This is a genomic window from Nonomuraea sp. MTCD27, assembly GCF_041950495.1.
Lineage (GTDB): Bacteria > Actinomycetota > Actinomycetes > Streptosporangiales > Streptosporangiaceae > Nonomuraea.
The window spans coordinates 335,452-390,589 of sequence record NZ_JBGNUW010000010.1; the positions used below are offsets into that span (position 1 = coordinate 335,452).

Annotated in this window: 51 protein-coding genes; 28 read left to right on the forward strand and 23 right to left on the reverse strand. The window is 71.2% G+C overall.

Translation table 11 applies throughout. The features are described from left to right. Nucleotides 1–65: 65 nt before the first annotated feature. The 4 genes from ACBJ59_RS29380 to ACBJ59_RS29395 are packed head-to-tail and all read left to right on the forward strand — an operon-like array spanning nt 66 to nt 3,592. Entirely contained in the window at nt 66–692 is a 627-nt protein-coding gene (locus ACBJ59_RS29380) for a DUF6758 family protein (RefSeq protein WP_375113510.1), read from the forward strand. A gap of 52 nt (nt 693–744) precedes the next feature. Next, nucleotides 745–1,461: an MBL fold metallo-hydrolase gene (locus tag ACBJ59_RS29385; protein ID WP_375113440.1), complete on the forward strand. Its 717-nt coding sequence runs from the start codon at nt 745–747 to the stop codon at nt 1,459–1,461. Between the two features lie 30 nt (nt 1,462–1,491). After that, nucleotides 1,492–2,400 (forward strand): RecB family exonuclease, encoded by a 909-nt coding sequence (locus ACBJ59_RS29390; RefSeq protein WP_375113441.1) that lies wholly within the window; start codon nt 1,492–1,494, stop codon nt 2,398–2,400. Nucleotides 2,401–2,410: 10 nt separating this feature from the next. Next, nucleotides 2,411–3,592: an MFS transporter gene (locus tag ACBJ59_RS29395; RefSeq protein WP_375113442.1), complete on the forward strand. Its 1,182-nt coding sequence runs from the start codon at nt 2,411–2,413 to the stop codon at nt 3,590–3,592. Here the strand turns inward: ACBJ59_RS29395 and ACBJ59_RS29400 are convergent. Then, the gene (locus tag ACBJ59_RS29400; RefSeq protein WP_375113443.1) at nt 3,549–4,454 is read right to left on the reverse strand and encodes an oxygenase MpaB family protein; all 906 of its coding nucleotides are present in this window, start codon (nt 4,452–4,454) and stop codon (nt 3,549–3,551) included. The two genes, ACBJ59_RS29395 and ACBJ59_RS29400, sit on opposite strands and share 44 nt — an antisense overlap. 13 nt (nt 4,455–4,467) lie before the next feature. Further along, nucleotides 4,468–5,358: an alpha/beta hydrolase gene (locus tag ACBJ59_RS29405; RefSeq protein WP_364118675.1), complete on the reverse strand. Its 891-nt coding sequence runs from the start codon at nt 5,356–5,358 to the stop codon at nt 4,468–4,470. Nucleotides 5,359–5,440: 82 nt separating this feature from the next. Between ACBJ59_RS29405 and ACBJ59_RS29410 the strand changes: the two genes are divergently transcribed. Next, nucleotides 5,441–6,007, forward strand: a complete 567-nt coding sequence (locus ACBJ59_RS29410) for a GNAT family N-acetyltransferase (RefSeq protein WP_375113444.1) — start codon at nt 5,441–5,443, stop codon at nt 6,005–6,007. An 89-nt stretch (nt 6,008–6,096) separates the two neighbouring features. On the opposite strand, the gene ACBJ59_RS29415 is transcribed toward ACBJ59_RS29410, so the two are convergent. Next, nucleotides 6,097–8,103, reverse strand: coding sequence for a DEAD/DEAH box helicase (locus ACBJ59_RS29415; RefSeq protein ID WP_375113445.1), 2,007 nt, complete (start codon nt 8,101–8,103; stop codon nt 6,097–6,099). Between the two features lie 351 nt (nt 8,104–8,454). Between ACBJ59_RS29415 and ACBJ59_RS29420 the strand changes: the two genes are divergently transcribed. Then, a complete protein-coding gene (locus ACBJ59_RS29420) occupies nt 8,455–9,099 on the forward strand; it encodes a ferritin-like fold-containing protein (RefSeq protein ID WP_364138330.1) in 645 nt (214 codons plus the stop codon). Between the two features lie 379 nt (nt 9,100–9,478). On the opposite strand, the gene ACBJ59_RS29425 is transcribed toward ACBJ59_RS29420, so the two are convergent. The 5 genes from ACBJ59_RS29425 to ligD (ACBJ59_RS29445) all read right to left on the reverse strand — a co-directional run bounded on the left by ACBJ59_RS29425 (nt 9,479) and on the right by ligD (ACBJ59_RS29445) (nt 12,617). Next, on the reverse strand, nt 9,479–9,712 hold the full coding sequence (locus ACBJ59_RS29425) for a DUF3107 domain-containing protein (RefSeq protein ID WP_375113446.1): 234 nt from the start codon (nt 9,710–9,712) through the stop codon (nt 9,479–9,481). Between the two features lie 87 nt (nt 9,713–9,799). Then, the gene (locus tag ACBJ59_RS29430) at nt 9,800–10,420 is read right to left on the reverse strand and encodes a TetR/AcrR family transcriptional regulator (RefSeq protein WP_364138324.1); all 621 of its coding nucleotides are present in this window, start codon (nt 10,418–10,420) and stop codon (nt 9,800–9,802) included. Between the two features lie 161 nt (nt 10,421–10,581). After that, nucleotides 10,582–10,791, reverse strand: coding sequence for a hypothetical protein (locus ACBJ59_RS29435; protein WP_375113447.1), 210 nt, complete (start codon nt 10,789–10,791; stop codon nt 10,582–10,584). A gap of 42 nt (nt 10,792–10,833) precedes the next feature. Next, nucleotides 10,834–11,706, reverse strand: a complete 873-nt coding sequence (ligD, locus tag ACBJ59_RS29440; protein ID WP_375113448.1) for a non-homologous end-joining DNA ligase — start codon at nt 11,704–11,706, stop codon at nt 10,834–10,836. Then, nucleotides 11,703–12,617: a non-homologous end-joining DNA ligase gene (ligD, locus tag ACBJ59_RS29445; RefSeq protein WP_375113449.1), complete on the reverse strand. Its 915-nt coding sequence runs from the start codon at nt 12,615–12,617 to the stop codon at nt 11,703–11,705. The genes ligD (ACBJ59_RS29440) and ligD (ACBJ59_RS29445) overlap by 4 nt, the downstream gene beginning before the upstream one ends. Nucleotides 12,618–12,665: 48 nt before the next feature. Here ligD (ACBJ59_RS29445) and ACBJ59_RS29450 point away from each other — a divergent pair, with 48 nt between their 5' ends. The 3 genes from ACBJ59_RS29450 (at nt 12,666) to ACBJ59_RS29460 (ending at nt 15,267) form a co-directional block, all read left to right on the forward strand. Beyond that, nucleotides 12,666–13,550: a Ku protein gene (locus ACBJ59_RS29450; RefSeq protein WP_375113450.1), complete on the forward strand. Its 885-nt coding sequence runs from the start codon at nt 12,666–12,668 to the stop codon at nt 13,548–13,550. Nucleotides 13,551–14,259: 709 nt separating this feature from the next. Continuing rightward, a complete protein-coding gene (locus ACBJ59_RS29455; protein ID WP_375113451.1) occupies nt 14,260–14,571 on the forward strand; it encodes a hypothetical protein in 312 nt (103 codons plus the stop codon). Between the two features lie 423 nt (nt 14,572–14,994). Next, complete coding sequence (locus ACBJ59_RS29460; RefSeq protein ID WP_375113452.1) at nt 14,995–15,267, forward strand: hypothetical protein; 273 nt, start codon at nt 14,995–14,997, stop codon at nt 15,265–15,267. Nucleotides 15,268–16,185: 918 nt separating this feature from the next. Here ACBJ59_RS29460 and ACBJ59_RS29465 read toward each other — a convergent pair. From ACBJ59_RS29465 to ACBJ59_RS29475, 3 genes are all read right to left on the reverse strand, one after another. After that, nucleotides 16,186–16,458, reverse strand: a complete 273-nt coding sequence (locus ACBJ59_RS29465; RefSeq protein ID WP_375113452.1) for a hypothetical protein — start codon at nt 16,456–16,458, stop codon at nt 16,186–16,188. Between the two features lie 474 nt (nt 16,459–16,932). After that, entirely contained in the window at nt 16,933–17,289 is a 357-nt protein-coding gene (locus ACBJ59_RS29470) for a hypothetical protein (RefSeq protein ID WP_375113453.1), read from the reverse strand. A gap of 859 nt (nt 17,290–18,148) precedes the next feature. Next, on the reverse strand, nt 18,149–18,469 hold the full coding sequence (locus ACBJ59_RS29475; protein WP_375113454.1) for a hypothetical protein: 321 nt from the start codon (nt 18,467–18,469) through the stop codon (nt 18,149–18,151). A gap of 152 nt (nt 18,470–18,621) precedes the next feature. Here ACBJ59_RS29475 and ACBJ59_RS29480 point away from each other — a divergent pair, with 152 nt between their 5' ends. The 9 genes from ACBJ59_RS29480 (at nt 18,622) to ACBJ59_RS29520 (ending at nt 28,541) form a co-directional block, all read left to right on the forward strand. Beyond that, nucleotides 18,622–19,521 (forward strand): alpha/beta fold hydrolase, encoded by a 900-nt coding sequence (locus ACBJ59_RS29480; protein ID WP_375113455.1) that lies wholly within the window; start codon nt 18,622–18,624, stop codon nt 19,519–19,521. Nucleotides 19,522–19,575: 54 nt separating this feature from the next. After that, nucleotides 19,576–20,757: an adenylyltransferase/sulfurtransferase MoeZ gene (moeZ, locus tag ACBJ59_RS29485; RefSeq protein WP_364136465.1), complete on the forward strand. Its 1,182-nt coding sequence runs from the start codon at nt 19,576–19,578 to the stop codon at nt 20,755–20,757. Nucleotides 20,758–20,803: 46 nt separating this feature from the next. Further along, on the forward strand, nt 20,804–21,523 hold the full coding sequence (locus ACBJ59_RS29490) for a hypothetical protein (protein ID WP_375113456.1): 720 nt from the start codon (nt 20,804–20,806) through the stop codon (nt 21,521–21,523). Continuing rightward, nucleotides 21,517–22,752 carry a type VII secretion-associated serine protease mycosin gene (gene mycP, locus ACBJ59_RS29495; protein WP_375113457.1) on the forward strand — a complete coding sequence of 412 codons (1,236 nt, stop codon included), beginning with the start codon at nt 21,517–21,519 and terminating at the stop codon, nt 22,750–22,752. Before ACBJ59_RS29490 ends, mycP begins: the two co-directional genes overlap by 7 nt. A 158-nt stretch (nt 22,753–22,910) precedes the next feature. Then, nucleotides 22,911–23,711: a hypothetical protein gene (locus ACBJ59_RS29500; protein ID WP_375113458.1), complete on the forward strand. Its 801-nt coding sequence runs from the start codon at nt 22,911–22,913 to the stop codon at nt 23,709–23,711. Further along, nucleotides 23,705–24,877: a S8 family serine peptidase gene (locus tag ACBJ59_RS29505; RefSeq protein WP_375113459.1), complete on the forward strand. Its 1,173-nt coding sequence runs from the start codon at nt 23,705–23,707 to the stop codon at nt 24,875–24,877. Before ACBJ59_RS29500 ends, ACBJ59_RS29505 begins: the two co-directional genes overlap by 7 nt. 45 nt (nt 24,878–24,922) lie before the next feature. Further along, nucleotides 24,923–25,282, forward strand: coding sequence for a hypothetical protein (locus tag ACBJ59_RS29510; RefSeq protein WP_375113460.1), 360 nt, complete (start codon nt 24,923–24,925; stop codon nt 25,280–25,282). Beyond that, nucleotides 25,270–25,584 carry an MGMT family protein gene (locus tag ACBJ59_RS29515; RefSeq protein WP_375113461.1) on the forward strand — a complete coding sequence of 105 codons (315 nt, stop codon included), beginning with the start codon at nt 25,270–25,272 and terminating at the stop codon, nt 25,582–25,584. The genes ACBJ59_RS29510 and ACBJ59_RS29515 overlap by 13 nt, the downstream gene beginning before the upstream one ends. Nucleotides 25,585–25,793: 209 nt before the next feature. Continuing rightward, nucleotides 25,794–28,541: a CDP-glycerol glycerophosphotransferase family protein gene (locus tag ACBJ59_RS29520; RefSeq protein WP_375113462.1), complete on the forward strand. Its 2,748-nt coding sequence runs from the start codon at nt 25,794–25,796 to the stop codon at nt 28,539–28,541. A 7-nt stretch (nt 28,542–28,548) separates the two neighbouring features. Here ACBJ59_RS29520 and ACBJ59_RS29525 read toward each other — a convergent pair whose 3' ends face one another. Both ACBJ59_RS29525 and ACBJ59_RS29530 read right to left on the reverse strand, forming a co-directional pair. Beyond that, complete coding sequence (locus ACBJ59_RS29525) at nt 28,549–29,175, reverse strand: NUDIX domain-containing protein (protein ID WP_375113463.1); 627 nt, start codon at nt 29,173–29,175, stop codon at nt 28,549–28,551. A gap of 80 nt (nt 29,176–29,255) precedes the next feature. Beyond that, the gene (locus tag ACBJ59_RS29530; protein WP_375113464.1) at nt 29,256–29,918 is read right to left on the reverse strand and encodes a class I SAM-dependent methyltransferase; all 663 of its coding nucleotides are present in this window, start codon (nt 29,916–29,918) and stop codon (nt 29,256–29,258) included. A 187-nt stretch (nt 29,919–30,105) separates the two neighbouring features. Here ACBJ59_RS29530 and ACBJ59_RS29535 point away from each other — a divergent pair, with 187 nt between their 5' ends. After that, complete coding sequence (locus ACBJ59_RS29535) at nt 30,106–33,303, forward strand: ATP-dependent helicase (RefSeq protein WP_375113465.1); 3,198 nt, start codon at nt 30,106–30,108, stop codon at nt 33,301–33,303. Next, entirely contained in the window at nt 33,297–36,578 is a 3,282-nt protein-coding gene (locus ACBJ59_RS29540) for an ATP-dependent helicase (RefSeq protein ID WP_375113466.1), read from the forward strand. Before ACBJ59_RS29535 ends, ACBJ59_RS29540 begins: the two co-directional genes overlap by 7 nt. Here the strand turns inward: ACBJ59_RS29540 and ACBJ59_RS29545 are convergent. The 4 genes from ACBJ59_RS29545 to ACBJ59_RS29560 are packed head-to-tail and all read right to left on the reverse strand — an operon-like array spanning nt 36,538 to nt 41,749. After that, nucleotides 36,538–37,605 (reverse strand): type III PLP-dependent enzyme, encoded by a 1,068-nt coding sequence (locus ACBJ59_RS29545; RefSeq protein WP_375113467.1) that lies wholly within the window; start codon nt 37,603–37,605, stop codon nt 36,538–36,540. The genes ACBJ59_RS29540 and ACBJ59_RS29545 overlap by 41 nt on opposite strands. After that, nucleotides 37,602–39,134, reverse strand: a complete 1,533-nt coding sequence (locus tag ACBJ59_RS29550; RefSeq protein WP_375113468.1) for an IucA/IucC family protein — start codon at nt 39,132–39,134, stop codon at nt 37,602–37,604. Before ACBJ59_RS29550 ends, ACBJ59_RS29545 begins: the two co-directional genes overlap by 4 nt. Beyond that, on the reverse strand, nt 39,135–40,610 hold the full coding sequence (locus tag ACBJ59_RS29555) for an IucA/IucC family protein (protein WP_375113469.1): 1,476 nt from the start codon (nt 40,608–40,610) through the stop codon (nt 39,135–39,137). It abuts the gene before it with no gap. After that, complete coding sequence (locus tag ACBJ59_RS29560; protein WP_375113470.1) at nt 40,607–41,749, reverse strand: siderophore biosynthesis protein; 1,143 nt, start codon at nt 41,747–41,749, stop codon at nt 40,607–40,609. The genes ACBJ59_RS29555 and ACBJ59_RS29560 overlap by 4 nt, the downstream gene beginning before the upstream one ends. 145 nt (nt 41,750–41,894) lie before the next feature. Here ACBJ59_RS29560 and nudC point away from each other — a divergent pair, with 145 nt between their 5' ends. Continuing rightward, entirely contained in the window at nt 41,895–42,869 is a 975-nt protein-coding gene (gene nudC / locus ACBJ59_RS29565; protein WP_375113471.1) for an NAD(+) diphosphatase, read from the forward strand. A 3-nt stretch (nt 42,870–42,872) separates the two neighbouring features. On the opposite strand, the gene ACBJ59_RS29570 is transcribed toward nudC, so the two are convergent. Both ACBJ59_RS29570 and ACBJ59_RS29575 read right to left on the reverse strand, forming a co-directional pair. Then, the gene (locus ACBJ59_RS29570; RefSeq protein WP_364136431.1) at nt 42,873–43,121 is read right to left on the reverse strand and encodes a mycoredoxin; all 249 of its coding nucleotides are present in this window, start codon (nt 43,119–43,121) and stop codon (nt 42,873–42,875) included. A gap of 90 nt (nt 43,122–43,211) precedes the next feature. Beyond that, on the reverse strand, nt 43,212–44,096 hold the full coding sequence (locus tag ACBJ59_RS29575) for an alpha/beta hydrolase (protein ID WP_375113472.1): 885 nt from the start codon (nt 44,094–44,096) through the stop codon (nt 43,212–43,214). A gap of 162 nt (nt 44,097–44,258) precedes the next feature. Here ACBJ59_RS29575 and ACBJ59_RS29580 point away from each other — a divergent pair, with 162 nt between their 5' ends. The 5 genes from ACBJ59_RS29580 to ACBJ59_RS29600 all read left to right on the forward strand — a co-directional run bounded on the left by ACBJ59_RS29580 (nt 44,259) and on the right by ACBJ59_RS29600 (nt 48,314). Further along, nucleotides 44,259–46,304: an ATP-dependent DNA helicase UvrD2 gene (locus ACBJ59_RS29580; protein WP_375113473.1), complete on the forward strand. Its 2,046-nt coding sequence runs from the start codon at nt 44,259–44,261 to the stop codon at nt 46,302–46,304. Between the two features lie 126 nt (nt 46,305–46,430). Continuing rightward, nucleotides 46,431–47,300, forward strand: a complete 870-nt coding sequence (tesB, locus tag ACBJ59_RS29585) for an acyl-CoA thioesterase II (RefSeq protein WP_364136425.1) — start codon at nt 46,431–46,433, stop codon at nt 47,298–47,300. Between the two features lie 116 nt (nt 47,301–47,416). Beyond that, entirely contained in the window at nt 47,417–47,686 is a 270-nt protein-coding gene (locus ACBJ59_RS29590) for a hypothetical protein (RefSeq protein ID WP_375113474.1), read from the forward strand. Between the two features lie 129 nt (nt 47,687–47,815). Then, nucleotides 47,816–48,085 carry a WhiB family transcriptional regulator gene (locus tag ACBJ59_RS29595; RefSeq protein WP_080045300.1) on the forward strand — a complete coding sequence of 90 codons (270 nt, stop codon included), beginning with the start codon at nt 47,816–47,818 and terminating at the stop codon, nt 48,083–48,085. Nucleotides 48,086–48,107: 22 nt separating this feature from the next. Then, a complete protein-coding gene (locus tag ACBJ59_RS29600; protein WP_375113475.1) occupies nt 48,108–48,314 on the forward strand; it encodes a hypothetical protein in 207 nt (68 codons plus the stop codon). Nucleotides 48,315–48,497: 183 nt separating this feature from the next. Here the strand turns inward: ACBJ59_RS29600 and ACBJ59_RS29605 are convergent, their stop codons facing one another. Next, nucleotides 48,498–49,106, reverse strand: coding sequence for a hypothetical protein (locus tag ACBJ59_RS29605; RefSeq protein ID WP_375113476.1), 609 nt, complete (start codon nt 49,104–49,106; stop codon nt 48,498–48,500). Nucleotides 49,107–49,183: 77 nt separating this feature from the next. Between ACBJ59_RS29605 and ACBJ59_RS29610 the strand changes: the two genes are divergently transcribed. After that, nucleotides 49,184–49,813 carry a TetR/AcrR family transcriptional regulator gene (locus ACBJ59_RS29610; RefSeq protein ID WP_375113477.1) on the forward strand — a complete coding sequence of 210 codons (630 nt, stop codon included), beginning with the start codon at nt 49,184–49,186 and terminating at the stop codon, nt 49,811–49,813. Nucleotides 49,814–50,082: 269 nt separating this feature from the next. On the opposite strand, the gene ACBJ59_RS29615 is transcribed toward ACBJ59_RS29610, so the two are convergent. After that, nucleotides 50,083–50,292, reverse strand: a complete 210-nt coding sequence (locus tag ACBJ59_RS29615) for a hypothetical protein (RefSeq protein WP_375113478.1) — start codon at nt 50,290–50,292, stop codon at nt 50,083–50,085. 338 nt (nt 50,293–50,630) lie between these two features. Beyond that, complete coding sequence (locus ACBJ59_RS29620) at nt 50,631–51,296, reverse strand: M15 family metallopeptidase (RefSeq protein WP_375113479.1); 666 nt, start codon at nt 51,294–51,296, stop codon at nt 50,631–50,633. 85 nt (nt 51,297–51,381) lie between these two features. On the opposite strand from ACBJ59_RS29620, the gene ACBJ59_RS29625 reads away from it, so the two are divergent. Beyond that, the gene (locus tag ACBJ59_RS29625; protein WP_375113480.1) at nt 51,382–54,432 is read left to right on the forward strand and encodes a BTAD domain-containing putative transcriptional regulator; all 3,051 of its coding nucleotides are present in this window, start codon (nt 51,382–51,384) and stop codon (nt 54,430–54,432) included. Here the strand turns inward: ACBJ59_RS29625 and ACBJ59_RS29630 are convergent. Continuing rightward, the coding region (locus ACBJ59_RS29630; RefSeq protein ID WP_375113481.1) for an FG-GAP repeat domain-containing protein at nt 54,429–55,138 on the reverse strand (710 nt) is incomplete at its 5' end. The two genes, ACBJ59_RS29625 and ACBJ59_RS29630, sit on opposite strands and share 4 nt — an antisense overlap.

The window sequence follows — 55,138 nt, forward strand, 5'->3', positions numbered from 1 at the left end:
ATTACGACGGGATAACGGGTAGCGGTCTTGACGTGGCCGTGCCGGAGAAAGCACCGTGGGTAGTTGTGAGAGCGGCTCCAACCTGCCCACGGTGTTTTGGCCCGCTTCACGGGCCGAGCGCCTGGTCGAGTGCGTTTCGATGTGATGCGCACGGTGATGTCCTGCCGTATCAGCCTCCGTGGCCGCCGACCAGCACCGCGCTAGAGGCGATACGCAAGTCCTCCGTCGTGCCCGTGTGGCTGCCGTGGCCGTTGCCCGCCGGCTGGCTGGTGACCGGCTTCGGCGAGGTGGGCGACCAGCGCACCGGCGCCCGAGCGAGCCTGGTCGCGCTGACCGGGCCGTCGCTGATGGAAGGACCGGCCGATCTGATCATCATCGCCGAGGAGCCGGGAATCGGGCTCGGCGCGGCGTTCGCGGGGCTCGACGGGCCCGACCCCGGAGAGGGGTTCGACGCGGGACCGCCGAACGCCAAGATCACGGTCCTCGGCCATCCCACCGCCCTGTGGTGCGTGGACGGCGAGGACGACCGCGCCGTCTACGCGGGCGAGGCGCTGGGCAACTGGCTGTGGGCGATCGCCTGGCCGGCCGACGCGGGTTGCGTGATCGCGCTCGCCGAGCTGTCGCTGCTCGACGCCCGCGATCATGACCTGGATGTGCCGTTCGGGGCGTTCTCACCCAGACTTGAGGATTAGCACGCGCGTACGCGATTCGCGCTGTCATGCAGACGGGCTAGAGTTCGGAGGCGTGACAGCGCGTATCGAGCGAGTGGTGACCGAGGGAGTCGTCGACATCGACGGCACCGAGCACAAGGTCGAGAACAACACCTGGATCGTGGGTGACGACGACGAAGTGATCGTCATCGACGCGGCGCGTGACGCCGAGAAGATCCTTGAGCAGGTGGGCGAGCGGGAGGTGCTGGCCGTCATCTGCACGGCGGGCCTGCCCGACCACGTCGGGGCGGCCATCGAGGTGGCCAGCCGCGACGAGGCCGTGGTCGCCCTGCACCCCAAGGACAAGCCCCTGTGGCGGGAGACCTGGCGGGAGACCTGGCCCGACATCGACATGGAGGACGACGGCATCTTCGGTGTGGCCGACGTCCAGCTCGATGTCATGGAGACGCCCGGCGTCACGCCCGGCGGCGTGTCGCTCTACTGCGAGGCGCTCGGAGCGGTCTTCAGCGGCAAGGCCCTGCAGGCCGACGGCCCCGGCAAGATCGGCGGCGAATACCCGGCCCTGGCCGACCAGCTCACCTCGATCGGCGGGCGGCTGTTCACGCTGCCCGGCGACACGCGGGTGCTGGCCACCCACGGCGACGAGGTCACGATCGGCGACCTCGAGCCGCACTTCGACGACTGGGTGTCGGGCTCCCTGACCCGCGTCGAAACCGAAGGCGAGGACGACGGCCCGCTGACCGACGGCACCAGGATCTCCGGGATCAAGCTCGGCCCGGGCGACGAGTAGGGTGCGGCGCCTGGCGACCGGGCACGCCGGATGAGCGGCGTGCAGGGGCAGCTGCCGCTGGAGGGGATGCCGCGGCGGCTCTATTCGTGCACGCCGTCGCGGTTGAACACCTGGCTCGACTGCCGCCGCCGCTACCGGTTCACCTATCTGGACCGGCCGCAGCCGTCCAAGGGGCCCGCCTGGGCGCACAACAGCGTCGGGGCGAGCGTGCACAACGCGCTGGCGGGCTGGTGGCGGGAGCCGTACGAGCGGCGGACCCCGCTGACGGCGGCCATCCTGGTCACGAACGGGTGGATCACCGAGGGGTTCAGGGACGAGGAGCAGTCGGGGCGCTGGCTGGGCCGCGCCCGCGACCTCGTGTCCGGATATGTCGCGACCTTAGATCCGTCCGACGACCCGGTCGGCGTCGAGCGCACGGTCGCCACGCGGACCAAGGCCATCGCCGTGTCCGGCCGCATCGACCGGCTCGACCGGCGCGGTGACGAGCTGGTCGTGGTCGACTACAAGACCGGCCGCCGCCCGCTCACCCAGGACGACGCCCGATCCTCGCTCGCCCTGGCCATCTACGCGGTCGCAGCCTCGACGATGATGCGCACGCCGTGCCACACGGTCGAGCTCCACCACCTGCCCACCGGCGAGATCGTCGAGTGGCGGCACACCGACGAGTCCCTGGCCCGCCACCTCGGCCGCGCCGAGGAGCTGGCCGCGGAGGCCGCGGCGGCCGACGACCGCTACCGGGAGGTCGTGTCGCCTTCCGGGCAGCGCCGCCCCGCCGGGGACCGGCAGCCGGTCGGGCCCGCGTCGGTGCCGGACGAGATCGACGAGCTGTTCGCGCCCAGCCCCGGCCCCATCTGCTCCTGGTGCGACTTCCGCCGCCACTGCCCTCAGGGGCGGGCCGCGGGGCCCGACCGCCAACCTTGGGACGGCCTGGCCGAATAAAGGACGCCATGTGAGACGCGAAGGGCGATTACCGGCGGCAGTGGCGCTGGGCACGCTGTTCAACCCGCTGAACTCGTCGATGATCGCCGTCGCGCTCATTCATGTCGAGGCCGAGTTCCACGTCGGCATCGCGGCCGTCACCTGGCTGGCCGCCGGCTTCTACCTGGTCGGGATCCTGGCGCCGCCGCTGATGGGCACGCTGGGGGACCGGTTCGGGCCGCGGCTGGTGTTCTGCTGCGGGCTGGTGACGATGGCGGTCACCGGCGTGCTGGCCGCGCTGGCGCCGTCGTTCCCGGTGCTGCTGGGGGCGCGGCTGCTGCAGGCGTTCGGGAGTTGCGCGACGATGCCCGCGGGGATGTCGATCATCCAGGCCGCGATGCCGGGCGACGACGGCCGGCCGCCGCCGCGGGTGATCGCGACGATCTCGATGGTCCTCACCGCCAGCGCCGCCACCGGTCCGGTGCTCGGCGGGGTCCTGATCTCGTTGTGGGGATGGCGGGCGATCTTCCTGGTCAACGTGCCGCTCGCGGTGGTCGCGCTGGTCGCGGCCCTGCGGTGGCTGCCCCGGGTACGCGTGGACGGAGCCCGCGAGGCGACGCTGCTGCCCCGGCTGAGCCCCGGCCTGCTGGCCACCTGTGGCCAGTTCGCGCTCACCAACGTGGCCTTCTACGTCGCCTTCTTCGCGGTCCCGCTGTGGGCCCAGAGCACGGCCGGCGTGCCCGCCCACCTCGCGGGGCTGCTCGTGCTGCCGCTGGCCGGGCTGGGGATCGTGATGACGCCCGTGGCGGTGTGGCTGGCCGCGCGGGCCGGGATGCGCACGGTGCTGGTGGCCGGCGCGGCGCTGCTGCTCGGCGGCTCCTGCGTGATGGCGGCGGCGGACTCGGTGGGGCCGGTGCTGGTGGCCGGGGCGGTGCTGGGGGTGGCGGCGGCGCTGGGCCAGTTCGCGCTGAACTCGCTGGTCTTCGTGCACGCCGACCGGCGTGACACGGGAGCGGCCGTGGGGGTCTTCCAGGCGTCCAGGTATGTCGGCGCGGCCACCGCCTCCGCCCTGCTCGGGGTGCTGTTCGACCGGGCCGGCCTGGGAGGCGGCGGCTGGGCGATGGCGGGGGCGTCGGCGGTCGTGCTGGCGGGGGCGGTGCTGCTGCCCGTCAGGCGGCCTTCGGCCAGCGACGGGGGTCGGTCAGGCCCTTGAGCCCCCTGTCGACGTCGTAGCCCGCCGCGCGCAGCCGCTCCCTGGAGGCGTGCAGCATGTCCCTGGTGGCCGGCATGAAGGCGCGGTCGTGCACGGGCTCGGGCAGCGCGTTCATGCTCAGCCGGAACGCCCTCAGCGCGGCCGTGACCGTCGCCCGGGGGACCTCGGGCAGCGCGCCGTACATGCGCCTGGCCCAGTCGGGCAGCGTGTAGTAGCAGAGCGCGCCGAAGGGGAAGTAGGCGGGCTTGCCGGGCGACAACATCCGCAGCTCCCGCGGCAGCCTGGGCCACAGCAGGAACCGCACGGTCGAGGCCGCCTCCGGCGTCACGCGCAGGGCGGGGCGCACCTGCTTGAAGTAGGCGTCCATCTCCGCGCACGTGCCCGGCACGTCGTCGGCGTGCAGGCCGACGTAGGCGGCGCTCTTGCGCTGCTCGTGGAGGTAGCGGTCGGCCTGGCGCTCGCTGAGCGCCAGCCCGCCGCGCCTGGCCACCTCCAGGTACGACGACACCTCCGCGCAGTGCACCCACAGCAGCAGCTCCGGGTCGTCCACCCGATGGGTCCGCCCGCTGCCGGGCTCGTGGACGCGCAGCGCCCTGTGGATGCCCCGCACGCGCCTGCCGATCTCGTCGGCCTCCTGAGGGCTGCCGAACGTCACCCGCCCCACGAAGTCGGCCGTGCGGCGCAGCCGCCCGAACGGGTCCTCCTGGAAGTTGGAGTTCTGCCAGACGCCCAGCATGGCCAGCGGGTGCAACGCCTGCAGCATGAGGCCGCGCACGCCGCCGATCCACATCGAGCGGTCGATGTGCACCTGCCAGGTCGCGCTCTGCGGCGGCTGGACGACGATGTCTTCGAGCCTCGTCATAGTAAGTGAAGAATTACATGGCATTGGACCGCGTGTCCAAATAATGCCTCTCGGCCGCGTTCCAGAACCGGACGAGCGCCGCGGCCGTCGTCTCCGGCGCCTCGACGGCGGGGGAGTGCACCGCGCCCGGCACGACCACGCACTCGGCCCCGAGCCTGGCGGCCATCTCCGACTGCGCCTCGGGCGGCCAGCCGTCGTCGTGCTCGCCGTACAGCACGAGCGTGGGCACCTCGATCTCGCGCAGCTCGTCGGTGCGGTCGTGCATGGTGAGGACCTGCTCGGCCATGCAGGACAGGCCGGTCGGGGAGTTGGCCAGCAGGCGCTTGTGCAGGAACCGCAGGATCTCGTCGGGCACGTCGCCGGCCAGCGCCTCCGGCTCGAACCTGCTGTGCCACACGTGCTCCAGGCCGAGCACGGGCACCTCTTCCATGATCTTCCGGCCGTTGCCGGCCCGCCGGCCCTCGATCGCGGCCGGCCCGGAGCCCATGAGCGTGAACGACGCGAACTTCGTGCGCCCGTCGATGACGGCCTCCCTGGCCACCAGCCCGCCGAAGGAGTGGCCCACCAGGTGGACGGGGTCGCCGGCGCCGATGACCTGGGCGAGGACGTCGACGTCGGCGCCCAGGGCGGCGCACGTGTAGGCGCCCGGATCGTCGGGGCCGGGGGTCTCGAACTGGCCGCGCAGGTCGATGGCCACGACCCGGCGGCCCGACTGGGCCAGGGTCATCAGGACCGCGATGAAGTCCTCCTTGCTGCCCGTCAGGCCGGGGACCAGGAGCGCCGGCCAGCGCTCCACCACACCACTGACCGGAACCGCCTCCAGGGCCGCGAACGTGCCCTGTGGCGTCTCGATCTTCTGTGGTGCAACGCCTGGAGGCAGGTCGAGGAATCGCGGCGTACTCACGTGGGGCAACAATACCCAGAGGTCAGCGCCTCGACACCGGCATGGCCATTACGCTGGTGCGAGTTCTGAGGAGTTGTGAGGTATGCGCGATCTTGAGATCCGGCCCGCCACCTCGTGGGACGACGTGCGGACGGTCTTCGGGCCCAACGGGGCCTATTCCGGGTGCTGGTGCATGTGGTTCCGGGTCGCCGGGGCGGAGTTCGGCGCGATGCCCGCCGGCGCGCGCAGGGACCGCCTCCAGGACCTCGTGGAAGGCTCTGAGCGGGCGCCTGGGGTGCTGGCGTACCTGGAGGGCACTCCTGTGGGGTGGTGCGCCGTGGCGCCGCGTGAGGAGCACGTACGGCTCCTCCGGTCGTCCGTCACCAGGCCCGCCGACCCCGGTGAGGGCGGGGTGTGGTCGGTGACGTGCTTCTACGTGGCCCGGGGCGGTCGCGGGCGGGGCGTGGCCGAGGCCCTGCTGGAGGGGGCCGTGTCGTACGCGGCGGAGCAGGGGGCCCGGGTGGTGGAGGGGTATCCGAAGGACACGGAGAAGCGGCTGCCCGCCGGGGAGCTGTACCACGGGTGGCGCTCGCTCTTCGAGGAGGCGGGGTTCGAGGAGGTGGCGCGCCGCTCGCCCACCCGGCCGATCATGCGCCGCGCCCTGCCGTGAAAGCGCCGCCCTGAAAGCGCTGCCCTGAAAGCGCGGGAGGCGCGCACCCCGGCTGGGTGCGCGCCTCTCGTGACGTGCCTGAGCGGTGGTCAGCTCGTCCGGCGGCGGTTGGGGCCGCCACCACCACGGGGCTGGCGGCGCTGCTGCTTCCGCTCGGTCGCGGCCGACGGCGCGATGTCGTCGTCGTCCGTGGCCAGGTCGGGTGACTGGAAGATCACCGCGAACGGGCTGGGCGGGATGATCCGCTCCGGCTCCCGGCGGACCGGCGGAGGCGGCGTCGACAGGAAGCTCGGCTCGAGCTCCGGCTCCGGCCGTGCGACCGGCTCGGGCCGGCTCTCGGCGACCGGTGCGGTCTGCCGCTCGGCCGCCGGTGCGGTCCGGCGCTCGGCCACCGGCGCCGCCGGCGGCTCCGTGACCTTCTCGACCGTCGCGGCCGGCTGGATCGGCTCGACCGACTCGATCGACTCGACGGGCTCCGGTACGGCGGCGGTGCGGCGGGTGCGGGCGCGCCTGACCGGCGCCGCCTCCTCGGCCTCCTGGGCGGGGGCCTCGGCGGCGGGACCGCGCGAGCGCGTGCCGTTGGCCGGCGCCACCTCGTCGGGCGCCTCGACGGCGGCCCGGCGCGAGCGGACCCGCTTCACCGGCGCCTCGGGGGCGTCGGCGAGAGCCTGCTCGATGGCCGTGGAGGCCGCGCCCCTGCGCGCACGGGCACGCTTGGGCTCGGTGGCCGCCTGGATCTCGTCCGTTGTGAAGATGGCTGGAGTCTCCTCCGTCTTGGCATCCACGAGTTCGACCTCCGGCCTCTCGACGGGTGCGGTCTCGGTCAGCTCTCTCCCGCCGCGGGTGCGGCGGCGCTGGCGAGACGTACGGGCAGGGCGCTCCTCGCGCTCGTCACGCTCGTCACGGCGTCGCCCGCCACGTGTGCGGGTCCGGCCGGTCTCCCCGAGATCCTCGATGCGCTCCGCGGACAGCCCCGCACGCGAACGACTGGCGTGCGGCAGGACTCCCTTGGTGCCCTCGGGGATCGCGAGCTCGGAGTAGACGTGCGGCGAGGTGGAGTAGGACTCCATGGGCTCGGCGAAGTCCATCCCGAGCATCTGGTTGATCATCTTCCAGCGGGTCAGCTCCTCCCACTCCACGAACGTGACCGCGATGCCCGTGCGCCCGGCCCGGCCGGTGCGGCCGATGCGGTGCACGTAGGTCTTGTCGTCGGTGGGGCAGTCGTAGTTGACCACGTGGGTGACGTCGTCGATGTCGATGCCGCGGGCCGCCACGTCGGTGGCCACCAGCACATCGATCTTGCCGTTGCGGAACGCGCGCAGCGCCTGCTCGCGCTGGCCCTGGCCGAGGTCGCCGTGGACGGCCGCGACCGCGAAACCACGCGTGTCGAGCTGCTCGGCGACCATGTCGCAGGCCCGCTTGGTCTCGCAGAAGACCATGGTGAGACCGCGGCCGTCGGCCTGCAGCAGCCGGCCGAGGATCTCGATCTTGTCCATGCGGTGCGTGCGCCACACGATCTGGCGCACCTGCGGCGTGGTCTCGTTCTCGCCGGTCTCGTGCTCGGCGCGTACGTGCGTCGGGCGGTTGAGGTATTTGCGCGACAGCGCGACGATCTCGCCCGGCATGGTCGCCGAGAACAGCATCGTCTGCCGCTCCGCGGGGATCAGCTTGAAGATCCGCTCGATGTCAGGCAGGAAGCCCAGGTCGAGCATGCGGTCGGCCTCGTCGAGGACGAGGGAGGTGACCTGGCTCAGGTCGAGGTGCTTCTGCTTGACCAGGTCGAGCAGGCGGCCGGGGGTGCCGACGATGACGTCGACCCCGGCCTTGAGCGCCTCGATCTGCGGCTCGTACGCGCGACCGCCGTAGACGGTCAGGACCCGGGAACCGAGCTTGCCGGCCGCGGTCACGAGGTCCTCGCTGACCTGCGTGGCCAGCTCACGGGTCGGTACGACGACCAGCCCGCGGGGCTTCTTGCGATTCTTGCGCGGCTTGCCGATGCTCTGGAGCATCGCGATGCCGAACGCGTAGGTTTTTCCCGTGCCCGTGCGTGCCTGGCCGATCAGGTCCTGGCCGGTCAGGGCGAGCGGGAGCGCCATCTCCTGGATGGGGAACGGTGTGACGATACCCTCGGTCTCGAGGGCATCGGCGATCTCTGGTGTGACTCCGAGGTCTCGGAAAGTCGTCAGCGTGGCCTGCCTCAGTCTCAAATGAAGGCGGGCCTGCCGGGACCGACGGGCCGAAAACGGCCCCGTGTCGTGGGTCCTCGCGGTAGAGCCAGCCCTCTCGCGTCATCAGCGACCGCGCACCCGGGGAATCGGGGGGTAATCGGGGGAATCCCCCGAATTAACACAGTGCGGTCGCACTTTCACAGAGCAGTGTACTCGATACCACAACGCTGACCGAGCTTGCTTATGTTCCCGAAGATTCTCCGAAGTACGCTGCCTTCCATGAAGGAGTCTCCTGGAGTCGTCGACCTGCTGGGTGTGCTGGCCTATGCCGAGCTTAGCGCCTACGCGCGCATGACCGAGGACGCCGCCACTCTGGCGCCCTCGCTGGCCGACCGGGCGGCGCTGAGCGAGCTGGCCGTGACCGAGTACGCCCACTTCCGTCTCCTGCGCGACCGGCTGACCGAGCTGGGGGCCGATCCGGACGCGGCGATGTCGCCGTTCGTGGGCGCCCTGGACGCCTGGCACGCGCAGACGAGGCCGGCCGACTGGCTGCAGGCGCTGGTCAAGACATATGTGGGCGACGGCATCGCGCTCGATTTCTACCGGGAGGCGGCCAGGCACCTCGATCCCTCGATCGCCCGGCTGGTGGACGAGGTGCTGGTGGACGGGGAGCGCTCGCAGTTCACGGTCGACCGGGTGAGGGCGGGGATCGAGGCGGAGCCGACGTCCGCCGGGCGGCTGGCGCTCTGGGCGCGGCGGCTGGTGGGGGAGGCGCTCAGCCAGGGGCAGCAGGTGGCCTCGGCGCGGCCCGAGCTGGCGCTGCTGCTCATGGAGTCGCTGGGGGAGGGCCAGACCGATATATCCCGGCTCTTCGCGAAGCTGACCGAGGCCCACAACAAGCGCATGGCCGCGATGGGCCTCTGAAGCCCCGGCCGTTGTCCGTCATTTCGGGCATCTGTGGGTGCTCGAAGAAGCGGGTCTGGTCATCGAGCGGCGCGAGGGCACGAAACGGTTGTACCGTGCGAGGCATGAGGGCCTCGCGCCGCTACGGCAGTTCCTTGACGAGATGTGGGCCGAATCGCTGGACCTCGCGCGCCGTGTTGCGGAGGGAGAGCGCGGGTTGTCCGGCCACCGAGCTGAGGCGTCATCACGTCTCCCGGCGCCGAAAGCCTCGGGGCTGTCAGCTCGGCGGGCCACGGACCCGGGGCTGAGCCCGTCTCGCCGGAGGCTGGCGCTCGTGAAGGGTGCTGGGGAGCGCTCGTGAAGGGTACGGCGACTGAGCCGTACCCCCCGCTTGTGAGCCTTAGAGCGTGCCGCCGAATCCGACCGGCCTGGACTCGTCCTCACCGATCTCGATGAACCCGAGCGCGGCCACCGGCACCACGACCCGCCTGCCCTTCGCGTCCGTGATCGCGAACACGCCGCCGCGATCGACGGACAACGCGTTTCTGATCTCCTCTTCGACCTGCTCAGCGCTCAGGTCGGTCTCAACAACGAGCTCGCGGTGTACGGAGCGTACGCCGATCTTGACTTCCATGGTGGCTCCCTTGTCGACGGGGTGGCTCCATCCCATCGTCGTCGCTCGTACCCGTGAAAACGCGAATGATCGCGCCCAGCGAACGGGTTATGCCGTACGCGGAAATCCGCTGATGCCGCGCCAGGCCAGCCGCGCCATCAACTGCTCGGCCGCGTCCTTGGGGATGGAGCCGTGGGTGGTCACCCAGTAGCGGGCGCTCACCTCCGCCATGCCGACCAGGCCGACTCCCAGCAGGTGTGCCTCGTCGCTGGTGCAGCCGGTGTCCTCCTGGATGAGCTCGCTGACCATCTCCGCGCACTCCTGCAGCGAGCGCTCGACCCGCTGCCGCACCGGTGCGACGTTACGCAGGTCGGACTCGAAGACCAGGCGGAACGCCTCGCCCTGCGTGGAGACGAAGTCGAAGAACGCGCTGAACGTGGCCTGCACGCGCAGTTTGTTCTCGTGCGTGGAGGCCAGCGCCTCCCGGCAGCGGTTGACCATGTCGTCGACGTGCAGGTCGAGCAGCGCCAGATAGAGCTCCAGCTTGCCGGGGAAGTGCTGGTAGAGGACCGGCTTGCTGACCCCGGCCCGCTCGGCGATCTCGTCCATGGCGGCCGCGTGATAGCCGTTCTCCACGAACACTTCCTGCGCGGCGCTCAGAAGCTGCCGGCGGCGGGCCAGGCGGGGCAGCCGGGTGCCCCGGGGCTTGGCATCCGGGGTTGCGGTCACGCGGGTCTCCATTTTGGTCTCTCTGCGGGCTGTGCGGACATCCTACGTGCGGGTAGGCCACCGCTCGGCGACGGCCGTCAGCGGGGGGAGCCCCTCGCGCAGGCCACTTGCTCGGCCCCTCGCTCGGGTCACGCCCTCAGGTCGGCGCGGCCGGGCCGGGCTCAGCGGTAGTCGTCATCGTCGAGGTCCACCACGCGGTCCTGATCGGCCCCGTCGGCGGGATCGACGTCCAGCGGCAGCTCGCGGCGCAGCCGGCCCACGCTCTGGAGCATGTCGCGGTGCTGCTCGGCCGCGTCGGCCTCGGGCGTCTCGATCGACAGCTCCCCCTCTTCCTCTTCGAGGTAAGGGCTCTCGTCCCCGCGTATGTCCATCTCCGACATCTCGGTCCCCCTCTCGGTGTGGACGGGTCCAGCCTACGCCCGGCCGAAAAGGTCGCCGCGCTTCTCCACTCTGGCGAGTACTTCGGGCGCGGTGAAGACCAGGTCCTCAGGCCGCTCGCAACCCTCGACCTCCTTCCAGGTCAGTGGTGTCGAGACGGTCGGCTGCTCCCTGGCCCGCAGCGAGTAGGGGGCGACGGTGGTCTTGGCCGGGTTGTTCTGGCTCCAGTCGATGAACACCTTGCCGGGCCGCGCCTTCTTCGTCATGACGCTGACGACCTCGCCGGGATGCTCCTTCTCCAGGAACTGGGCCAGCCTCTTGGCGAACGCGGAGGGCTCCTCGCGGCAGTCCCAGTCCGCGTACAGCTGCATGCCCTTGTTGCCGCTGGTCTTCGGCACGGCGGTGAGCCCCTCGGCCTTCAGCACCTCGCGCAGCATGAGAGCCACCCGCGTGCACTCGACGATCGTCGCGGGCGCCCCGGGGTCGAGGTCGAACACCAGCGTGTCGGGCGGCAGCGCCGTGCCGTCCGCGTCCACGCGCCACTGGGGCACGTGCAGCTCCAGGGCGGCGAGGTTGGCGTAGTAGACGAGCGTGGGCAGGTCGTCCACGACGGCGAAGTCGATGGTCTCGCGGTTCTTGGTGCTGCCGGGGGCGGGTAGGTTCACCCGCCTGACCCAGCCGGGGGTGTGCTCGGGGGCGTTCTTCTCGAAGAAGAACTGGCCGGTGACGCCGTTCGGGTAACGCTTGACGGTCAGGGGCCTGCCCTGGAGGTGCGGCAGCAGTACGGGCGCGATGCGGCTGTAGTAGTCGATGACCTCGGCCTTGGTGAAGCCGTAGCCGGGGTAGAGGATCTTGTCCAGGTTGCTCAGCGTCAGCTCGCGCCCGCCCACCTTGACCGGCACCTTCATAGCCTCGCCTCCGCGGGGAGCTTGTCGGGGCGCAGCCCGCGCCACACGGGGTGCCGCAGCCGCTGCTCGTCGGTCCACATCGTGTAGGCCACCTCCCCGACCAGATCAGGCCTAACCCATCGATTACGCCACGGAACCTGATTGGAGAACGGGCTGTGCGAGATCTCCAGGGGCAGCAGCTTCCGGTACAGCTCGTCCAGCACGGCGTCGGTGAACCCGGTGCCGACATGGCCCACGTACGTCAGACCCGCGTCCGTGAACACCCCCATGACCAGCGACCCGACCCCGCCCGACCGGCGCCCCTTGCCGGGTTTCCAGCCGCCGATCACCACCTCGCGGGCGGTCAGGTTCTTGACCTTGATCCACCAGGGGGAGCGCGTGCCCGCCCGGTAGGGGGAGTCGAGGCGCTTGGCGACCACGCCTTCGAGGCCCTGCTCGTACGTGGCGGCGAGCAGGCCGGAGTCGCCGGGGAAGTACGGGGGCGCGCCGATGTCCAGCTCGTCGAGCAGCGCGCGGCGGTCGCGGTAGGACAGGTCGAACAGCGGGGTGCCGTCGAGGTAGAGCAGGTCGAACGGCATGTACGTGATGGGGTAGAGCTCCAGCATGACCGGCTCGGGGTCGGTGAGGTGCATGCGATGTTGGAGCCGTTCGAAGCTGGGGCGGCCGCGGGGGTCGAGGGCCACGACCTCGCCGTCGATGATCGCGTTCTTGACCCCGAACGCCGAAATTTCTGGATATCGCCGGGTGTACTCCACCCCATGTCTGCCCGTCACTCTCATCCCACCGTCAACATGGATGAGCGCGCGGATGCCGTCCCACTTGACCTCCAAGCCGTACCGGTCGGGATCGGAGGGTAGTTCCCCAGGTACAGCAAGCATTGGTTCGATTGGGTATGGCATTGGTTGCCCCATGACGGGTATGTGCCCATCGGTGAGGCCGTTGAGAGCTGAGGAGTGCCCATGCGCAGCATCTGGAAGGGTGCGATCTCCTTTGGGCTGGTCACGATCCCGGTAAAGCTCTATTCGGCGACCGAACAGAAGGACGTGACGTTCCACCAGGTGCACCGCGAGGACGGCGGCCGGATCCGCTACAAGCGCGTGTGCACGCAGGACGGCGAAGAGGTCCCCTACTCCGACATCGCCAAGGGGTACGAGCTGGCGAGCGGCGAGATCGTCGTGCTCACCGACGAGGACTTCGAGGGCCTGCCGCTGACCACGTCCCGCCGGATCGACGTCCTCCAGTTCACGCCCGCTGAGCAGATCGACCCCATCTACTTCGCCAAGTCGTACTACCTGGAGCCCGACGCGCAGGGGGCGAAGCCGTACGTGCTGCTGCGCAACGCCCTGGAGAGCTCGGGCCAGGTGGCGGTGGTCAAGGTGGCACTGCGCCAGCGGGAGTCGCTGGCCACGCTGCGGGTCAGGGACGGCGTGTTCGTCCTGGAGACGATGCTCTGGCCGGACGAGATCCGCACGCCGGACTTCGGCTTCCTGGAGGAGGACATCGAAGTACGCGCCCAGGAGCTCAAGATGGCCGAGTCCCTCATCACCACCATGGAGTCGGACTTCGACCCGAGCGAGTACCACGACACCTACCGCGAGGCCCTGCAGCAGGTCATCGAGGCGAAGGTGGCCGGCAAGGAGGTCATCCCCGCCCGCGAGGAGGAGGAGGCCGGGCCCGCGGTGGACCTCATGGCGGCGCTGAGGGCGAGCGTGGAGGCGGCGAAGCGGGAGCGCGAGGGTGAGCCGGCCAAGCCGAAGAAGGCGGCCGGGAAGACGGCGGCCGCCGGCAAGGACAAGGACGAGGAGAAGGCCCCGGCGAAGCGGAAGACCCGCAAGTCCGCGTAGCACCTTCCCCACTGCCGTCCCTCGGACGGTGAGGTCTCCCACGGCGGCTGTGGCGCGTACGTCCCGTGCGCCTTCGAGCCAGGACCCGCGCACTGGCGTGGGTCCGTCTGTGTGCCTCCAGAGCCATGCGAGCCGGTGCTGTGGCATTTCGAGCTGAGCGGCGGCCGGCGTGCGCGCGGCGCGTGGCCGGTGGTGTGTGTGCGGGGTCAGGCCCGCAGGTACGGGCCCCGGCGTGATCGGACGACCGGGTCCGGCCAGTTGACGACCTTCTCCCTGTGCGGGCGGTGACGGGGGGAGGTTGCGCTTGAACTCGCGTGCGGTGTCGTCCGGCAGGGGGACGTGCCGTGCCACCGCCTCCCGGTGGGCTCGTTGCCTGGAGGACGCCAGGTCGTCCCTGGGCGCCCGTGGCGGCGGGCTCGGAGCCGGGACGGCGGGCGAGTTCGCCGGTCCACGCGTTCGTACGGCCGGCGGCCAAGCGATCATCAATTAGGACATATCGGGATATTTCGTGCTATTTCATTGGATAAATGTTTAATGCGAGCAATAAGATTGTTAATGCAGAGCAAAATGGAGTCGTATCTGTTTGCCCGTGCTTCTACCGGTAATGACACATATCGTGGATGACTCTTCAGTAGCCGTCCAAGACCTGTTTCTGGTTTATCCGGAAACGTCGAGAACGGGGCAATCGATCCTTTAGGGGGAAAACGCAATGCCCAAGCTCAAAAGTGTTATCGCAGGCCTCGCCATCAGCACGGCGATGACCGGTGGCGTGGTCAGTGTGGGCGCCGCGACGACCACGGCCAGCGCTGGTGCCGCCACCCAGATCAGCACCGGTACCTCCGTCCTCAACAGCTGCGGCTGGGGCTGGCGCCGGTGCGGCTGGGGTTGGGGACACCGTCGTCACCACCACCACAAGCTCCGCCTGAAGGTCAAGGTCTTCAACCGCAACTACAACCGTAATCACCACGAGCACCACAGGGACCACCGGGACGACAGGAACCGTACCGAAACGCCCAGGTGAAACGACCGTGAGTTGATGGCGCAGGGATGAGCTTCCGCCTTTTCAGCGGGATATCGGGAACGGTCCGCAATTTCGCTCGCGGTTCGGCCTGAGGTTTTCATTTCTCCTTGTCTCCACGGCAACTTGGTGAGGGCTCTCCCGGCAACGGCCGGGGGGCCCTCGCCGCGTCGTTTCCCCACCGTATTGCTTCTTTCCTTGTGGACTTGACGTGCCAAAACTGGGCAATTCCGGTTTGTGGGGCTTTCGGCTGGAAATATGCAGGGTGCGGATGATTTGCTAGTCGTCATCCGGGTTGTTTCCCTGGCAGGTCTGGCCGGTTTCTTTTGTGCCGGGCTGGTCGGGGGAGCGGCTGGTACGGGGCAATCGAACCTTTAGGGGGAACACGCAATGCCCAAGCTCAAAAGTGTTATCGCAGGCCTCGCCGTGAGTACGGCGATGACCGGTGGCGTGGTGAGTGCGGGGGCGGCCACGACCGCGTCCAGCGCCGGCGCCAGTGCGGCGATCCAGGCCGGCAGTGGCACGTCCGTCCTGGCCGGGCACGGCTGCTGGCGTCCGCGCTGCGGCTGGGGCTGGGGGTGGAACCGCGGCAAGCGCTGGGGCCGCCACCACCACGGCCTGGGACGGGTCCGCATCGTCATCGTCAACCGGAACCACAACGACAACGGTGGGCACCGCCACCACCACGACAGGTGGTAGAACCCCCACCACAGCCTGAGCCCGTGGAATAGGGCGATCGGCTGAGGTCGCACCAATTAGTGCCCGTATTCACCGGGACGACGTCCGCCCTCCGCATTACGTACGGACGTCCCCACCGAATACGGGCACTTTTCGCCTCTCTGGGGCTTGGTGCGTTTTTGTTGGTGGGTATCGGAGTGTATTCAGCGCGGCAGGCCGGGCCGTCCTGCTGAGGTTTTGGTGAGCTGTGCTGCGGGTGGCTCCGACCGTGGACGCTGTGCGTGGGTGCTGCGGAGCACGGCACCCAGGCCGGATCCGCGGTCGCGCCCGTCCCGGCCGGGTCGGCACCGTCTCGGTCTGAGGGACTGCGCCTGACGTGGCTGGGGGCGTTCCTGTGCGCCTGTCGTGTGGGGAAGCCCAGCAGCGCGGTCAGGCGCCCGGCCCGGCCGCATCGCCGGCAGGTTGTGTCTGCCTGGACGAAGGCTGTGGTGTGTGGAGCACACGTGGTCAGCCACGGAGGCTGCGGGCGTCTTGCCCGCGGTGCGGGGCCCGGGGGTTGGCAGGACGTCGCCGGGATCGTCTTGTGTCCAGGTCATGCGGGGGGCGGCCGAGGTAGGGACTCCCGCCGGGCGGGCGGGTGGCGGCCCGGTGCGTGTGCCCGCGTCCGGCGGTTCGGGTGGGGTGCTGGAGTTGCCTTGCGTCGGAGGGGGCGTTCGTCACGTCGGGGTGGGGGTGACGGAGCGGGGTGGGGGGACGTGCTGAGTGCCCGTATTCGGTGGGTGGACGTCCGGGCTTCGTGTGGAGGGGCGGACGTCCAGCCCGGTGAATACGGGCACTCATGGTGTGGCCTGAGTTCGTCGCCTCGGCGGACTATTCAGCCTTGGCGGTCCCTTCGGATGCGCGGCTGTCGTGCCGCGGGCTCAGGCTGTGGTGGGGGTTCTACCACCTGTCGTGGTGGTGGCGGTGCCCACCATTGTCGTTGTGGTTCCGGTTGACGATGACGATGCGGACCCGTCCCAGGCCGTGGTGGTGGCGGCCCCAGCGCTTGCCGCGGTTCCACCCCCAGCCCCAGCCGCAGCGCGGACGCCAGCAGCCGTGCCCGGCCAGGACGGACGTGCCACTGCCGGCCTGGATCGCCGCACTGGCGCCGGCGCTGGACGCGGTCGTGGCCGCCCCCGCACTCACCACGCCACCGGTCATCGCCGTACTCACGGCGAGGCCTGCGATAACACTTTTGAGCTTGGGCATTGCGTGTTCCCCCTAAAGGTTCGATTGCCCCGTACCAGCCGCTCCCCCGACCAGCCCGGCACAAAAGAAACCGGCCAGACCTGCCAGGGAAACAACCCGGATGACGACTAGCAAATCATCCGCACCCTGCATATTTCCAGCCGAAAGCCCCACAAACCGGAATTGCCCAGTTTTGCCCGACACTAGGCATCCGCATGGCACTCCGCATGGAAACGATCCCGCGCATGCCGGGACGGCCGAGGAAAAGAAGAAAAGGAGAAGGCCGGTGAAACGACGCGGCGAGGGCCCCCCGGCCGTTGCCGGGAGAGCCCTCACCAAGTTGCCGTGGAGACGAGGAGAAATGAAAACCTCAGGCCGAACCGCGAGCGAAATAGCGGACCGCTCCCGAGAACCCGCCGAAAGGACGGGCACTCATCCCTGCCATCAACGCACGGTCATTTACCAGCGGTTCCCGTCGTCGTCGTGGCGGCGGTGCTCGTGCACGGGACCGTTGTCGTTGTGGTTGTGGTTGCGGACGATGATGCAGACTGTGCCGCGGTGGTGACGACGGTGTCCCCAGCCGCCCCAGCCCCAGCCACCGCCGTGGTGACCGCCCCTGTTGCACCGCTGGTGGTGGCGGCCGTGGTGGCCGTGGTGACGTCCCCAGCCCCAGCCGTCCGACGCGAGGACGGACGCGCCGGTGCTGATCTGGGTGGCCGCATCGGCCGCGGTGGTTGCCGCGCCCATGCTGACCATGCCGCCGGTCAGTCCCGTGCTGATGGCGAGGCCTGCGATAACACTCTTGAGCTTGGGCATTGCGTTTTCCCCCTAAAGGATCGATTGCCCCGTTCTCGGCGTTTCCGGATTGTCAGGAAACTGATCTTGGACGGCTGCTGAAGAGTCATCCACGGCAAGTCATTTCCGGGGCGATGGACGGGCAAACAGATACGACTCCATTTTGCTCTGCATTAACAATCTTATTGCTTGCATTAAACATTTATCCAATGAAAAGAGATGATATGTCCGAATTGCACGCAATGAGCGGTGAGCGCGAGCGGCGATGAGCGGCTCACCGGGCGGCCATCGGCCGTAATGGCGCGCCAGTAATGGCGTCCGCATGAGCGCGATATCGCCCTGGGCGTCAAAGTCCGTGGGCGAATGAATGCCGACACGCCGGCCGCGACGCTAATACCGATGAGGCCGGTCGTGTTCGTCCATAATGGTGATGCGTGCCGGGCGCTCGCCGATGGAATGCGTTATTGGGCGCGGCGGTGGCCATCATCGTGTGGAGGGCCGGCGGATAATGCGCGCCCTCTGATGATGTTCATCGCGTTGCGTGGTTCCCGGCGGTGACGTGATCGCCGGCCGACCGTCGTTGACGGTGTGTGCCCGCGACGTCACGCTGGGTACCGTCATGCTTTCCGGCGAAGGCCGTTGCAAACGGCGGACGAGGACTTTTGCCACACCCTTGGGGTGTCATGAGATCGATTAGACATCTATGCGCAGAACTAGGTGGATATGTCCGGGTTGCGCAGTTGGGTTGGACAGGGTCGGCCGCGGTGGCGTGGCGGGGACGCCGGGGACGCCGGGCGGGGGATGCGCGGGGGCGTGCTGGGCGCGCGGCTCGTGCTGGAGACCGTGGGCGGGCCGGCCGCCCACGATCCGGGGGCGGGGGCTAGCGCCTGCCGATCTTCTTCAGGTGGTGGCCGAAGGCGAAGCCGCGGCGGCCGATGTCCGTCCCGTGGATCCGCCGCCAGCTCCCGAACTTCTCGCAGTTCCCCCACGTACGGTCCCCGGGATAGAGCTTGTCCACGATCCGCCCCCGCGGGGTCGCCCGGACGTTGAGCCGGTTCTTGACGCGTACGATGCGGTACTTGCAGCCGGGCCGGTCGAGCACGGTCACGGCGCTCGCCGGGCGCGCGTCGCCCGCGATGACGAGCCCGCCGCCAGCGAGGGCCGCGGCCACGAGGCCCGCGGCGATACGGGTGGTGAGCATGACGTACCCCCTGTCGGTGCTTGCGAGGCATCGGCTCTGCTGTCCAGAAAAATCACGTAAATACCCAGATGTACGGAATCCAGGCCGCCTCTAGAGGCGATGGTTATCGTTGGGTAACGAGAAGAAGCGTTCGAGGAACGAGGAGGAGAAGCATGGCCGCGGAGCCGATCCCACACTGGCCGGGACGCATGATCGGCTCGGTGCACGTCCGGTCCACCCCCGAGGGACCAGCCGAGCAGGCGGTGTTCGTGCACGGGCTGGCGGGGGCCGCCACCAACTGGACCGACCTCATGGACGAGCTCAAGGACACCGTCACCGGCCATGCCATCGACCTGCCCGGCGCCGGGTTCTCGCCCACGCCCGCCGACGGCGACTACACGGTCGAGGGCCACGCCGGAGCCGTGATCGGCCTCCTGGAGCACACGGGGCCGGCCCACCTGTTCGGCAACTCGCTCGGCGGCGCGATCGCGGTCAAGGTCGCCGCCTCCCGCCCCGACCTGGTCCGCTCGCTCACGCTCATCTCGCCGGCCCTGCCCGACCTGCTCCCGAGGTACGGCCCCGTCCGCGTGGCCTGCGCCGCGGTGCCCATGCTGGGCGAATGGGTGGCGTCCAGGCTGCGCCTGATCCCGGCCGAGCGGCGCATCACCGCGTCCATGGCCATGGTCTGGGCCAACATGGACGCCGTGCACCCCCTGCGCCTGCGCGACGCCATCGACGAGCAGCGCAGGCGCGACGACCTCCCCTACGCGGGCGAGGCCATGATCGGCTCGGCCCGGGGCATCGTGACCGAATACTTCCGCCGCGGTGAGCGCAGCCTCTGGCGCCAGGCGGCCAAGGTCCGGGCGCGGACCCTGATCGTCCACGGGCGCCACGACCGCCTGGTGCGCCCGGCCATGGCCAGGAAGGCGTACCGTACGTTCCCGCAGGTCAGGCTCGTTCTGCTGCCGACGGCGGGACACGTGGCGATGATGGAGATACCGCGGGTCGTGGCGGCGGAAGCACGCCGTCTGATCGGTGAGACTCGATTGGGGAATGCCCCACTGCCGAGCTAGGTTTCACAGTGGGGACAAGACCCCCTGAAAACGCGAGCTCCGGGAGCGTAGAAAGTGTCGTTGCCACCGCTGGTCGAGCCGGCCGAAGAGCTGACCGTCGACGAAGTGCGCCGCTACTCACGCCACCTCATCATTCCCGACGTGGGCATGGCGGGGCAGAAGCGGCTGAAGAACGCCAAGGTGCTGTGTGTGGGCGCCGGGGGACTGGGCTCGCCCGCGCTGATGTACCTCGCGGCGGCGGGCGTCGGCACCCTCGGCATCATCGACTTCGACGTGGTCGATGAGTCCAACCTGCAGCGCCAGATCATCCACGGCCAGTCCGACGTGGGCAGGCTGAAGGCCGAAAGCGCCGCGGCGTCGGTCCGCGAGATCAACCCGCTGGTCGAGGTCGTGATCCACAACACGGCCCTGACCACCGAGAACGTCATGGAGATCTTCTCCGGCTACGACCTCATCGTCGACGGCACCGACAACTTCGCCACCCGCTACATGGTGAACGACGCCGCGGTGCTGCTCGGCAAGCCGTACGTCTGGGGCTCGATCTACCGCTTCGACGGCCAGGCCAGCGTGTTCTGGGCCGAGCACGGGCCCTGCTACCGCTGCCTCTACCCGGAGCCCCCGCCTCCCGGCATGGTGCCGTCGTGCGCCGAGGGCGGCGTGCTGGGCGTGCTGTGCGCGTCGATCGGGTCCATCCAGGTCAACGAGGCCATCAAGCTGCTGACCGGCATCGGCGACCCGCTGGTCGGCCGGTTGATGATCTATGACGCCCTGGAGATGAAGTACCGCGACGTCAAGGTCCGCAAGGACCCCGAGTGCGTGCTGTGCGGCAAGAACCCGACGGTCACCGAGCTGCTCGAGGACTACGAGGCGTTCTGCGGCGCGATCTCCGACGAGGCCGCCGAGGCCGCCAGCGGCTCCACGATCACCGCGATGGAGCTCAAGGGCATGATGGACCGCGGCGAGAGCATCTACGTCGTCGACGTCCGCGAGCCGAACGAGTTCGAGATCGTCTCCATCCCCGGCGCCACGCTGATCCCGAAGGGCGAGTTCCTCAACGGCTCTGCCCTGGAGAAGCTGCCGCAGGACAAGAAGATCGTGCTCCACTGCAAGTCGGGGGCGCGCTCCGCCGAGGCCCTCGCGGTCGTCAAGAGCGCCGGCTTCGCCGACGCCGTCCACGTGGGCGGCGGCGTGCTGAGCTGGGTCAAGACCGTGGACCCCAGCCTGCCCAGCTACTAGGGGTTTCTGGGGATGTTCCCCGGACGTCCCTATTAAGGTCGATGGCGTGAACTCCGCCCGTCCCTGGCCCACCCTCGTGGTGGCCTCCGCGCTGACGCTGATCTGCGCGGTGGCCGCCGGGGTGGCGGGCAGCGCGGCGGGCACGGAGCTCACCCGCGGGCCGAGCACGGCCGAGCTGCACGCGGCGGCCAGGTTCGAGGTCGCCGAGCGCTGGCGCACCTGGCCCACCGGCCGCATCTTCCCCGCCACGCTGCCCTACTCCGCCGAGCAGGGCGGGCGGGAGCGCGCCAGCAGGATCGGCATCTCCCCGCACACCACCTGCGGCGACTCGGTCGACGCCAAGGCGGTCAAGGCCCTGCGCAAGGCGGGCTGCAAGGGCGTGCTGCGGGCCACCTACATCGACGCGCTGCGCGGCGTGCTCGTCACGGTCGGCGTGGTGGCGCTGCGCGACGAGCTGGGCGCCGTACGCGCCAAGTCCGCCTTCGACGACAGCGGCAAACCCTCGCCGGGGCTGCGGCCGCTGGCCTTTCCCGGCACGGTGTCCGACCGGTTCACGCCCGCCGTGCGGCAGGCGGGGTCGGTCCGGCAGGCGGGCCCGTACCTGGTGCTGACCACGGCCGGTCAGGTGGACGGCCGGCCCGCGGTCGCGGCGAGCGAGCAGCGACCGGCCATCTTCGCGTTCGCGACCGAGATCTCCGAGCACGTGCTGGCCGATCTGAGCACGCCCAGCATGCCCGACTGCGCCTCCGAGGAGTGGCGGTGCTGATCCGGGGCAGGGGCGGGCGCGTGCTGAGGCGAGGTGCGGCGGTCGCGGTGACCGGGGCGCTGCTGTTGACCGCGCCTCCGGCGCGGGCCGACGACGTGCGCGGCGGGCAGCAGGCGGTGATCAGGACGCTGGAGCTCGCGCAGGCGTGGCGGACCAGCAAGGGCGCCGGGGTGACGGTGGCCGTGCTCGACTCCGGCGTCGATCCGCGCCACCGGGACCTGGCCGGGTCCGTACGCGTGGGCAAGGACTTCACCGAGGGCGCCAACCCGCCGGGGACCGCTCCGAGCAGGCTGCACGGCACGTACATGGCGTCGCTGATCGCCGGGCACGGTCATGGGCCCCAGGGAAAACGGGGGATCATCGGCGTCGCGCCCGAAGCGGACGTACTGTCGGTAAGGGTCATCCTTGAGGACGAGGAGCCGGGTTTCCGGGAGTTCAACTCGGCGGAGCGCTTCGAGAACGTGGTGGCCCGGGGCATCCGCTACGCGGTGGACGAGGGGGCAGACGTGATCAACATGTCGATCTCCAAAGAGCTGGCGACCCGGGAGGAGCGGGCGGCCATCCGCTACGCCATCTCCAAGGGCGTCGTGCTGGTCGCCGCCGCGGGCAACGACGGCGACAGGAAGGTCGACGGCGACTTCGCCCCCTACTCCTACCCGGCCGCCTTCCCCGGCGTCGTCTCGGTCGGCGCGACCGACCGGCGGCTGCGGCGGGCCACGTTCTCCAACTGGAACGCCTCGGTGCTGGTGGCCGCGCCGGGCGTGGACATCATGGGCGCGGGCCCCGGCGACGAGTACTGGGTCGGCAGGGGCACCTCGCAGGCCACCGCGCTCGTGTCGGGCGTCGCTGCCCTAGTTAAAGCAAAATTTCCGGACATGTCGCCGCCGCTGGTGGCGCGTGCCCTGACCGAGAGCGCCACCGACCGGCCTCCGGGCGGCTACGACACCGGCACCGGCTTCGGCGTCGTCAACGCCGCCAGAGCCCTGTCCGAGGCCTCCCGGCTGGCCGGGCACACCGAGACCGCGAAGGGCGCCGAGGCCCAGGATCCCGCCCGCCCGCTGGCGGGTGGGCGGGCCGGCCCCGTCGAGGTGGTCAAGCGGGACGAGAGGCGCGTCACGGTCTACGCGGCCATCGCCGCCGGGGCCGCCGCCGGCGCGCTCGCGTCGCTGGCCGTCATATTCATCCTGGTCAGGCGCGTGCGCCGGGCACACATCTCACAAGACGCATGATCCGTCCACTTAGGGGGACGAAATAGACACGACGCGAATGCGGGAACGAGGCGGTGGTGAAGGCACGTAGGTCGACCTCAGGGCTACCGCGCGCCGGGGGAGAAGCCACGCAGGAGCGGAGAAATCCGCTCGGCGCCCCCACCGGCCGCCGTTCACGAGTGCGCTCGTGGCCGGCGGCGGACTCCCGCAGGCGCACGGAGGCGAAGGAGCGGGCCGAGCTCGGCGCGCTCCAGCAGGGCATCCGCTACCGCCGCGTCTTCGTGGCGCTGCTCGGCGTCATCATCGCCGTGTCGTCCGTCGTCGTGCTGCTCGGCACGATCGGCCTGTTCGCCGAGACGCGCTCGCGACCGCTGACGCCCGCCGAGCAGAACCAGTACAAGCAGGAGGAGATCGCCCGGCGCTGGCAGGCCTGGCCGGCCACGGGCGTGTTTCCCGAAGAGGTGAAATACCTCGGGCTCGACCGTGCCCAGCAGTACGCCAGGCGCGTCGGCATCGCCCCCGAGACCGAGTGCGCCGAGGGTGTGGACGCCTCCGTGGCCGGCGTGCTGCAGAGCCACGGCTGCGTCACGATGTTGCGGGCCACGTACGTCGACCAGACCGCCTCCTTCGTCATCACGGTCGGCGTGGCCGTGCTCAAGGACGAGGAGTCGAGGGTCTCGGCGACCGAGGAGCTCAGCCAGGACGACCGCGTGGGCGTGCTGCCGGTCGCCTTCCCGGGGACAGTGAGCGAGCGCTTCGGGCCCGACCAGCGCCAGCGCACCGGCTGGGTGGGCGCGGGGCCGTACATCGTGTTCTCCACGGCGGGCTACGCCGACGGGCGGACCAGGGCCGCGATCGCGCCCGAGGAGATCCTGCACAGCGAGCTGTGGCCGGCCGCCAAGTCCGTCGGCAACCAGATCGCCTACTTCCTGGCGGACCCGCCCAAGGTGCCGCCCTGCACCCAGGGGAACGTGTGCTGACCGCCGTACGCGTGCTCACGGCCGCGCTGCTCGCTTTCGCGGGTCCCGCGGCCGATCCTGTCCGGGACCAGCAGCAGTGGGTGCTCGACGCGCTCAACGTCGAGCAGGCCTGGTCCGTCACCAAGGGCGAGGGCGTCACCGTCGCCGTCGTGGACAGCGCCGTGGACGGCGAGATCAAGGAGCTGAAGGGCCGCGTCAGCGCGGGCCCCGACATGACCTCGGGCACGGTGAACCGCGAGCTGCCGCCCGGCAAGCACGGCACCGCCATGGCGGGCCTGATCGCCGGCTCCGGCGAGGACGACGGCTTCGTCGGCGTCGCCCCCGGCGCCCGCATCCTGTCCCTGCCCATGGTCATCGACGAGCCCGGCTACGCCATGCCGCCGCTGGACGAGGAGGGGGCGTCCGCGGAGAGCCCGCTGGCCCGGGCCCTCCGGTACGCCGCCAACCACGGCGCCCAGGTCGTCAGCATGTCGATCGGCTCCTACGGCCCGCTCAGGTCCGAGCGCGAGGCCGTCTCGTACGCGCTGGGCAAGGGCGTCGTCCTGGTCGCCGCCGTGGGCAACGACGGCCAGACCCCGTACGCCAAGGAGAAGGGCACCTCCTACTGGAGCTTCCCGGCCGGCTACCCCGGGGTCATCGGCGTGGCGGCCACCGACAAGCAGGGCAGGCGGGCCACGTTCAGCAGCGACAACGTGTCCGTACTGGTCTCCGCGCCCGGGGTGGACGTGCCCGTGGTCAAGCGGGAGAGCGGCTACGAGCTGTCGGAGGGCACCAGCTCGGCCGCCGCGCTCGTGGCCGGCGTGGCCGCGCTCATCAAGGCGCGCTACCCGGACCTGCCGCCGGAACAGGTCGCCCAGGCCCTGTCATCGAGCGCCAGGGGCCGGCCCGCGGCCGGATACGACGACGAGACCGGGTTCGGGGTGGTGGACGCCGCCGCCGCGCTGAACGCCGCCGAGCGCCTCACCGGCGCCCAGCGCAGCGTCGTGCCCGGGATGGAGCACTTCGGCCAGGGCGAGGACTCGCCCGTGCCGACCCGGCCAGGGGCCGATCCGTGGCGGATGTGGCTGTACGGGGGCGGGGTGCTGGTGGCGCTGATCGTGTTCTGCGGCGGCATCGTCGTGCTCAATCAGCGCAAGGGTCCCGGATTCGACCAGCGCGAGGAGTAAGAGTCGATCAGCGCGATGCGTGAAGATCCGCTATGGTCCCCCGTCATGGGATACGAGCTGCGGGTGGTGCGTGAGTCGCCACTCGCCTTCGCGGAGCTCGCGAAGGCCATCGCGCCGGCCGGTTTCGAGCTGCGCGGATCTGACGAGATCGTGGCCGGTCATGCGGGCGGCAGGCACGCCGTGGCGCGCTGGGAGGGCCACCTCGTCGGCGAGCCCGGCTCCGACTGGCAACTGGCCCAGCTGCTGAGGTTGTCGACCGCGCTCGGCGCCCGGCTCGTGGGCGAGGACGGCGAGGTGTACGCCCTGCGCGACGGCATCATCGAGGTCGCCACGGCCGGCACCGTGATGGAGATCGGCAAGCTGCATGAGATCATCGACGCCGGCCCGGCCGCATGGAGCCCGTGAACCCCTTCGTGGAGCGGGTGCTCGAACTCGTCGAACGCATCCCGCCCGGCAAGGTCATGGCATACGGCGACATCGCCGAATACCTCGGTGAGGGCGGCCCCCGGCAGGTCGGCAAGGTCATGTCCACCTGGGGCGGCGGCGTTCCGTGGTGGCGCGTCGTACACGCCGACGGCAGCGGCGCCGCCCCTGACCACCTGCAACGATGTCTCGCGCACTGGCGCGAGGAGGGCACCCCGTTGCGCGGCGAGCGGGTGGACATGCGCCTGGCGAGGTGGGACGGGCGTTCAGGCGATTTTCAGTAACCGTGTTGACCTGCTGTTTCGCCGAACGGGCGATTCTGTGACATGTGACTCCCATTACCATGGGCAGAACACTTGATGGCGGCCCGAAAGGCGGTGCCACCCCTATGGCCACCGGCGTCACAGCCCAAAGCCAGGGCGGCGAGTCGCTCGCCGACCGCCTGAAGGCTGTCCAGGATCTCTGCGATCGTGGCGAGCCTCTCGAGGCGGTCATGCGAGCGGTCGGCCCTGGCGGTCGCGACGCGGCGTTCGACGCCGAGGCGCTCAGCGGCCCCCTGGGGTCGCGCATCGAGCTGGCGGTCAAACGCGGCGCCGCCCGGCGGCGCGAGATGCTCGATCTCGTACGCCCCTACCTCGCCGGCGTGGACGCGGGGGTCAAACGCGACCTGCCGGTCGCGCGCCGGCTCGTCTGCCACCTCATCGAGCACCGCCCCGACGACGAGCTCGTCGACGGCGAGACGCTCGCCACGGTGGTGGCCGCTGCGGCGGAGCCGTCCAAGCGCATCCGCAAGGGCCTGAGCTGGTACGCCGACCTGCCCTTCCGCGACGAGCTGCCGCCCGACCTCTACCGCCTGCGCCGCTCCGACCTGGTGCCGGTGACCCACATCGACGACATCGTCTGGGCCGACGGCAAGCTGCGCGTGTCCGGGTTCGCCTACCTGGCCGGGCTCTCCGTCCGCAGCCGCCGGTTCAACTGGGCGACCGTGGTGCTGCGCGGGCCGCGCTGGCTGCCGCCGATCCGCATGCGCACCCGCCGGGTCCTGGCCCCTGAGGCCACCCACGGCGCGCGCGAGCCGGGCTGCAACTACGACTGGTCCGGCTTCACCGCCGAGCTGAGCCCGTGGCCGCTGCGCTGGCGCGGTGCCGTACGCGGCGTGGTGCACGGCGTGCGCCGCCGCATGCGCCACCGGCCCTCCGTGCCCGACGCGACGACGTGGCGGGCCGAGATCGTGTTCTGGAGCCGGGGCGCGCGGGCGACGGGCCTGCTGCGCGGCTCCTCCATCGGCCGCCCCGAGCGGCCCGCGGGGCTCAAGCTGAAGCCCGGCTGGTGGGTCCGGCCGGTCTGGACGTCGGACCGGGCGCTGCAGGTCGTGCTCCAGCCCAACCGGGCCGAGCTGACCGGCGTGTCCGTCGACGGCGACCGCCTCGAGCTGAAGATCTTCCTGCCCGGCCGCCAGGTGACCAAGGGCCACGCCAGGCTGGGCGGCCACCGCATCGCGGCCGACTTCACGCCGTCCGGCGACGGCACGCAGGTGCTGGTCGGGCTGGCCGTGCCGACCCTCCTCCAGGAGAAGGACGGCCGGCGGCTCTGGGTCGAGCCCAAGGGCGACCCGGCGGCCTCCGTCATGCTGGCCGACGCGTCGGAGACCCGCACGCCCGTGGGCGACCGCGAGATCACCGTGCTCGGCGACCGCCGCGACCGGGTCGTCGTCTCCGCCCACCGCATCCGCCCGGTGATCACCTCCGCTCTCTGGGAGGGCGAGGCGCTCGTCCTGCGCGGCCATTACCCCGACGCCGAGGGCTCCCGCACGCTGACGCTGCGGCACCGGTCGGGGCTGTCCTACTGGCTGCCGATGGAGCGCTCCGGCGAGGAGTTCTCCGTACGCGTCGAGCCCGCGTCCATGGACCGCTTCGGCGAGGCCGTGCCGCTGTCCTCCGGCACCTGGAACCTGTCGCTGCGCCACCCGTCGGGTGAGATCGTTCCACTGCGCATGGACCACGCGGCCCTGGGCGGCCTGGACGAGGCTCCGCGCACGCTCGGCGGCCACGTCTACCGCATGATCTCGACCCGCTTCGACGTGCCGGTGATCACGGTCGAGGAGGCCAGGCCCGCCGAGGAGCGCGGGGTGGCGGGCACCCACGTCCTGCGCCGCGTCTTCTACCCGGCCCAGCGCACCGAGCCGCTGCGCGACTCGACCGTCTACGTCGTCAACGACGGCCGCCTCTACGCCGACAGCGTCCGCGCCATCTACGAGGAGCGGCTGCGCAGGGGCGACGACCGCGAGCACATCTGGATCGTCAAGGACGGCGCCTTCGTGCCGCCCGGCGGCGCGACCGCGGTCCGCGCGGGCAGCCGCGAGCACCACGAGGCCCTGGCCAGGTCCCGCCACGTCATCACCAACTCGTTCCTGCCCGTCTGGTTCCGCGCCCGCGAGGACCAGGTGGTGGTGCAGACGTGGCACGGCACCCCGGCCAAGCTGATCGGCAACGACCAGCCCCACATGCAGCGCGACCCCAGGCCGCCGATCTGGCACCGCCAGGCGGCCGAGGTGCGCGGCTGGGACCTGCTGCTGTCGCAGTCGCCCTGGGCCACGCCGGTGCTGCGCAAGGCGTTCGGCTACAAGGGGGAGATCCTCGAGAGCGGCCTGCCGCGCAACGACGTGCTCAACTCGCCCGACCGGGACACCCTGGCCGCGGCCGTGCGCGAGCGGCTGGGGCTGGTCCCGGGCAAGCGGGTGGTGCTGTACGCGCCGACGTGGCGCGACTACGACCGCAAGAACGCCATGGTCAAGCTCGATCTGGCCAAGGCCCGCGAGGCGCTGGGCGCCGACCACGAGATCCTCGTCCGCGGTCACCCGATGCAGGCCATGCCCGCCGTCCCCGACATCGCCCGCGACGTCACCACATATCCGGACATCGCGGATCTCCTGCTCGTGGCCGACGTGCTGGTGACCGACTACTCCTCGGTCATGTTCGACTTCGCCGCCACCGGCAAGCCGATCGTGCTCTACGGCTACGACCTGGCGAAATACTCCTCGAAGCGGGGCCTCTACGTGGACCTGCCCGAGCAGGCGCCCGGCCCGCTGCTGTCGACGTCGGCGGAGGTGGTCGAGGCGCTGCGGTCGATCGACGAGGTGGCGGCGGCCCACGCGGACCGCTACGACGCCTTCCGCGCCACGTTCGCCCCCCGCGACGACGGCAAGGCCACCGCCCGGGTGGTGGACCACCTCTTCTCCTGAGGCGCCCTCAGAAGAGTTCGGGAAGATCGTCGGGCAGGAGATATCTCCGGCCCGGGTCGTAGCCCGTGTCGAAGGCCAGGTCCGCCGCCTTCGGCACGGTGTGCTCCGGGAGGCTCTCGGCGAGCAGGTAGAGCAGGGCCGACATGCTGGTCCCGCAGACGATCTCCCCGTTGTCGATGAGTTTGCGCACCCCGGCGAGGTGCACCCACTCCACCCGCTCGGCCTCCCAGGGGTCGGAGGGCGGCCCGATGTGCCTGGCCGACTCGGCCCGGTAGATGTGGTGCAGGTCGTCGGAGATCCCGTTGTTCGGCTGGATCGACAGCAGCGGCCGCAGCGGCCCGGGACGCCAGCCGGTCTCCTCCTCGACCTCGCGCGCCGCGGCCGCCCGCGGCATCTCGCCGTCGTCGACCTGCCCGAGCGGGATCTCCCAGCCCCAGCTGTCGGTGATGAAGCGGTGGCGCCAGATGAGCAGCACGCGGTCCTTGTCGTCGGTGACGATGGCACCCGCCCCGGGGGCCGCGCGGACGAGCCGGTGATCGAGATGGCGCCCGTCGGGCAACTCCACGTCCGCAACCCGGACGTCCAGCCATTCGTCGGTGTAGAGGGACTTCTCGGAGTGCACCTGCCATCGCATGCGATCGACCCCCGCACGAGGCGAAATGTTGACCCTACGTTACAAGGCCACACGCTCCGTATGTGGGAAATCGGGCGAAGTCACGTCCGGAGTTCGACCTCCAGGGCCAGCGGCGACTGCCCGACCTCGTACGAGGCGAACCCCGTATCCGCCAGCAGCGCCTCGAACGCGGACTTGGTGTACGCCCGCCGGGGCAGGAACGACCGCAGCGCGAGCCTGGTGAACGCCCTGGACATCGCCCCCATCCGCATCCGCGCCACGTCGTCGTCCACGGCCTGCCTGGACACGTCCTTGCGCAGGTCGACGATGAGCCCGCAGGCGCCCGGCCGCAGGACCCGGCGCATCTCCCGCAGCGCCCCGGCGGGGTCGGAGAAGTTCTTGAACGCGGCACAGCAGATGAGGAAGTCGAAGCTGTCGTCGTTGAACGGCATCGCGGCCGCGTTCCCGAGCCGGAAGTCCACCTCCACGCCGGCCTCGGCCGCCTTGGCGCGGGCGATCGCGACGAACGTCTCGCTGATGTCGAGCCCCGTGACCGTGTAGTCGCCGGTCCTGGCCAGGGCGATCGACAGGTAGCCGGGGCCGGGGGCCACCTCCAGGATCCTGGCCCCCTTCGCGGCGTACTCCCGGGTCCTGGCGACCTGCTCGTCGTACCTGGCGAGGGCCTTGCCGTTGCTGGTGGCGTACCAGCGGGCGATGGCGCCCTCCATGCCGATGCCTTTGTACCCTTTGCCGGTCTTCGTCATGAAAAGACGATATATCGCGTCGATGGGCTGTCAAGATATATCGCGGTTCTGATGACGCTGGTGGCGAACAAGCCCCCGGCGTGTCACCGCTAAATCTGGCATTTGCCTCGATACCTTAGGCGGATCGCGAGGGGAGACCGGGCAAGTCGGCACGATCTACCCCTGTGGTCTGGTGGAATCTAGTGCTGTGAGTGCTCAGACCTGGCGGTTGGTGCGAAGAGGTGGCGGGGGGCCGAATGTGCCGCCTGAGCTTGATGAGCACCAGCGTGCCGTGGTCCAGCACCGGAGCGGTCCCCTCCTCGTTCTCGCAGGTCCGGGCACCGGCAAGACCACCACGATCGTCGAGAGCGTGGTCGACCGGATCGAGCGGCGCGGCCTCGACCCCGAGCGCGTGCTCATCCTCACCTTCAGCCGCAAGGCCGCCGAGGAGCTGCGCCAGCGCGTCACCGCGCGGCTGCGCCGCACCACCCGCACCCCGCTCGCCCTGACCTTCCACTCCTACGCCTACGCGCTGCTGCGCCGCGAGTCCGTGCTGGCGGGCAAGGCCCCGCCGCGCCTGCTCACCGGCCCTGAGCAGTTGCTGGAGATCCGTCGGCTGCTCCACGGCGAGCTGGAGAACGGCGCGCCCGGCTGGCCCGTGTCGCTGCGCGAGCCGCTCAAGACGCGCGGCTTCGCCGAGGAGCTGCGCGACTTCCTGTCCCGGGCCAACGAGCGCGGGCTCGACGCCGAGCGGCTGGTCGCGCTCGGCCGGCTGCACGGGCGCGGCGACTGGGTGGCGGTGGGGCGGTTCGCCGAGCGCTACCAGGACCGGTTCGACCTGGCCCCCGAGGAGACCTACGACTACGCCGAGCTGATCGGGGCCGCCACCGCGCTGCTGGCCGATCCCGAGGTGCGCGAGCGCGAGCGGGCGGCGCACGACGTGGTGTTCGTGGACGAATACCAGGACACCGACCCGGCCCAGGAGCTGCTGCTGACCCAGCTCGCCGGCGACGGCCGCGACCTGGTCGCGGTCGGCGACCCCGACCAGTCGATCTACGGGTTCCGGGGCGCCGACGTGCAGGGCATCATGAAGTTCCCCGAGCGCTTCAGGACCCTCCACGGCCGCGAGGCCCCGGTGCTGGCCCTGCGGGTGTGCCGCAGGAGCGGCGCCGACCTGCTGGAGGCCTCCCGCCGGGTGGCCGCCAGGCTGCCGGTGGCCCCCGCGCCGGAGCACGACCAGCGCCACGGGCACCGCGACCTGCTGCCGCTGCCCGACGCCGAGCCCGGCGACGTGCGGGTGCTGCTGGCCGACAGCACCAGCCAGGAGGCGGCGATCGTGGCCGACACGCTGCGCCGCGCCCACCTGATCGACGGGGTGCCCTGGCACCGGATGGCGGTGCTGGTCCGCTCGGCCAAGCGGCAGGTGCCGCTGCTGCGGCGGGCGCTGGTCAACGCCGGGGTGCCGACCATGATCGCGGGCGACGAGGTGCCGATCGCGCAGGAGCCGGGCGTGCGGCCGCTGCTCACCATGCTGCGCGTGGCGCTGGACCCGTCGCAGCTCGACGAGGGGGTGGCGGAGGAGCTGCTGACGGGCCCGCTCGGCGGCACCGACATGATCGGCGTACGCCGCCTCCGCCGCGCGCTCAAGATCGCCGAGAACGAGGCCCTGAGCGCCGTCGCCGACGAGGCGGAGCCGCTGCCCGTCAAGCCGCGCTCGTCCGGCGAGCTGCTCGTGGCCGCCGTCAAGGACGTCCGCGAGCTGACCCGCGTCGAGCCCCACATCGCCCTCCCGGCCGAGCGCGTGGCCAAGTTGCTGGCCGACGCCCGCGAGGCCGCCCGGCAGGAGGGCACCGCCGAAGACCTCCTGTGGGCCGTCTGGCAGGGCAGCGGCCTGGCCGCGCGCTGGACCGACCAGAGCCTGGCGGGCGGCCCCAGGGGCGCCCAGGCCGACCGCGACCTCGACGCCGTGGTGGCCCTGTTCGACCACGCGGCCAGGTTCGTGGACCGGATGCCGATGGCGGGTCCCGAGGTGTTCCTCGACGACCTGGCCGCCCAGGAGATCCCCGGCGACACGCTGGCCGACCGGGCCCCCGACGGCGACGCCGTACGCGTGCTGACCGCCCACCGCTCCAAGGGCCTCGAATGGGACGTCGTGGTCGTGGCGGGCGTGCAGGAGGGCGTCTGGCCCGACCTGCGCCTGCGCGGGTCGATGCTGGGCGTCGAGGACCTCGTGGAGGTGGTGGAGGGCGCCGAGCCGAGCGCCGCCTCGCTGGCCTCCAAGCTGCTGGCCGAGGAGCGCAGGCTGTTCTACGTGGCCGCCACCAGGGCCAGGCGCAGGCTCGTGGTCACCGCCGTCGGCGGCGAGGACACCGACGAGCGCCCGTCCAGGTTCCTGTCGGAGCTGATGCCGGGCGCGGTCGAGACGGCCACGGTGGACGACCGGGCCCGCTGGCTGAACATGTCCGCCCTGGTCGCCGACCTCCGCAGCGCGGTGACCGACCCCACCAAACCGGGCAGGCTCCGGCAGAAGGCGGCGCGGCAGCTGGCCCGCCTGGCCGCCGCCGGGGTCCAGGGCGCCCACCCCAACGACTGGTACGCCCTCACCCCCATCTCCGACGACCGCCCCCTGAGCTGGCCCGACGGGATCGTCAGCATCTCGCCTTCGGCGGTCGAGAGCTTCACCAAGTGCGGCCTGCGCTGGCTGCTGGAGACGGCGGTCGGCGCGGCGGGCACCAGCACCGCCCAGGGCCTGGGCAACGTCATCCACGCCCTGGCCGTCCTGGCGGCCACCGACCTGCCCAGCGAAGACCTCCTGGGCGACCGCCTCGACCAGATCTGGAGCGACCTCGACTTCGGCGGCGTCTGGTACAACCGCAAGCAGCGCCAGGTGGCCGAGCAGATGATCGGCAAGTTCCTGCGCTGGCACAAGGAGAACCCGCGCGAGCTGGTGGCCCTGGAGGAGGCGTTCACGGCGATGGTCTCGGAGGGCGTCCAGATCAAGGGCCGGGTCGACCGCGTGGAGCGCGACTCGGACAACCGCGCAGTGATCATCGACCTCAAGACGGGCGGCTCCAAGCCCAAGGCCGGCGATCTCGGCCGCCACCCGCAGCTCGGCGTCTACCAGCTGGCCGCGCTGCTGGGCGCGTTCGCCCGGCACGGCATGACCGAGCCGGGCGGCGCGGCGCTGGTGCAGCTCGGCAAGGCGGCGGGCAAGAACGACGCCCTGGAGCAGAAGCAGGGCGCGCTGGCCGAGGACCAGGATCCCGGCTGGGCCGCGGACCTGGTCGACACGGTGGCCACCGGCATGTCCGGCCCGTTCTTCCAGGCCAAGGTCAACGACGGCTGCCGCACCTGCGCGGCCAGGGCGAGCTGCCCGGTCAACGACAACGGGGGCCAGGTGTGCTGACCCCCGCCGAACTCGCCGGCAAGCTCGGCGTCCTGCCCCCGACCCCCGAGCAGGCGGAGGTCATCGAGGCCCCGCTGGAGCCGATGGTCGTCATGGCGGGCGCCGGCTCCGGCAAGAGCGAGACCATGGCCGGCCGCGTGGTGTGGCTGGTCGCCAACGGCCTGGTCAAACCGGAGAACGTGCTGGGGCTCACCTTCACCCGCAAGGCCGCCGCCGAGCTGGCCACCAGGGTCAGGGAGCGGCTCAACGGCCTGGCGGAGGCCGGCCTGGTCGCGCCGGGCGCGCTCGACAACGAGCCGACCGTGTCCACCTACCACGCCTACGCCGCCCGCCTGGTCACCGACCACGCCCTGCGCGAGGGGCTGGAGCCCACCATGCGCCTGGTCACGCCGGCCGTGTCGTGGCAGCTCGCCTCGCGGGTGGTGGCGATGTACGACGGGCCGATGGACAAGATCGAGCTGGGCCCGCCGTCGGTCACGGCCGCCCTGCTGGAGCTGGCGGGCGAGCTGTCCGAGCACCTGCGGGCCGGCTCCGACGTGCGGCGGGTGGGGGAGTGGCTGCAGGACAGGCACGCCCTGCTCCCCGGCCGGACGACGCTCGCCCAGCGCAAGCCGCTCACCGTTCAGGCGGCCAGGGAGCAGCTCCTGCCGCTGGTGGAGGCGTACGAACGGCTCAAGCGCCGGCGCGAGGTCATCGACTACGGCGACCAGATGTCGCTGGCCGCCCGGATCGCCGCCGGCCACAAGGAGGTCGGCGAGATCGAGCGCTCCCGCTACTCCGTGGTCCTGCTCGACGAATACCAGGACACCAGCCACGCCCAGCTCGTCCTGCTGCGCTCCCTCTACGGCGGCGGCCACGCGGTCACCGCCGTGGGCGACCCGTGCCAGTCGATCTACGGCTGGCGCGGCGCCTCCGCCGGCAACCTGCGCCGCTTCTCCCGCGACTTCCGCACCGGCACGGGCGACCCGGCCCCGGTCCGCCAGCTCAGCGTCAGCTTCCGCAACGGCGACCGCGTCCTCGACGTCGCCGCCCGGGTGCAGCTCCCGCTCCGCATGGAGGCCCGCGAGGTCCCCGTCCTGGTCCCCGGCCCCAACCGGGTCGACCGGGGCCGCGTCACCTGCGCCTTCCACGAGACGGCCGAGGACGAGGCCAGGTGGATCGCCGACGGCATCGCCAAGATGCTCGGCCAGGAGGTCGCCCCCGACGGCCTGCCCTGGGGGGAGAGGGAGCGCAAGAAGACGCTGGCCGTGCAGCCGCAGGACGTCGCCATCCTGGCCCGCAAGCGCTCGCAGTTCCCCGCGCTGCGCCGGGCCCTCGAGGACCGCGACATCCCGGTCGAGGTCGTCGGCCTCGGCGGCCTGCTCACCGTGCCCGAGGTCAACGACATCGTCGCCACCCTCCGCGTCCTGTACGACCCCACGGCCGGCGACGCGCTGGCCAGGCTGCTGGCCGGCCCCCGCTGGCGGATCGGCCCGGCGGACCTGCGGGTGCTGGGCGAGCGCGCCAGGGAGCTGGCCCGCGAGCTGAGCGACAGCCGCCGCCAGGAAGACCCGCTCGACCAGGTGGTGGCCGACCTGGCCGAGGAGCGCGGCAGCCTGGTGGACGCGCTGGACGAGCTGCCCGACCGGGAGGCGTGGCTGGAGCCGTTCTCGCCGCTGGCCCGCACCAGGCTGGTCGCGCTCGCCCACGAGCTGCGCCACCTGCGCGCGCACACCGCTCAGCCGCTGCCCGATCTGATCACCGAGGTCGAGCGCAGGCTCGGCCTCGACGTCGAGGTGGCCGCGCGCAGCGGCACGGCGGGGGCGTTCGCGGCGCGGGCGGATCTCGACGCGTTCCTCGACGCGGCCTCCAGGTTCGCGGGCGACTCGGAGGACCCGACGCTGGGGGCGTTCCTGGCCTACCTGCAGGCGGCGGAGAGCGAGGAGTTCGGGCTGGAGGCGGGCCGGGTCGGCGAGAGCAACAGCGTCAAGCTGATGACCGTGCACGCTTCGAAGGGCCTGGAGTGGCCGATCGTGGTGGTGCCCGGCCTGTCGCAGCTCGTCAGCTCGAAGGGGACGATCGCGACGGGCAGCATCTTCCCCGCCACGCCGGTCATGAACAGCCGCTGGACCGACAACCCGCGCAAGCTCCCCTACACCCTGCGCGGCGACGCCGCCGACCTGCCCCGGCTGAGCGGGCTGAGCAAGGAGGAGCTGGCGGCCTTCGACGAGCTCTGCCGCGAGCGCGACCTGATGGAGGAGCGCAGGCTCGCGTACGTGGCCGTGACCCGCGCCCACTACCACCTGATCGCCTCCGGCTACCGGTGGGGCACCGCGACCAAGCCCCTGGAGCCGTCCGACTTCCTGCTGGAGATCCGCGACACCGCCGACCGGATCTCGTTCTGGGCCGGCGACCTGGCCGAGGGCGCGACCAACCCGCTGCTTGCCGAGCCCGCCGAGGCCACCTGGCCGGTCACGCCCGAGGGGCTGCGCTACGAGTCCGTGCTCGACGGCGCCCGCCTGGTCGAGGACGCATTGGCCGGCACGCTCGGGCCGGACGACGAGGACGAGCCGCTGCGGGCCTACGAGGAGGAGCGCCTGCGCGCCTGGGAGCGCGACACCGACCTGCTGCTGCGCGAGCGCGAGCTGCACCGGCGCAAGCCCGCGACGACCGTCGAGCTGCCCATGAAGCTGACCGTGTCGTCGCTGGTCACGCTGGCCGCCGACCCGCGCGAGCTGGCCCGCAGGATCCGCCGGCCGGTCCCGGTCAAGCCGGCGCCGCTGGCCCGCCGGGGCACCTCGTTCCACAAGTGGCTGGAGACCCGGTGGGACCAGCAGCGGCTGATCGACGACTTCGAGCTCTACGACGAGGAGCTCGAAGAGGCCGACGTGCGGCTGGCCGAGCTGCAGGAGCGGTTCGAGGAGAGCGAGTGGGCCGACCGGCGGCCGGTCGATCTCGAGGTGCCGTTCGAGACCATGATCGCCGACCGGCTGGTGCGCGGGCGGATGGACGCCGTCTTCGAGCGGGCGGGCGGCGGTTACGAGGTGGTCGACTGGAAGACCGGCCAGCCGCCCAGGGGCAAGGCGGCGAAGGCGGCCACGGTGCAGCTCGCCGCCTACCGGCTGGCCTGGGCGCACCTGGCGGGCGTGCCGCTGGAGCAGGTGGGCGCGGCCTTCCACTACGTACGCGCCAACCGCACCGTGCGGCCGGTCGACCTGCTCGACGCCGACGGCCTGGTCGCGCTCATCGAGGGTGTCAGGCTCTTAGATAGTGGAAAGCCGGCTTCGGGTGCATGAGGAAGTCGTGGTGCGAGATGTTCCAGGCGTAGGCCCCGGCCATCTCGAACACCACGGTGTCCCCGACCCCCACCGAAGTCACGATATTTCGGGCAAAAAGGTCTTTTGGGGTGCAGAGTTGGCCGACGAACGTGACCGGTTCGCCGGCCACGCCGCCCTTGCCCGTACGCAGGACGTGGAGCGGCTGGTCGTGCCCCTTGGTCACCGGCGTGCGCAGGTGGTGCGTGCCGCCCAGCAGGATCGCGTACGCCTGCCCGCGCACCCGCTTCACGTCCACGACCTTCGTCACGTAGTAGCCGCAGTAGACGGTCAGCGCCCGCCCGGGCTCGATCCGCAGCCGCCTGCCCCGCCCCAGCCCGGCCAGCCCCGCCCCGTAGGCGGCCCAGTCGAACCTGGACTCCGGCGTGGCGTAGGAGACCGCCATCCCGCCGCCCAGGTTGACCTCCTCGTAGGCGTTGTCCAGCAGCGCACCCGCCAGCCCGAGGAGCTGCGGCGCCGCCAGCCCGCTGGCCAGGTGGGCGTGCAGGCCGCGCAGCCGTACGCGGTCGCCGAACAGCGGCAGGCACTCCGCCACCCCGGCCTCGTCCATCCCGAACGGCCCGCTCATCGTCAGCGCCGCGCCCTCGACCGGCAGGTCCGGGTTGAGCCTGAGCAGCACGTCCGCCTCCAGCCCGGTGCCGAGCAGGCGGCGCAGCTCGTTCGGGGACTCGACGTGCAGGCGGTGGTGCGGCAGCCGCAGCTCGGCGTCGGTCTTGCCGGGCCCGCCCAGCGCCACCGGCATGCCCGGGAACAGGCCCGTCACGTGCGCGTGCTCGCCCGCCGACGACACCTCGAACCCGTCCACGTGCCCCGCCAGCACCCGCAGCAGCTCGGCGTCGGGATTGGCCTTGACGGCGTAGTACAGCTCGATGGCCCCCAGCGCCCGCCGTACGGACGCGACGTGCTCGTCCAGCGCCGGCAGGTCATAGACGTAGGCCGGGACCTCCGCGAGGCTCAGAGCGGCCTCCTGGACGCGCGGCCCGATCATGCGAGCGGGTTCGCGATCGGGACGTAACCGGCCGCGCGGTCGGCCGCCCTGGCCCAGCGCACCCCCAGGTTCGCCTTGGCCGGCAGGGGCGCGCCCGCCAGCAGGTCCGACAGGGGCAGCGGCCGGCCCAGACCGGCGGCCTGGCGGGCGAGCAGGTCGCGGGCGATCCGCCACAGTTCGCGCAGCAGCCCGTCGTCCTCTCCCGCGACCGTGGCGGCGATCTCGGTCAGGTGGTTGACGAGCAGGCAGTAGACCACGCGGGCCCAGCCGCGCTCGGCGTCGTAGCTGAGCGCGCGGGCCACCTCGGGATGCAGGCCGCCGAGGTCGTGGCGGCCCGTGACGAGCTTGGTGCCCTCCAGGTCACGGAAGACGGCCTGCGCGGGCGTTCCGGAGGCGTCCAGGCCGACCAGGACGTTCTGCAGGTGGGGCTCCAGCACCACGCCGTGCGTGAAGTACAGCTCCAGGACCGGCAGCGCGACCACCGTCACGTACGCCCGCCACCACGCGAGCGGATCGTGCACGGGGGCGTCCAGGGCGAGGGCGGCGGCCAGGACCGGGGTGACGCCGGGGTCGCAGACGGCCCACGGGCTCTGCCTGACGATCACCCCCAGCCCCTCGTGGAGCCGGGTGCCCAGGGCGGCCGACCGGTGGCCGGGCTCGGGGAGCCAGCGGGTGGTGGGGTGCTCGGCCGCGACCTTCTCGAAGACGGGCGTCAGCCGTCCGGTCAGCTCCACCGCGCCGGCCAGCTCGTACCAGGCGTTCTTCCGCACGCAGTTCGTGATCCGGACGTCCAGGGAGAACTTCAGGCAGACCTCCGCCGCGGGGGCGTAGACGGTGCGTACGGACGAGGTCGGCACCACGACGGGCCCCGGCCCCAGGTCGAGCAGCTCGCCCCCCAGGGCCGGCCGCAGCAGGTCGAGCTGCCACGGATGCGCTGGCAGCACCCGGTACCCGGCGGGCGCCCGGCCCATCGCGTCGAGCGCGGCCACGTCGCCCTGCTCGGCCAGCACGTCCTCCCGCACGCCGAGCAGCCGGACGGGGAACTCGGCATGCGCCTCCGGGGCGTACCGCAGCCAGCCGTCCCCGCCGCGCGCCTTGGGGCTGGGGTGGAACGGGTGCCCGTACACCAGCGCCTGCTCGGAGGCCAGCCAGGGGTCGGCGGGCGGCACGGCCCCGGCCCGGGCGCCCAGGATCGCCGCCACGGCGTCCCTGCTGGCCGCCACCTGCCCGGCGAACTCGCCGTTGTGCCCCTGCAGCTCCGCCTCGACCAGGCCGACCAGCTCGTCGGTGGACAGCGGCTGCCAGGCGCCGGCCCGCAGGCGTTCGGGCCGGCCGGCGAAGCGCAGGGCCGCCCCGCCGTGCGTACGGGCCCGCAGCAGCACCCCCGCCACCCGCAGCAGCAGGTACGGCGGTGCCGGCCACACCAGCCCGCGCGGCCCGGCCACCTCCCGCACGCAGCAGCGCAGCAGGGCCGCCAGCGTCGCCTCCTCGGCCAGGCCGGAGGGCGCGTCGATGGCTAGTCCGGGCATTCAGGCTCTCCTCAGGTAGTTCGGCCCGCTGGTGCCGTAGAACTTGTTGATGTCGCGCGCGCCGGAACGTTCCTTGGACACCAGAGTCCCGGCGGTGATCATGGATTTGCCGGTGAGCCGGGCCGCGTCGAGCGTCCGGGCGCGCAGGAGCCTGGCCATGGGGTCGTCGCCGTACTCGTCGAGGGCCTCGGCCAGCGTGTCGCGCAGCAGCGCGGCGGCCCGGTCGTGCGGCAGCGCCGCGAACGTCACGGCGGCGGCGGCCAGGTGCAGCGTGATGGTCACGAACACGTCGGCCAGGGCGTGGGGGTCGTCGGTCAGCATCCGCTCGTCGGCGAAGGCCGGCACCTCGACCCCGGCGGCCCGCAGCCGCGAAGGCGAGGCCAGCAGGCCGTCGTTGTCCTTGACCAGCAGCCGCAGGCGGTCGCCGCCGAGGACCAGGGCGAGGTTCTGCTGGTGGGCCTCCAGGGCGACGCCGTAGCGTACGAAGAGCTTGACGTTCCACCGCAGCAGCAGCCGCAGATAGTCGGGCAGCACGTCGCCCAGCCCGTCGAGCACGCCGGGCGCGCCCAGCGCGGCGACCGGCACGATCTCGCCCTCGGGCAGCCGCCGGACCATCCAGGCGAGATACTCGTGACCGGCGTGCGCGTGGGTCTGCTCGTCGGCCGGCACGACGTCCGGGTCGGCCAGCTCGCGCAGCAGCAGCTCGGCCCTGGCCCCGTCGGCCAGCACGCCCGGCTTGATCGAGCGCCGGTTCCTGACGCCCAGGGTGCTGATGGGCAGGGGCAGCTTGAGATGCACGCGCGGGCTCACCTCGACGGTCCGCATGGACAGCGTGGGCCGCACCCGTACGGCCGCCTCGTCCAGCACCCGCACCCCGTCGATCTTCCGTACCTCGTCCACGGCCAGCGGATGCACCGGGAAGAGCGCCTCGCCGTCATCGAGGTCGTCCGCGAACGGCGGCGCCACGTCGGGAGGCAGCCGGTCGGCGGAGCCCGGCACCACCGCCCACCGCAGCTCGAACGAGGGCCCGAACTCCGGCGCGTACGCCCGCAGATCGTCTTCGGACAGCCCCACCCGAGCCCGCGAAGTCGGGTGGACCGGGTGGTCCACGAAGGCGGCCAGCGTCTCGTAAGAGGGCCCGGACCGCAGCACCTCTTCCGCCACCCCGTCGTGCTGCTCCAGCGCCGCCAGCGCGGCCAGGCACTCCTCGAAGAAGGCCGCCACTCCTTCGGAGTCCGCCGGGTGGGCGAGCTCCACCAGCGTCTCCAGCACCTGCTCCAGCCCCAGCCGCTCGTCCGGCGCGACCACGAAGTCCTGGAACAGCACCCCGGGTGCCAGCCGGACCCACCGCCCGTCCGCCAGCAGCAGCCCGACCCCGTCCTTGGTCCTGGTGACGCGGGAGGCCAGCCCGCCGTAGTCCTCGCGCAGCAGCGCGTCGAGCACCCGGGCGGCCAGGTACGCCTCCCGAGCGCTCATTCGACCACCCACGGCCGCGCGGCCCGGTACTCCGCCACGGCCGCGTCCACCCGCGCCCGATCAGGCCCGACCGCCCGAACCACGCCCAGGTAGTCGCGGTTGGTACGCGTCAGGGAGACGACGTCCCCCACCTCGCGCAACGGCCGGTGCCACAGCCGCACGTCGCCGCTGACCACGGACTCGTGCCCGGGGGCGTCCTTGATCGTCCCGGGCCGGTCCGCGACCAGGCTGACCGCGCTCGCGTGCCTCCCGGCGGCGTCCGGCACGGCCGGCACGCGCTGCCCGAGGTGCACCCGCAGGATCCACTCGAACAGCGGCACCCCGAGCACCTCACCCAGCAGGAAGTCGCAGTGGTCCCCGATCGCCCGGTAGTTCACCTCGATGATCCGGGGCCCGGCCGGGGTGAGCGCGTACTCGGTGTGGCAGGCCCCGAACCCCACCCCGAGCGCCCGCAACGCCGCCAGCACGTGCCCGTGCGACCCGTCCGGCGGCGCCCAGTCGAGCCGCTCCTCCACGAAGTACGGCAACGCCCCCAGCGTCGTCTCGAACCCCCCGAGCACCCGCAGCCCGCCGTCGTCCCCCAGCGTCTCCAGCGTCCGCAGCGGCCCTTCGAGGTATTCCTCCACGACCAGCGCCTCGCCCGGCCGCCGCCGCCTGACCTCGGCCACCGCCCCGGCCAGGTCGCTCTCGACGAGCATGACGTCCTCGCTGGCCACCCCCTCGCGGGGCTTCAGCACGACCGGGTACGGCGGGTGCTCCGGCACCGGGTCGCCGGGCCCCAGCCGTACGGAGAACACCCGCTCGACCCCGGCCTCCGCCAGCCTGCGCCGCGTCAGGAACTTGTTCTTGGCCGCCGCGCACGCCCGCCAGTCCTTGCCCGGCACCCCGAAGTAGGATGCGGCGAGCGCGGTCTCCGCCTGCAGGTGGTCGGAGTTGGTGAAGATCGCGTCCGGCCTGCCGAGGTGTTCGACGGCGTCGATGAGGGCGCGCGGGTCCCGCACGTCACACGCCACCGCGTGCGGATGGTGCTCGGGCCGGTCGGTGAGGATCGTGACCTCGCAACCGAGTGCCCGGGCCGCCGGCAGGAAGCCGTCCGTCACGGAATCGGTTGGTTTGAGCGCGGTCAGGTAGAGCCGCAACGCGAAGGCACCCCCGAAGAATCAGGTAAGGCTAACCTAACTCGTCGATCTTAGCCCCCGAGAGATCACCCCGGTGCCCGGATACCGTAATCGCCGGCTAACTGCGAGGTCATAGGATGACATGGGATTCAGGAGGGGGCGGCCAGTGGAGACGACCGCGGAAGAGCAACTCATCGGACCGCTGCTCCTCGCACGCGGCACCATCGACCGGTCCTCGGCGCTGCGGGCCGACGACGGGTGGCTGGAGCGGGCGTGGTCCGATCCCGCGACCAGGGTGCTGGTGATCGACAACGGTCACACGCTGGTGCGGCGGTCGGGAGACGAGGTGCAGGCGGTGCTGTTCACGCCCGCGGACGCGCCACCGGGGCCGCGCTACCTGCTGGGCCTCGAAGACGGGGTCGCCTACTTCGCGGTGGCCGCGCCGCTGCCGGGCCTGCCCAAGGGCGACCTCAACGGCCGCGTCACGATCCCGATGACCCTGCGTGACACGCCGGAGGGCCAGCCGGTGGCGGCCGGGCTGCGCCAGGCGGGGGGCCTGCTCGGCGACCGCGACGCGGGCCTGTTGGTCTACGCCGTGGCGCTGGAGGCGTGGCACTCGACGCACGAGTTCTGCCCGCGCTGCGGCAGCCGCACCGACGTCGCGGCCGGCGGCCACATCCGCGTCTGCCCGCAGGACTCCAGCCAGCACTTCCCGCGCGTCGACCCGGCCGTGATCATGCTCGTCCGCGACGCGGACGACCGCTGCCTGCTGGCCCGCGGGCCGCACTGGCCGGAGGGTCGGCTGTCGATCCTGGCGGGGTTCGTGGAGCCGGGGGAGTCGCTGGAGGCGGCCGTTGTCCGCGAGGTCGCGGAGGAGGTCGGCATCGTCGTCACCAACCCGCGCTATCTCGGCAGCCAGCCCTGGCCGTTCCCGCGCAGCCTCATGCTCGGCTTCTTCGCCGAGGCGATGACGACCGCGCTCACCCCCGACGCCGACGAGATCGCCGAGGCGCACTGGTATTCCAGGGAGGAGATGGCACGGGCGCTGGAGTCGGGCGAGCTGCGCCTGCCGCCTCCCGTGTCGATCGCCCGCCGCCTCATCGAGACCTGGTACGGCGGCGAGCTCGTCGGCGACTGGTGACCGTCAGGCCGCTTCGAGCAGGGCCTTGACCTCGATGGCCGAGGGGTTCGTCCGCACCACGCGACCGTTGGGGGTGTCGATCACGACGGTCGGCACCACCTGGTTGCCGTTGTTGACGCTCATCACGAAGTCGGCGGCAGACGGGTCACGCTCGATGTCGATCTCGTCGAAGCTGATGCCCTCGCGAGCGAGCTGGGACTTGAGCCGCTTGCACGGGCCGCACCAGGTGGTGCTGTAGATCGTGAGCGCCATCTCGGGACACCCTCCAAGGTCAAGGAATCAGGCGATCGGTGCAACAACGCCCGGTGCCTGGTTAATCCCGGATCTGCCTGGTCCGGTCCCCTACCCGATCCGCTCGGCGATCCACGCCTGCACCCGCTCGGCCACACCCGGCTCCCGGTAGAGCGGCGAGCTGTGGTTGACCCCCGGCGCCGTGAACACGGTCACCGGCACGCCCACCTGCCCGAGCATCTGCTTGAGCAGCTGGCTCTGCACCGGCGGCACGAACTCCTCCGCCGAGTGGATGGTCAGCATCGGCGCGTCCTTGCGGCTGGCGTGCCAGGCCACCTCCATGCTCGCCCAGACGCGCGAGCACTTGCCCTTGGGCGCGCAGCCGCCGGCCAGCTTGATGGCGGCCGTGCGGAGCTTGCGCTTGTTGGGGTCGGTGGCCTTCTCGCCGTCGGAGTAGGCGCGCAGCGGCGAGATGATCGGGGACAGCCCGACCACGCCCTTGAGCCCGTTGATGCCGTCGCCGTACGTGCCCACGGCCGCCGCGATGTGCCCGCCCGCGGAGAAGCCCACCAGCACGTAGTTGCCCGCGTCGAACGCCCACTTGTCGGCATGCTTGCGCGCCATGGCGATCGCGGCCAGGGCGTCGGTGCGCTGCGCGGGCCAGGCGGCGTCGCCGGAGAGGCGGTAGTTGAGGTTGAAGACCGTGTAGCCCATCTCGGCGTAGCCGCGGGTGATCTCCTTCATGTACTTCTTGTCACCGCTGGACCACCAGCCGCCGTGGACGAGGAAGATCCCGGGCCGCTCCTGGCCGTCGGGCGTCCACCAGACGTCCATGCTCTGGCGCTGGTGGGAGCCGTACTGGACGGTCTCCACGGACAACCCGCCGAGCCCCTCAGCGTCCACGGGGTTGCTGACCGTGGGGCCGGGGGCGGGGTCCTTGGCCGCGCTCGCGGTGACTGGTGTGAGCACGACGGCAGCGAGCGCGAGAACGCTCACGGAAACCGCTGTTCGCACGGCCTTCCTTTCCCCCATGCACGTGGTCGGCCCCATTGTGGGGGAAGAGACCAGTTCTTTGCATCTCGATGACTAGGAACATACGTCGGCCCGCATGTTGCCAGAATAAGGTGCTTCACCGCCACCGGCTGGAAGGATGTACGGGTGAACAACTCGGACGACGTACTGATCGGACTCGACCCCGAGCAGCGCGCGGTCGCCGAGGCCGTGCGCGGGCCGGTGTGCGTGCTGGCGGGTGCGGGCACGGGCAAGACCAGGGCGATCACCCACCGCATCGCGTACGCGGTCCGCAGTGGAGTCGTGGACGCGCAGAGCGTGCTGGCCGTGACGTTCACCACACGCGCGGCGGGCGAGCTGCGCCAGCGGCTGCGCGCGCTCGGCGCCCCCGGCGTCCAGGCGCGCACGTTCCACGCCGCGGCGCTGCGCCAGCTCACCTACTTCTGGCCGCGGGTGATCGGCGGCGAGGCCCCGTCGGTCATCGAGTCGAAGCTCCCGGTCCTGGCCGAGGCGTGCCGCCAGGTCCGCCGCAGCCCCGACCGTTCCGAGCTGCGGGACATCGCCTCCGAGATCGAGTGGGCCAAGGTCACCCAGATCGGCCCGGAAGACTACGTCGCGGCGGCCGCCAAATATCACCGCACGCCGCCGATCGCGGCCGACGAGGTGGCCGGGCTCTACGAGTCGTACGAGCGGATCAGGCGCGAGCGTCACCTCGTCGACTTCGAGACCATCCTCGAGCTGACCGCGGCGGTGATGACCGAGCACCAGGAGGTGGCGGCGCAGATCCGCCAGCAATACCGCTATTTCGTGGTCGACGAGTATCAGGACGTCAACCCGCTGCAGAAGCTGCTGCTCGATACCTGGCTCGGCGGCCGCGACGACCTCTGCGTGGTCGGCGACCCCAACCAGACGATCTACTCCTTCACCGGCGCCAGCCCGCGCTACCTGACCGGGTTCGCGGTGGAGCACCCCGACGCGGCCGTCATCAAGCTCGTACGCGACTACCGCTCCACCCCCCAGGTCGTCGATCTGGCCAACCTCGTCATCGCCAAGGGCAAGTCCCCGCACCGCCTGGAGCTGGTGGCCCAGCGCCCCGACGGCCCCCGGCCGGTGTTCAACGACTACGACGACGAGCCCGCGGAGGCCGCCGGCGTGGCCCGCGCCATCAGGAAGCTCCTCGACAAGGGCGTGCCGTCGCGCGAGATAGCCGTGCTGTTCCGCGTCAACTCACAGTCGGAGTCGTACGAGGAGGCTCTGGCCAAGGCCGAGATCCCCTACGTGCTGCGCGGCGCCGAGCGCTTCTTCGAACGCCCGGAAGTGCGCCAGGCGGTCGTCCTGCTGCGCGGCGCGGCCCGCTCCGCGGCCGGTGAGCCGCTGGCCGGCGAGGTGCACCACGTCCTGGCCGGAATCGGCCTGACCCCGTCGCCGCCCGGCGGGGGCAAGGCCAGGGAGAAGTGGGAGTCGCTCAAGGCCCTGGCCGACCTGGCCGAGGACATGGCGGCGGACGGGGCCGACCTGCCCGCGTTCGTGGCCGAGCTCGAACGCCGCGCCTCCGAGCAGCACGCGCCCCCCGTGGAGGGCGTCACCCTGGCCTCGCTGCACGCCGCCAAGGGCCTGGAGTGGGACGCGGTGTTCCTCGTCGGCGTCACCGACGGCATGCTGCCGATCATCTACGCGGAGACCCCCGAGCAGATCGAGGAGGAGCGGCGGCTCCTCTACGTCGGCGTCACGCGCGCCCGGGAGCATCTCTCGCTCTCCTGGGCCCTGGCCCGCGCGCCCGGGGGCCGCAAGAGCCGCCGCCCGTCGCGCTTCCTCGACGGCCTCACCGGCCGCGTTTCGTCGCCGCCGCGCGTGGCCCCGTCCACCCGCGAACGCCGCCAGGTGGCCGCGCCGGTTAGCTGCCGCGTGTGCGCCAAGACGCTGGTGGTCGCGGCCGAGCAGAAGCTGGGCCGCTGCTCGACCTGCCCGGCCGACTACGACGAGGCCCTGCTCGAACGCCTGAAGTCGTGGCGCACCGCCACGGCCAAGGAGAGCAAGGTGCCCCCCTACGTCATCTTCACGGACGTGACGCTGCAGGCGATCGCCGAGCGGGCCCCGGCCACGGAGCAGGAGCTGCTGTCGATCGCGGGGGTCGGCAAGGTCAAGATCGACCGGTACGGTGAGGCCGTCCTCGCCCTGTGCCGCGCTTCGTAGCCGGGTGCCGTAACAACGGCGAAACTGCGACAGGGAATCATCAGACAAGCCAGGCCCACGTTTGGGCGTGAATGGGCGACACGTCAGACTTGTCCCAGAATCGGAAAACACAAGGGGGACGGACGCGTGAACGAGGCGCTGAAGGAGCTGCTGGACCTGCTCGACCTGGAGCAGATCGAGCTCGACATCTTCCGGGGCAGGAGCCCGGAGGAGCGCATCCAGCGTGTCTTCGGCGGCCAGGTGGCGGCGCAGGCCCTGGTGGCGGCGGGCCGTACGGTGCCCAAGGACCGTAACGTGCACTCCCTGCACGCCTACTTCATCCGGCCGGGCGACCCGTCCATCCCGATCGTCTACAACGTCGAACGCCTCCGCGACGGCCGCTCGTTCACCACGCGCCGCATCGTGGCCGTCCAGCACGGCAAGGCGATCTTCACGATGTCCGCGTCGTTCCACGTCTTCGAGGAGGGCGTGGAGCACCAGGCCCTGACGATGCCGGCGGTGCCCGACCCGGAGACGCTGCCGACGTTCCAGGACAGGATGTACGAGCTGGTCGGCGACAACCCGGACCTGCGCGACTGGCTCTCGCGCCCCCGCCCGGTGGACGCCAGGTACGCCTCGCCGCTCACCTGGGAGGCGTACGCGAACCCGGAGCTGCGCAGCGCCCAGACCAACGTGTGGTTCCGCTATCACGCCGACCTGCCCGACGACCCGCTCCTGCACGTGGTGCTGGCCGCGTACGCCTCCGACTTCACGCTGGTCGACACGATACTGCTGGCACACGGCATGGCCTGGGGCGCCTCGAACGTCATGGGCGCCTCGCTGGACCACGCGATGTGGTTCCACCGCCCCTTCCGGGCCGACGACTGGCTCCTCTACGCTCAGGAGTCCCCGTGGTCGGCGGGGGCCCGGGGGCTCGCCCGCGGGGAGATGTACACGGCGTCAGGTGAACTCGTGGTCTCGGTCGTCCAGGAAGCCATGATTCGCGTGATGAAGTAGACACGAAATCGCAGGTAGAAAATATGTTGCCCCTTCCCGGGTTCCCGGTTTAGGGTCATGGTCAAGCGAGTCGGACACTCCTGTTCCGACGATCCCAAGAGTGGAGGTGAGCCCCGGTGATCAGCATCAAGATGTCGGCCACGCAGTGGCGCGCCTCCGCATGCCGTGACCTGGTGAGACTCGTCGATGGTCCCGCCAAGCCGCGGCAGGAGAAGTCTGCCCGTAGCCAGGCCGCCGCCTTCTATGCGCACGCCCACTTCGGTGCCGCTGCCGTGAAGCAAGGCGCTCCTGTCTACAACGCACGTATCGAACTGCCGACCAGCCAGCTCACCAAGGGTGGACTGTGCGGTCCGCAACCCTGGAGGGATGCTCCGGTCATAACCTGACCGGCAAGCAACCGCCTCCAGGCCGCGGATCCGCACACAGGATCCGCGGCCTTCTTGTTTGTCCGTGATCCCCGACCACCTACGAGGTGCCCGACCAAGATCAAAAAGATCGATCAAAAGGAGAAGCAGATGGGGGCGAAGACGATCATGGACCTGATCGACGAAGCCAAGATCCCCTGTCGTACCGACCCTGACCTGTGGTTCGCCGAGTCGCCGGAGGACGTCGAGTTCGCCAAGGCTCTCTGCGGCGGCTGCCCGATCCAGAAGGCCTGCCTGGCCCGCGCGCTCGAGCGCGAGGAGCCGTGGGGCGTCTGGGGTGGCGAGCTGATCCTCAGGGGAACGATCGTTCCCCGTAAGCGTCCGCGCGGGCGTCCCCGCAAGCACCCGGTCGCTGCCTGAACACCGGACCTACCACCAGAAAGTGAACAAACCGATGAGCGTTCATTCGACGAGGAGCCTTGCCGTGCCGGATCTGATTCATGACTTGGTAAATGACCGAATACAAACCCTCCACCGCGAGGCGGCCGAACAGCGCCTCATCCTGCGCGTCAGTCGCGTGCAGCGGGCGCGGCGCGAGGTCAAGCGGGCGAACGACCGCCTTCGCAGGGCCTTGAGCCGCCAGATCTGACCCCGGAGATCCTGCCGCCGGCGCAGGATCTCCGGTTCGGATCCCTCCTGAGAGCCGGGCGCCGGCCGGCGCCCGGCTCTTCTCTTTCCCGGCCGTGCCTTCCCACGGACGGACCACCCGCCCCGCCGCACCGATCGCTCGCCACCGCGCTGCGGCATCGGACGCCGTGGCTGCTGCGGACGATCAGGACGCCGAAGGCATCGCGGACCTTCCAGACCTCTTGGACGCCTGAGATTCCGCAAGCTCCGTGGCCGACCAGAGCCGCGCCGCCATCCAGGCGACCCCGACCCCCGCCATCACCAGCCCGGCCAGATAGACCGGCAACGGCACCACGTTCCGCAACGACCCGGGCACCATGCCCACGGCGTAGAGCAGCACGCCCACCACGGGCATGGCCCCGCTCCTGATCGCGGCGGCACTGAACGTCACCACCCCCACCAGCAGGACGACCGACGTGAACAGGAACGCCCGCCCGGTGCCCCCGGCCAGCAGCCCGCTCACGACGCCGCCGCCGAGGTAGGGGAAGACGAAGTGCAGCGTGTACTCGATCGCGAACGCCCCGGCCAGCCCGGCCGAGTTGAGCACGTATCCGACAAGCCCGAGCGTGCCGGAAGTGCGGCGAATGAGCAGGTAGATGCCGGTGATCGCGAGTAATCCCGTCAGGGCCCCGAACGGTGCGATGGCATGGGTGAGCGCCGTCTCCGGCAGGTATCCAGCGCGACGGGCGGAGTTGACGAACAGCAACACGGCGCAGGCGAACCCCGCCACCGCGGCAACCCGATGAACGCTCATGTAGGGCGTCCTCCCTCTTGTTCTTCTCGGTGATAACACTCGTTATGATCCTCGTTATCGCCAGATATGGTGAGAGGGTGCCGAGAGCCGTAAGCACCTCGAAAGAACTCGGCGCGCTGCGCCAGGACCTGCTCGACGCGGCCCTGCGCGTGCTACGCGAGAAGGGCGCGCTCCACCTGACCCTCCGCCGCGTGGCCGACGCCGCCGCCACCTCCACGATGGGCATCTACACCTGCTTCGGCGGACGAGCCGGCCTGCTGGAAGCGATCTACGAGCACGGCTTCCACCTCCTTCACGAGGCGATGACCCGATCCCTGGACGGTCGCACGGATCCGCTGGCCCGGATCATGGGGGTCGCGTACGGCTACAGGCAGTTCGCCCTGGCCGACCCTGCCCTGTTCGCGCTCATGTTCGAGCGCCCGGTTCCGGATTTCGACCCCTCGCCCGAGCAGCGCAACGACGCCCTGCGCCTGTGCTTCGACCCGCTCGCCGCCGCCACCTCGGCAGCGGCCGAGGCCGGCCTCATCCGGGCGACGGACCCGGAGCGCTCGGCGTACCTGGTGTGGACCACGATCCACGGCCTCGTCGGCATCGAGCTGACCTGCTCGCTTCGCAGCCCGCTCCCCGGCTGGTTCCTGAACTCCGGCGAGGAGGGCGAGCGCATCCTCAAAGACGGCGTCCGAGCCCTCCTGTCCGGCCTCACCTGAACGCCCCACCCCGAACAGGCACGACTTGCACCCTGAACGGCAAGCCGCGGGGATGGTACCGGCCGGCAGGGCATGTGCGAGCGAGTGCCCGGCCGGCCGGCGAGCTGCCCGCCGCCGCCACCCATGAGGTCCGTGCGGAAGATCGAAAACCTGACGGGGACGGTGGTGGCGGACAGCCCGGTCAAATCACCAGACTCACGCGCGCCCTGCCCGCGGCCGCCACGACGGTGCCGCGACCGCTCGGCGCGCTGCACGACGCTGTCGTGCGATCAAGGAGTGGTGATGCAGTGCATGGCGGGAACCGCGGCAGGCATGCCCGCCGCGGTCGGATCCACCATGGTCGTCAGTTCACCGGCGCTCGCAGCCAGGCACTCGCCGGCACGAGCAGGATCGAGGACGGCGTTCGCGGCGGGTGCGGCGGCGAGCAGGCCCAGGGTCGCCAGGGCGGTGGCGGCCAACAGCCGCACGGGTCGGTGCATTGGTATTCTCCCAAGAGAGAGTAACGGTTTGCACTTGTATACTTACACAGAGTAGTCACTGCTTGACAGTGGAATCCCGGAACTCCCGCCATCTCCCCAAGCCGCCTTCCCCTGAAACGGGTGAGGCCAGCCCGATGGCACAGGCATCCTCACGGACGCGGCCGGTGCCCATGACGGGAAACGTGCCCGTGATCCGGGCGTGCCCAGGACACGGGCGTGTCGCCCGACGGCGCCGGGTGCGACATACCAGCGATATACCGGAACGTCGTACGGTGGCGTACCGCGCAACCCTGGCTGCGGGCGCGGGCATCACGGCGGGGGCCCCGGCGTACCAGCTCTTATGAGCCGTTCCAGTCGAGCGGCCCGTAGAGGGCCGCGGGGGCACCCGTCGTGAGCGCCCAGTACCTGTCGCCGTAAGACCAGTGCCACCACTCTGTCGGGTAGTTGATGAAGCCTGCCGCGCTCATGGCCTGAGCGAGCAGACGCCTGTTGGCTCGCGTCTGGGAGGAGATCGCCGGATGGTGCGTGTAGCAGGCGCCGCCGCTCTCCTCCGGTCCGGCGTTCACGGGGGTGCCCATGTCGAGCTCGGCACCGTCGGCGTCGATCAGCGTGAGGTCGACGGCGGCCCCGCACACGTGCGGCGCCACCTCCGGCGGCGCGAGCGAGCGGCTGGCCTGGGTGTGGACCTGCTCCTCGCTCCACGAAGGGTTGGCGTCGCGGAGCTCGGCGGCGTACCGGGTGAAGTAGTGCCGCTGCAGCGCCAGGGGCCGGTAGCCCTCGACGACCAGCAGCCGGTGTTTCGCGGGCAGGAGCTCGTGCACCGACAGCAGCCGATCGACGAGGCCGATGCGTAGCCGGGCGTACGCGCCGGCGCCGTCGGCCTGGCGGTCGTCGAGCGCCAGCTCCGGCACCTTGCGCAGGTCGAACAGCGGCTCACCGCACTCGATCACCGGGATGGCCAGGAGCCGGCGGTCCGACATCAGCACGATCGATTCATCTGTCATGTCTTACGGTCCTTCACTCGTGTTTCGATCGAGCATGAGGGGCCCCGCTGTAAGTTCGCTGCAATTCCACGGATGCGAGGTATCGATGGAATTTCGCCTGCTGGGGCCCGTCGAGGTGTGGGACGGAGCGCAACGGGTGGCGCTGGGCGGGCCCAAGCCGCGGGCGCTCCTCGCGTCGCTGCTCCTCAGCCCCGGGCGGGTGGTGTCGGTCGATCGGCTGGTGGACCTGATCTGGAGCGATCGTGTTCCCGGCACCGCCAGAGAGCTGGTCCAGACGTACGTCTCCTCCTTGCGGCGCAGGCTGCGGCCGGAGGCGATCGTGACCCGCCCTCCGGGCTATCTGCTGCTCCTGGACGGCGAGCGGTTCGACCTCCAGTTGTTCGAGCGATTCGTCGCGGACGGACGGCTGGCCGCGGAGGAGGGCAGGCACGAGGACGCCGAGCAGGCGCTGCGCGCCGCCGAGGCGCTGTGGCGCGGTCCCGCGCTGGGCGGGATCGGCGAGGCCCTTCAGGCGGAGGCGGCTCGCTTGGAGGAGCTCCGCCTGACCGTCATCGAGGAGCGCATCGCCGCCGAACTGCTCCTGGACCGCCACGGCGACCTGGTGGCGGAGCTCACCGCGCTGGTCGCCGCCCATCCGACACGGGAGCGAATCCGCGGCCAGCTGATGACGACGCTGTACCGGCTGGGCCGCTCGGCCGAGGCCCTGTCGGTCTTCGACGACGGGCGGACGACGCTGGCCGAGGAGCTGGGCCTCGATCCCGGCCCGGAGTTACGCGCGTTGCAGGAGGCCGTCCTGCGGGGTGATCCGGCCCTGTCCGGCGCGGCGCCCCCGTATCTCAGGCGGCACTTCGTGCCCAAGCAGCTGCCACCGGACGTGCCGGACTTCACGGGCCGGGCCGACGTCGTGGGAGAGCTGACGCCCATGCTGGCCGCGAGCCGTACGGCGCCGCCCGTGGTGATCATCTCGGGGAAGGGCGGCGTGGGGAAGAGCGCCGTGGCGGTCCATCTGGCGCACCGGGTCGCCGATCGTTATCCGGACGGCCAGCTCTTCGCCGATCTCCGCGGCACGAGCGACACCCCGGCCACCGAGCAGGAGGTGCTCGGCCGTTTCCTGCGCGCGCTCGGCGTCGAGCACGAGGCCCAGCCCGAGTCGCCGGCGGAGCGGGCCGCCCTCTACCGCAGCCTGCTGGCGCAGCGACAGGTGCTGGTGGTGCTGGACGACGCCCGGAACGAGCAGCAGATCCGGCCGCTGCTGCCCGGCGAGGCCGGTTGCGCGGTGTTGGTCACCTCGCGGGGACGGCTCGCCGGCCTGGCCGGCGCGCATCTGACCGACCTCGACATGCTCGACGGTGAGGCCGCGCTCGCCCTCCTCGGCGCCGTCGCCGGGGCCGACCGCGTCGCCGCCGAGCCGGGGGCCGCCCGTGAGATCGTCCGGTTGTGCGGCCTGCTGCCCCTCGCCGTGCGGACCGTGGGCGCGCGCCTGGCCACGCGGCGGCATTGGCCCCTGGCCACCATGGCCGCCCGGCTCACCGACGTGCGCCGCAGGCTGGACGAGCTCACCGCCGGGGACGTGGAGGTCCGGGCCAGCGTCAGCCTGAGCTACCGGGCTCTGGACGAGCAGGGCAGGGCGGCGTTTCGCCGGCTCGGTCTGCTGGGGGTGCCCGACTTCGCGCCGTGGCTCATCGCTCCGCTTCTCGACGTGCCGGCGGCGGACGCTGAAGAGATCGCCGAGCGCCTGGTGGACGCCCAGCTCGTGGACTTCGCCGCGATCGACGCCACCGGGCAGCCCCGCTACCGGCTGCACGATCTCCTGCGGGTCTTCGCCGCGGAATGCGCCGAGGCGTACGACACCGCGGACGAGCGGGCGGCGGCCGTGACCCGCACCCTCGGCAGCTGGCTCTGGCTCATCGACAGGATCGACTCCCGCGTGCCCTCCGGAGAGGTCATCCTGCGCGGCGACTACGCGTCCGCCCGCCCGTTAGACGACCTCGTCGCCGCCCGGGCGGCTGCGGACCCGGCCGCCTGGCTGGACGCCGAGGCGCCCTGTCTCATCGTGGCCGTGTCCCGCGCCGCGTCGCTGGACCTGGACGTCGCCGCCTGCGACCTGGCAGCGGCGCTGTCCTTCTCGCACGTCTTCAACGCCAACCGCCTGAGCGAATGGCGCACCAGCCATGAGGCCGCGCTGGCAGCCGCCCGGCGCGCCGGGAACCGGGCCGGCGAGGCGGTCCTGCTCGCCGGTCTGGGCCACATCCACTACAAGCTGGACCGCTTCGACCAGGTGCACGAGTACCTGTCCGCGGCCCTGCCGCTGTTCGCCGAAACCGGAGACGTCAGGGGCGAGGCCGTCGCCCTCGCGGGCATGGGCACCGCCTGCCGCGAACAGTGCCGGCTGCGTGAAGGGCTCGGGTACCTGACCAGATCCGCGGCGATCTTCCGGCGGCTGGGCGACCACTCCGCGATCGGCGCGACCTCGCGGATGGCCGCCGCCATCCATCTCGAACTCGGCGAGTACGAGGCCACGTGGCCGCTGCTCGACCAGGCGCTGGACGCCTACCGCCGGGCGGGCAGCCGGCGTGGAGAGGCGCTCACGCTGCGCACCACGAGCCTCGTCCATCGCGCCCTGGGCGACTACGCCGAGGCCGCCGAGCTGAGCACCCGGGCCCTGGACATGTTCCGCGCCCTCGGCGACCCGCTCATGGCCGCCTTCGCCGTGCAGTCCCTCGTCAAGGTGCGGATCCGGCAGGGTGACGGAGCCGCCGCCCTGTCGCAGCTCGTCGACGCCCTGGAGGTATGCAGAAGCCACTTCGACCGGTACGGCGAGGCTCTCATGCAGCGCACCATCGGCGAGCTCCATCTGGCGAACGGCCAGCTGGATCTCGCCGAGGCCCACCTCATGCAGTCGATCGCCATCTCTGAGGAGCTCCGGACGCCGCTTCCCGTGGCGCGCGCCAAGCGTGATCTGGCGGCCGTGCTGGCCGCGCGCGGCGACACCGCGGCGGCGGAGCTCGTGATCGCCGAGGCGACGGCCGTCTTCGCCGGCCACGACGCGCGTGAGGGAGACGAACTCGGGGTCACCTCGTCCGGGCAGACCGAAGGGCCGGATCCCGAGGATCCGGCCCGTCGATCGCCAGGTTAGAAGTAGGGGGTCCAGCCGGGGCCGATGGGGGTGGCGGGGCCGAAGTTGTTGTCGCCTTCGCCGTTCCAGATGTGCAGGGTGCCGTCGGTCATGGCGGCGATGTCGTCGTGGCCGTCGCGGTTGACGTCGCCGAGGGAGGTCAGGGTGCCGTCGTAGGGGCCCCAGCCGGCGCCGACTTCGTGGGCGGTGCTGAAGGTGTTGTTGCCTTGGCCGTTCCAGATGTGGAGGGTGCTGCCGTTCTTGATGGCGGCCAGGTCGCCGATGCCGTCGTTGTTGAAGTCGCCGCCGATGGGCTTGCTGAAGGCTGCCCAGCCGGGGCCGATGGGGGTGGCGGGGCCGAACTTGTTGTTGCCTTGGCCGTTCCAGACGTGGAGGGTGCTGCCGTCCTTGATGGCGGCGATGTCGTCGTGGCCGTCGCGGTTGACGTCGCCGATCGAGGTCAGGGTGCCGTCGTAGGGGCCCCAGCCGGCGCCGACTTCGTGGGCGGTGCTGAAGGTGTTGTTGCCTTGGCCGTTCCAGATGTGCAGGGTGCTGCCGTTCTTGATGGCGGCCAGGTCGCCGATGCCGTCGTTGTTGAAGTCGCCGCCGATGGGCTTGCTGAAGGCTGCCCAGCCGGGGCCGATGGGGGTGGCGGGGCCGAACTTGTTGTTGCCTTGGCCGTTCCAGACGTGGAGGGTGCTGCCGTCCTTGATGGCGGCGATGTCGA

What these genes read in the sequence shown, in the direction of transcription:
- ACBJ59_RS29390 (WP_375113441.1), top strand. Translation starts at nt 1,492, where the DNA reads ATGAGCGGCGTGCAGGGGCAGCTGCCGCTGGAGGGGATGCCGCGGCGG.
- ACBJ59_RS29400 (WP_375113443.1), bottom strand. Translation starts at nt 4,454, where the DNA reads ATGACGAGGCTCGAAGACATCGTCGTCCAGCCGCCGCAGAGCGCGACC.
- ACBJ59_RS29410 (WP_375113444.1), top strand. Translation starts at nt 5,441, where the DNA reads ATGCGCGATCTTGAGATCCGGCCCGCCACCTCGTGGGACGACGTGCGG.
- ACBJ59_RS29415 (WP_375113445.1), bottom strand. Translation starts at nt 8,103, where the DNA reads ATGGCGCTCCCGCTCGCCCTGACCGGCCAGGACCTGATCGGCCAGGCA.
- ACBJ59_RS29420 (WP_364138330.1), top strand. Translation starts at nt 8,455, where the DNA reads ATGAAGGAGTCTCCTGGAGTCGTCGACCTGCTGGGTGTGCTGGCCTAT.
- ACBJ59_RS29425 (WP_375113446.1), bottom strand. Translation starts at nt 9,712, where the DNA reads ATGGAAGTCAAGATCGGCGTACGCTCCGTACACCGCGAGCTCGTTGTT.
- ACBJ59_RS29435 (WP_375113447.1), bottom strand. Translation starts at nt 10,791, where the DNA reads ATGGACATACGCGGGGACGAGAGCCCTTACCTCGAAGAGGAAGAGGGG.
- ligD (WP_375113448.1), bottom strand. Translation starts at nt 11,706, where the DNA reads ATGAAGGTGCCGGTCAAGGTGGGCGGGCGCGAGCTGACGCTGAGCAAC.
- ligD (WP_375113449.1), bottom strand. Translation starts at nt 12,617, where the DNA reads ATGGGGCAACCAATGCCATACCCAATCGAACCAATGCTTGCTGTACCT.
- ACBJ59_RS29450 (WP_375113450.1), top strand. Translation starts at nt 12,666, where the DNA reads ATGCGCAGCATCTGGAAGGGTGCGATCTCCTTTGGGCTGGTCACGATC.
- ACBJ59_RS29455 (WP_375113451.1), top strand. Translation starts at nt 14,260, where the DNA reads ATGCCCAAGCTCAAAAGTGTTATCGCAGGCCTCGCCATCAGCACGGCG.
- ACBJ59_RS29470 (WP_375113453.1), bottom strand. Translation starts at nt 17,289, where the DNA reads ATGCCCAAGCTCAAGAGTGTTATCGCAGGCCTCGCCATCAGCACGGGA.
- ACBJ59_RS29475 (WP_375113454.1), bottom strand. Translation starts at nt 18,469, where the DNA reads ATGCTCACCACCCGTATCGCCGCGGGCCTCGTGGCCGCGGCCCTCGCT.
- ACBJ59_RS29480 (WP_375113455.1), top strand. Translation starts at nt 18,622, where the DNA reads ATGGCCGCGGAGCCGATCCCACACTGGCCGGGACGCATGATCGGCTCG.
- ACBJ59_RS29510 (WP_375113460.1), top strand. Translation starts at nt 24,923, where the DNA reads ATGGGATACGAGCTGCGGGTGGTGCGTGAGTCGCCACTCGCCTTCGCG.
- ACBJ59_RS29515 (WP_375113461.1), top strand. Translation starts at nt 25,270, where the DNA reads ATGGAGCCCGTGAACCCCTTCGTGGAGCGGGTGCTCGAACTCGTCGAA.
- ACBJ59_RS29520 (WP_375113462.1), top strand. Translation starts at nt 25,794, where the DNA reads ATGCGAGCGGTCGGCCCTGGCGGTCGCGACGCGGCGTTCGACGCCGAG.
- ACBJ59_RS29525 (WP_375113463.1), bottom strand. Translation starts at nt 29,175, where the DNA reads ATGCGATGGCAGGTGCACTCCGAGAAGTCCCTCTACACCGACGAATGG.
- ACBJ59_RS29530 (WP_375113464.1), bottom strand. Translation starts at nt 29,918, where the DNA reads ATGACGAAGACCGGCAAAGGGTACAAAGGCATCGGCATGGAGGGCGCC.
- ACBJ59_RS29545 (WP_375113467.1), bottom strand. Translation starts at nt 37,605, where the DNA reads ATGATCGGGCCGCGCGTCCAGGAGGCCGCTCTGAGCCTCGCGGAGGTC.
- ACBJ59_RS29550 (WP_375113468.1), bottom strand. Translation starts at nt 39,134, where the DNA reads ATGCCCGGACTAGCCATCGACGCGCCCTCCGGCCTGGCCGAGGAGGCG.
- ACBJ59_RS29555 (WP_375113469.1), bottom strand. Translation starts at nt 40,610, where the DNA reads ATGAGCGCTCGGGAGGCGTACCTGGCCGCCCGGGTGCTCGACGCGCTG.
- ACBJ59_RS29570 (WP_364136431.1), bottom strand. Translation starts at nt 43,121, where the DNA reads ATGGCGCTCACGATCTACAGCACCACCTGGTGCGGCCCGTGCAAGCGG.
- ACBJ59_RS29595 (WP_080045300.1), top strand. Translation starts at nt 47,816, where the DNA reads ATGGGGGCGAAGACGATCATGGACCTGATCGACGAAGCCAAGATCCCC.
- ACBJ59_RS29605 (WP_375113476.1), bottom strand. Translation starts at nt 49,106, where the DNA reads ATGAGCGTTCATCGGGTTGCCGCGGTGGCGGGGTTCGCCTGCGCCGTG.
- ACBJ59_RS29615 (WP_375113478.1), bottom strand. Translation starts at nt 50,292, where the DNA reads ATGCACCGACCCGTGCGGCTGTTGGCCGCCACCGCCCTGGCGACCCTG.
- ACBJ59_RS29620 (WP_375113479.1), bottom strand. Translation starts at nt 51,296, where the DNA reads ATGACAGATGAATCGATCGTGCTGATGTCGGACCGCCGGCTCCTGGCC.
- ACBJ59_RS29625 (WP_375113480.1), top strand. Translation starts at nt 51,382, where the DNA reads ATGGAATTTCGCCTGCTGGGGCCCGTCGAGGTGTGGGACGGAGCGCAA.